General features: G+C 51.2%; 31 protein-coding genes, 2 tRNA genes and 1 rRNA gene. 14 read left to right on the forward strand and 20 right to left on the reverse strand.

What is annotated here, in order from left to right; all coding sequences use genetic code 11:
- Positions 1 to 859 precede the first annotated feature (859 nt).
- The 10 genes from ACNRUY_RS13300 to ACNRUY_RS13345 form a co-directional block, all read right to left on the reverse strand.
- Positions 860 to 935: transfer RNA gene (locus ACNRUY_RS13300), tRNA-Phe, on the reverse strand.
- Between the two features lie 184 nt (positions 936 to 1,119).
- A tRNA-Phe gene (locus ACNRUY_RS13305) sits at positions 1,120 to 1,195 on the reverse strand.
- Between the two features lie 116 nt (positions 1,196 to 1,311).
- Positions 1,312 to 1,530 (reverse strand): hypothetical protein, encoded by a 219-nt coding sequence (locus ACNRUY_RS13310; protein ID WP_488112129.1) that lies wholly within the window; start codon positions 1,528 to 1,530, stop codon positions 1,312 to 1,314.
- 144 nt (positions 1,531 to 1,674) lie between these two features.
- Positions 1,675 to 1,947 carry an oxidative damage protection protein gene (locus ACNRUY_RS13315; RefSeq protein ID WP_488112130.1) on the reverse strand — a complete coding sequence of 91 codons (273 nt, stop codon included), beginning with the start codon at positions 1,945 to 1,947 and terminating at the stop codon, positions 1,675 to 1,677.
- Positions 1,948 to 1,988: 41 nt separating this feature from the next.
- Positions 1,989 to 3,503 carry a protein adenylyltransferase SelO gene (locus tag ACNRUY_RS13320; protein ID WP_488112131.1) on the reverse strand — a complete coding sequence of 505 codons (1,515 nt, stop codon included), beginning with the start codon at positions 3,501 to 3,503 and terminating at the stop codon, positions 1,989 to 1,991.
- A 42-nt stretch (positions 3,504 to 3,545) separates the two neighbouring features.
- Positions 3,546 to 4,490 carry a 1-acylglycerol-3-phosphate O-acyltransferase, YihG family gene (yihG, locus tag ACNRUY_RS13325; RefSeq protein WP_488112132.1) on the reverse strand — a complete coding sequence of 315 codons (945 nt, stop codon included), beginning with the start codon at positions 4,488 to 4,490 and terminating at the stop codon, positions 3,546 to 3,548.
- A gap of 352 nt (positions 4,491 to 4,842) precedes the next feature.
- Positions 4,843 to 12,306 (reverse strand): autotransporter domain-containing protein, encoded by a 7,464-nt coding sequence (locus ACNRUY_RS13330; protein ID WP_488112133.1) that lies wholly within the window; start codon positions 12,304 to 12,306, stop codon positions 4,843 to 4,845.
- Between the two features lie 552 nt (positions 12,307 to 12,858).
- Entirely contained in the window at positions 12,859 to 13,968 is a 1,110-nt protein-coding gene (gene mutY, locus ACNRUY_RS13335) for an A/G-specific adenine glycosylase (RefSeq protein WP_488112134.1), read from the reverse strand.
- A gap of 197 nt (positions 13,969 to 14,165) precedes the next feature.
- Entirely contained in the window at positions 14,166 to 16,229 is a 2,064-nt protein-coding gene (locus ACNRUY_RS13340; protein ID WP_488112135.1) for an AsmA family protein, read from the reverse strand.
- A 171-nt stretch (positions 16,230 to 16,400) separates the two neighbouring features.
- Positions 16,401 to 18,611, reverse strand: a complete 2,211-nt coding sequence (locus ACNRUY_RS13345; RefSeq protein ID WP_488112136.1) for a hypothetical protein — start codon at positions 18,609 to 18,611, stop codon at positions 16,401 to 16,403.
- A gap of 308 nt (positions 18,612 to 18,919) precedes the next feature.
- On the opposite strand from ACNRUY_RS13345, the gene ACNRUY_RS13350 reads away from it, so the two are divergent.
- The 7 genes from ACNRUY_RS13350 (at position 18,920) to ACNRUY_RS13380 (ending at position 23,989) form a co-directional block, all read left to right on the forward strand.
- On the forward strand, positions 18,920 to 19,657 hold the full coding sequence (locus tag ACNRUY_RS13350; protein WP_488112137.1) for a hypothetical protein: 738 nt from the start codon (positions 18,920 to 18,922) through the stop codon (positions 19,655 to 19,657).
- A gap of 68 nt (positions 19,658 to 19,725) precedes the next feature.
- Positions 19,726 to 20,319 carry an imidazoleglycerol-phosphate dehydratase HisB gene (hisB, locus tag ACNRUY_RS13355; protein WP_488112138.1) on the forward strand — a complete coding sequence of 198 codons (594 nt, stop codon included), beginning with the start codon at positions 19,726 to 19,728 and terminating at the stop codon, positions 20,317 to 20,319.
- A 40-nt stretch (positions 20,320 to 20,359) separates the two neighbouring features.
- Positions 20,360 to 21,004 carry an imidazole glycerol phosphate synthase subunit HisH gene (gene hisH / locus ACNRUY_RS13360; protein ID WP_488112139.1) on the forward strand — a complete coding sequence of 215 codons (645 nt, stop codon included), beginning with the start codon at positions 20,360 to 20,362 and terminating at the stop codon, positions 21,002 to 21,004.
- A 1-nt stretch (position 21,005) separates the two neighbouring features.
- Positions 21,006 to 21,734 carry a 1-(5-phosphoribosyl)-5-[(5-phosphoribosylamino)methylideneamino]imidazole-4-carboxamide isomerase gene (hisA, locus tag ACNRUY_RS13365; RefSeq protein ID WP_488112140.1) on the forward strand — a complete coding sequence of 243 codons (729 nt, stop codon included), beginning with the start codon at positions 21,006 to 21,008 and terminating at the stop codon, positions 21,732 to 21,734.
- An 11-nt stretch (positions 21,735 to 21,745) separates the two neighbouring features.
- A complete protein-coding gene (locus ACNRUY_RS13370) occupies positions 21,746 to 22,135 on the forward strand; it encodes a DUF4870 domain-containing protein (protein ID WP_488112141.1) in 390 nt (129 codons plus the stop codon).
- 12 nt (positions 22,136 to 22,147) lie between these two features.
- Entirely contained in the window at positions 22,148 to 22,921 is a 774-nt protein-coding gene (gene hisF / locus ACNRUY_RS13375; protein WP_488112142.1) for an imidazole glycerol phosphate synthase subunit HisF, read from the forward strand.
- Between the two features lie 123 nt (positions 22,922 to 23,044).
- Positions 23,045 to 23,989 (forward strand): trypsin-like serine protease, encoded by a 945-nt coding sequence (locus ACNRUY_RS13380; RefSeq protein WP_488112143.1) that lies wholly within the window; start codon positions 23,045 to 23,047, stop codon positions 23,987 to 23,989.
- Between the two features lie 83 nt (positions 23,990 to 24,072).
- On the opposite strand, the gene ACNRUY_RS13385 is transcribed toward ACNRUY_RS13380, so the two are convergent.
- A complete protein-coding gene (locus ACNRUY_RS13385; protein WP_488112144.1) occupies positions 24,073 to 25,380 on the reverse strand; it encodes a hypothetical protein in 1,308 nt (435 codons plus the stop codon).
- Between the two features lie 154 nt (positions 25,381 to 25,534).
- Here ACNRUY_RS13385 and serB point away from each other — a divergent pair, with 154 nt between their 5' ends.
- From serB to ACNRUY_RS13400, 3 genes are read left to right on the forward strand one after another with little or no spacing between them, the layout of a single operon-like run.
- Positions 25,535 to 26,845: a phosphoserine phosphatase SerB gene (serB, locus tag ACNRUY_RS13390; RefSeq protein WP_488112145.1), complete on the forward strand. Its 1,311-nt coding sequence runs from the start codon at positions 25,535 to 25,537 to the stop codon at positions 26,843 to 26,845.
- A gap of 30 nt (positions 26,846 to 26,875) precedes the next feature.
- Complete coding sequence (locus tag ACNRUY_RS13395; RefSeq protein ID WP_488112146.1) at positions 26,876 to 28,111, forward strand: ABC transporter substrate-binding protein; 1,236 nt, start codon at positions 26,876 to 26,878, stop codon at positions 28,109 to 28,111.
- 46 nt (positions 28,112 to 28,157) lie between these two features.
- A complete protein-coding gene (locus ACNRUY_RS13400) occupies positions 28,158 to 29,900 on the forward strand; it encodes an ABC transporter permease (RefSeq protein ID WP_488112147.1) in 1,743 nt (580 codons plus the stop codon).
- Here ACNRUY_RS13400 and ACNRUY_RS13405 read toward each other — a convergent pair.
- Positions 29,785 to 30,528, reverse strand: coding sequence for an SGNH/GDSL hydrolase family protein (locus tag ACNRUY_RS13405; protein WP_488112148.1), 744 nt, complete (start codon positions 30,526 to 30,528; stop codon positions 29,785 to 29,787). The two genes, ACNRUY_RS13400 and ACNRUY_RS13405, sit on opposite strands and share 116 nt — an antisense overlap.
- An 892-nt stretch (positions 30,529 to 31,420) precedes the next feature.
- On the opposite strand from ACNRUY_RS13405, the gene ACNRUY_RS13410 reads away from it, so the two are divergent.
- Positions 31,421 to 32,065 carry an ATP-binding cassette domain-containing protein gene (locus tag ACNRUY_RS13410; protein WP_488112149.1) on the forward strand — a complete coding sequence of 215 codons (645 nt, stop codon included), beginning with the start codon at positions 31,421 to 31,423 and terminating at the stop codon, positions 32,063 to 32,065.
- A 61-nt stretch (positions 32,066 to 32,126) separates the two neighbouring features.
- On the opposite strand, the gene ACNRUY_RS13415 is transcribed toward ACNRUY_RS13410, so the two are convergent.
- From ACNRUY_RS13415 to epmB, 8 genes are all read right to left on the reverse strand, one after another.
- Entirely contained in the window at positions 32,127 to 33,404 is a 1,278-nt protein-coding gene (locus tag ACNRUY_RS13415) for an ATP-binding cassette domain-containing protein (protein ID WP_488112150.1), read from the reverse strand.
- Between the two features lie 122 nt (positions 33,405 to 33,526).
- Positions 33,527 to 34,231, reverse strand: a complete 705-nt coding sequence (locus tag ACNRUY_RS13420) for an energy-coupling factor transporter transmembrane component T (protein ID WP_488112151.1) — start codon at positions 34,229 to 34,231, stop codon at positions 33,527 to 33,529.
- A 5-nt stretch (positions 34,232 to 34,236) separates the two neighbouring features.
- Positions 34,237 to 34,821: a hypothetical protein gene (locus ACNRUY_RS13425; protein WP_488112152.1), complete on the reverse strand. Its 585-nt coding sequence runs from the start codon at positions 34,819 to 34,821 to the stop codon at positions 34,237 to 34,239.
- Positions 34,822 to 34,831: 10 nt separating this feature from the next.
- The gene (locus ACNRUY_RS13430) at positions 34,832 to 35,239 is read right to left on the reverse strand and encodes a PPC domain-containing DNA-binding protein (RefSeq protein WP_488112153.1); all 408 of its coding nucleotides are present in this window, start codon (positions 35,237 to 35,239) and stop codon (positions 34,832 to 34,834) included.
- A 271-nt stretch (positions 35,240 to 35,510) separates the two neighbouring features.
- Positions 35,511 to 37,577 (reverse strand): EAL domain-containing protein, encoded by a 2,067-nt coding sequence (locus ACNRUY_RS13435; RefSeq protein WP_488112154.1) that lies wholly within the window; start codon positions 37,575 to 37,577, stop codon positions 35,511 to 35,513.
- A gap of 99 nt (positions 37,578 to 37,676) precedes the next feature.
- Positions 37,677 to 37,940 (reverse strand): hypothetical protein, encoded by a 264-nt coding sequence (locus ACNRUY_RS13440; RefSeq protein WP_488112155.1) that lies wholly within the window; start codon positions 37,938 to 37,940, stop codon positions 37,677 to 37,679.
- A 147-nt stretch (positions 37,941 to 38,087) separates the two neighbouring features.
- The gene (locus ACNRUY_RS13445) at positions 38,088 to 39,779 is read right to left on the reverse strand and encodes a hypothetical protein (protein ID WP_488112156.1); all 1,692 of its coding nucleotides are present in this window, start codon (positions 39,777 to 39,779) and stop codon (positions 38,088 to 38,090) included.
- 110 nt (positions 39,780 to 39,889) lie between these two features.
- Positions 39,890 to 40,909, reverse strand: a complete 1,020-nt coding sequence (epmB, locus tag ACNRUY_RS13450) for an EF-P beta-lysylation protein EpmB (protein ID WP_488112157.1) — start codon at positions 40,907 to 40,909, stop codon at positions 39,890 to 39,892.
- 29 nt (positions 40,910 to 40,938) lie between these two features.
- Here epmB and efp point away from each other — a divergent pair, with 29 nt between their 5' ends.
- The 3 genes from efp to ACNRUY_RS13465 form a co-directional block, all read left to right on the forward strand.
- The gene (gene efp, locus ACNRUY_RS13455; protein WP_488112158.1) at positions 40,939 to 41,508 is read left to right on the forward strand and encodes an elongation factor P; all 570 of its coding nucleotides are present in this window, start codon (positions 40,939 to 40,941) and stop codon (positions 41,506 to 41,508) included.
- 156 nt (positions 41,509 to 41,664) lie between these two features.
- Complete coding sequence (gene epmA / locus ACNRUY_RS13460) at positions 41,665 to 42,651, forward strand: EF-P lysine aminoacylase EpmA (RefSeq protein ID WP_488112159.1); 987 nt, start codon at positions 41,665 to 41,667, stop codon at positions 42,649 to 42,651.
- Positions 42,652 to 43,207: 556 nt separating this feature from the next.
- Positions 43,208 to 43,471: ribosomal RNA gene (locus ACNRUY_RS13465) — 16S ribosomal RNA — on the forward strand; the annotation flags it as partial.

A 43,471-nucleotide genomic window follows, 5' to 3' on the forward strand; every position in this document is an offset into this window, starting at 1 on the left:
AAGTACCTACATTGACTTGGTTTCTCCACACCATTGCAAAAGTGGGTGGCTGGTGTGATTCAAAACGTACAGGCATACCTGGATGGCTGGTCGTATGGAAAGGCTGGGCAAAACTACAAGACCGCCTACACACCTACCGAATGACAAGAGGTGTGGAGATGTGACTAAGAGACAGCCCAGAGGGAGAGGGCTTTGAACGTTTGCACCACCAAACCCCTTATCCCCTTGGGAGAAGGTTGGGGGCCATCAATGTCATTATGGTCAGGCAGGGTTTCCCACTCTCCCTCTGGGAGAGGGCTGGGGTGAGGGAAAACGGTAAATGGCTCATGGCGGAGACATCGAGGTCAGCCACCGAGGCCTCGGTATAATCTATAGGAGTCTCCCTGACATAGTTGGGGGGCCTAATGATTAATTAGTAGAATGAGTGGGATATGGAGTCTTACCGGGTGGTTTGGGGGAGGATTTTTTCAGCTGCAGAAACCAAAAAGCCCCGGATAGGTCCGAGGCTTTGTATGAGTGGTGCCTAGGGGCGGACAAAAATGTCAGGAACATTTTTGGACAGCTTCAGCTGGCCCGCAGGGTGAATACCATGGAGGGTATTCACAATCGAACCACCGGGTGGTTTGAGTGGTGTTTTTTCAGCTGCAGAAACCAAAAAGCCCCGGATAGGTCCGAGGCTTTGTATGAATGGTGCCTGGGGGCGGACAAAAATGTCAGGAACATTTTTGGACAGCTTCAGCTGGCCCGCAGGGTGAATACCATGGAGGGTATTCACAATCGAACCACCGGGTGGTTTGGGGAGGATTTTTTCAGCTGCAGAAACCAAAAAGCCCCGGATAGGTCCGAGGCTTTGTATGAATGGTGCCTAGGGGCGGAATCGAACCACCGACACGCGGATTTTCAATCCGCTGCTCTACCAACTGAGCTACCCAGGCTTCTTTTATATGCACATCAAGCTGCTAAAAATAGGAATAATGGTGCCTAGGGGCGGACAAAAATGTCAGGAACATTTTTGGACAGCTTCAGCTGGCCCGCAGGGTGAATACCATGGACGGTATTCACAATCGAACCACTCATCGGTTCGATCCGCCAATATCAGTTTACTTTCCCAGTCAAAAATGGTGCCTAGGGGCGGAATCGAACCACCGACACGCGGATTTTCAATCCGCTGCTCTACCAACTGAGCTACCCAGGCATGACAGCAAAACTGTGTGCGAGGCGTATTAAACGGATTTCCCCCTGGCGAGTCAAGTCAGGAATGGCTTTTTGCTGATAATTTGCCGATAAAATCGCTCCATACCGGCTTTTAGCCTATTGAAAGATGACATAGTCACCCAGGGTTTCCAGCGCGTCCAGTCCAAGCAACTCTTCAATGGGAGCGGTATTAGTACGATCTTTCAGTGTGATGTAGGCTTCAACATTGACCACCACATCACCATTTTCGTCCAGGAACACCACCTGTGGGTCAGAGATAGACGCCAGTACTCGTTTTTTCTGGTTGTTGGAAATGGAAAATTCTTTAATGTTCATGGGGTTGCCACAGGCTGGTAGAAAACCGGCATTATAGAACTGGAGGTCTGGAAAAGCTGTATAGGATTCTACTTGGCTGAAAGGGCGCCAGGAGTGACAGGATGTAAGTACTTGCTGATCACTTCTGGCCTTGCCGGGAGTGGATTAATTTTCCTCAGGGACATAGCCTTCCGCGGAATCCACCTCTTCATCAGCAAAATATTTGTCCATTTGTTCTGTGAGGTATTTTCGAGCTTCGGGCTCCAGCAGGTTCAGCCGTTTCTCATTGATCAGGCGAGTCTGGTGTGTCTGCCACTGAGTCCAGGCCTCCTGTGATACGTGCTCATAGACCCATTGGCCTTTAGGGCCTGGCAGTGGTGGTACGGTCAGGCCTTCCGCTTCTTTTTTCAATTTTACGCACTGAACCATTCTGGCCATGGTGATCTCTCATTTAAAAAAAGGGGAAGCAGAGGTTCTTATCATGAAGAACAGCTGATTTCCAGTGTTCTTCCCCATTCCGGGGGCTCTTCAGCGTAGCTTCCATAGCCAGGGTGCTCATCATAGGGGGCACTCAGCAGTGTCATCAACGTTTCTATCTCCTGGTAATTCCCCTGCTCTGCCTGTTCGATTGCCTGCTGGGCCAGATAGTTTCTCAATACGAACTTTGGGTTCACCCGTTTCATTTTCTGGCAGCGAGTTTCACTATCCAGCAGATTGCGTTGAAGTCGGCTCGAGTAGCGGGCAAGCCAGGGTGCCAGGGTATGATGGTCAACCAGTTGATTCAACGGCTGGTGAGTCATTGAGTGAGGTTGGCCGGGAATAAAGTTGCTCAGTGTTCGGAAAAAAAGTGTGTAATCACAGCCACTGTCGTGCAATAGCTGAAGGAGGTCACGGATCAGGTCGGGATCTTCATCTTCTTCTGAAACCAGCCCCAGTTTGTCCAGCATCAGCCGGGTATAGTTTTTTGTATAAAGGGCTGGATAACTATCCAGCGTCGTCTGGATTGGCTCGGTGCTGTCAAACAGGGGAATGAGCGCCTGGCCCAGTCGGCCGCAGTTCCAATAACCCACTTCAGGTTGTTGACTGAATGCGTAACGCCCCTGATGATCCGAATGATTACAGATATAGTGCCAGTCAAAGCGGTCCATAAACCCATAGGGGCCATAATCAAAGGTATCTCCGATAATGCTCATGTTATCGGTATTCATAACACCATGGGCAAAACCGGCAGCCTGCCAGCGTGCAATCATCGAAGCAGTGCGACGAATGACTTCGGCATAAAACAGCGCGTAGCTCTCTTCGGCTTGAGCTTCAGCGTTGGCTGAATTTGAGGTTTTAACCGCGGCGGTCTTCAATTCAGGAAAGCTCTGCTCAATGGTGTAATCTGCCAGCTCTTTCAGGGCTTCATAACGCTTGGTGTAGTAAAAATATTCAAAGTGCCCAAACCGGATGTGGCTTTTTGCCAGCCTGAGCAGCGTTGAACCTGACTCCCGGGTTTCCCGGTAGACGGGTGTTTTGCTGGTGACGACACACAGTGCCCGGGTTGTGGGAATTCCCAGATGATGCAGGGCTTCCGAGCCCAGAAACTCCCGAATGCAGGAGCGCAGGACTGCTCTGCCATCACCAAAGCGGGAGTAGGGGGTCTGCCCGGCTCCTTTCAGATGAAGGTCCCACTTTTCATGGTGACTATTAATGACTTCACCCAGTAACAGTCCTCTGCCGTCTCCAAGCTGAGGATTATAGGCACCAAACTGATGTCCGGAATACACCATGGCCAGAGGCTCAGTGCCGGGCCAGGGTTTATTGCCGGAACAATAGTGTTTTAACTGCTTTCTGTTTTCCGGTGTGTCATCAAGGTTCAGCAGTTTACCCGCTGCTGCACTGAAAGCGACGAAATCCGGATCTTCCAGGGGGGTGGGGTCAACCCGGGTATAAAAGCACCCTGATAGCCGGGAAAAGGTATTTTCAAATTTCAATGAGTCCAGGCTCTTCATCCCTGTGCTCTCAGACGTGCTAAAAAAAACCTGAGTAGTTTACTATGGAATAGGAGGGATTGCGCCAGAGTTTTTAAAAGAAGGCTGGCTATCATCCTCTTTTTTTAGCTCAGTCAGGTGGTTATCTTTTTTCTGCCAAAGCTTGTTAACCCACTGCTGAAACTCGGCGCGGAATGCATCATCCGACTGGTAGTCACAACCCAGGAACGATTCCGGTATTTCCAGAGCCTCAAAATGGATGCTGACTTTTTGAACTCTGCCACAGAGAAAGTCCCAGAAACCGATTCGTTGATGGTGATAGGCAATGGTGACATTCAACAGGGTTTTCACCAGATCACCCATGGCTCCCACCACATAACTGATACCTCCTGCTCTTGGCTTGAGCAGGTGGGTAAAAGGTGATTGCTGCTTTTGATGTTTAGTAGAAGTAAAGCGGGTCCCTTCAAGATAGTTGACAATGGAAACCGGTACGGTGCGGAATTTTTCACAGGCCTTACGGGTTGTTTCCAGGTCCTTACCAAGCTTCTCTGGGTGTTTCTTAATATACTCACGGGAGTAGCGCTTCATAAACGGGAAATCCAGAGCCCACCAGCACAGTCCAATGACGGGGATCCAGATCAGTTCCTGCTTGAGGAAGAACTTCATCAGGGGAATGCGTCGATTCAGCAGGTGCTGCATGATCAGTATATCAGCCCAGCTTTGGTGGTTGGCAGTGACCAGGTAGTAACCATTTTGCTTCACTCCTTCAAGCCCACGAACATCGAATTCTTGATGGTGCAGCAGCTTCATCCATGCGGAGTTGTTGGAGATCCATTGCTCAGCAATACCATTGGCAGCGCGGCTCATCAGGCGCTGGAAAGCAGGCAGTGGAATGATCAGTTTAAGCAAAGCCGCCAGGAAAAGAGGCAGACAAAGCAATAGCGTGTTCAGGGTGAGGAGGAAAGCGGCCAGACAGCCTGTGAGAAAATGAGGAAGGAATGACAGCATGGTAGTTCGTCAATTATTGATTGGATCAGGACCTTTTATGGGCTAAAGGCTTTTCATCAGCTCAAGGCTGTTTTTATTCTTTTGAAGCCTAAAGTGTATGGGGTTGGTATGCAATGTTGTTTCTTCATTTCCGGCATATAGGCCTTCCATGGGCTCACAGTGGAAAATGCTTCCCGTGGCATCCTGCGTCGCCCTAACTCCCACATCCTGTGGTCGTGCATTTCCAGCATACAGGCCATCCATGGCCATACACTGGAAATTGCTCCATGCATTTCCAGCATACAGTACATCCATGTACATAAAAAAAGCCCCCAATTGGGGGCTTAGTCAGCAAGAGTGAATTACCTGGACATCAGAAGTCGTAACGGGCTCTGGCAATGAAGCCATGCACCTTAAACTTATCCGCCCAGTCATAGGTATAGCTGAGGGTGATGGTGGTATTGTCGTTCACTTCCATATTGGCAGCAGCGCCAAACTGGAACCGGTTCTGATCACGTTCAGCACCATGAACAACAAAGCTGTTACCACCAGCGGCGTAATGGGCCGTCATATTGACTGGGTCATCCTTAAAGTCATGATACCCCATCAGACTGAATTCAGGTTTGATCACCAACTTGTCGGTAGTGATATCACCAAGGAACTTCACACCGGCACCCAGTTCCAGAATGTCATACTTGCCATTTTTAACCTGGTCATAGGACAAGTACTGCTGGCCGGGGTTGGATGCTTCCTCTGAGTAATCATCGGTACTGATACTGGCATAGTTGAAGGCAACTTGAGGCTGCCAGCTCCACTCATAACCCAGAGGCATATTGTAGCCACCCAGCAGCCCGACACCCCAGCTATTGCTGTCGTACTTGGCTTTATGCTCGGTACCGCCAACATAGCGTTTGCCCTCGTTTTTACCGATGGCATAACTCAGGCGACCGTCCAGGAAGAAAGCATCCTTATAAAATGAAGAATACAGGCTGAAGATGTGCCCATCGGTATCCATTTTATTGCTGGAGCCGTCTTTTCCAGTGATATCGCCTTTTGCATAGGTATAGGCGAGACCAAGGTCGAGGTTATCATTCAACTCAGTGTCTCCACCAATGGTGAAACCATTGGTCTTGGCCTGATACCCGTAGATACCGTCTTTTCCTTCCTGGGTGGCATCGTTATAGGAGTATTGTAACCAGACCCCTCCGGAGGAGAACATGTCACCAGTTGCAATCCCAGTCCGCTTGCCTGACATCCGGTCGTCCAGGGACTTTCCAGCCATTTTCATTCCGCTTTTAGCTGCATCAACACCATTACCGGCCAAGGTTGGAGCCATTTTTGCCGCCATTTCGTTGGCATTCCCGGCATTGACGTTCTTGACCACGTATTGGTTGAGGGCGCTTGGCTGGGTCCTGCCTGTATCTGAAGACTTGGCCTTGCTCTTCTTGTTACCGGTAGGCTTGCCTGCATTCGCAGCCGTCATTAGTACATTACGTAGTGATGTGTTCTTAGTGGTAACCAGTCGCCCCATGCGTGAGCCCTGATCTTCGCCTCTCAAGACAATCTGGTTTCTCTTGGTGCGGTCCGCAAAGTCAGCGTAATAGTGGGTATAACTTTCACCCTCAGCCACCACCAAATTATCGAGATTGCCTTCTACCGCAATTGGAATAACTTTCCCTTCTTTGGAAGCTGTTTGCATCAACACCACTTCTTCTTCGTCAAGCACGTCATCCTCATCTCCCAGCGGAAACTCAAGCCTGGCCTGAGGTCCCAATGTGATGGCGTTAGCAGTTACAAGGGCGTCATTGCCTACATCTGCATCCGAACTGTCAGGGCTTAAGGTACGGGCGCTCATGACCAGATTCTTCAGGGTTGTACTGGGCTGTTGACTGCCTCCTTCTGTAACGCACTCATCGATACAAAGCACTCCTTTCTGGTTAAGCTGACCATTTATTTGAAGGGGGCCAAGTACGGTTAATCCACCCTCAACGTTGACGGTTTCAACGGCCATGGTCGTGCCGGTAAATTGATTTCGTGAACCATTGAAAGACAGGGTACGGAAGCCGTCAAGGTTGGCATTTACGGTTGAGTCTGTGAGTGAGAGGCTATCGACACCCCCGCCTGTTAAGGTTGAGTCCGCAGTGCTGCCAACAAGGCCCCCGGTTTGTTCAATCTGAATAGCAGGTCTGGGGTTACCCTCGTCTCCACTGAGATCAATGTTGTTCAAATGACCTCTGGATGTGACCGTCACTACTCTGGAGTCGCTGGCTTTTTCCCCCGAGGTGCTGGAAGTTGTTGCCTCTGGAGCTTCGGCAAAGGCCAGGGCAATGGTCCTTGCAGGTGGCTGGTCTGTGGTAACAGTACTTACGTTAAGAGACTCAACGGTTGTAGTACTGCCAATATCGAGAGTGTGTCTGTCTTCTCTATCAATGGTAATCTGCCCAATGGTCCACTCACCGCCTTCCGGGCTATCAATGGCGACATGTTCAATATCCGACAAGCTACCGATAGAGCCCTTTCTGAGCATCACGATATCACCACTGCCACTGCCTCCACGGAGGTTTCTTGTGGTACCGTCATTTTGTTCAAACACCAGCCTTTTTCCCTGGCGTGTCTGATGGCTTTCAAGGTGGAAGTCATCAATTTCCCCACCCTCATTACGAATCGTAAAGTCTTTGGTGCCTGTCTTGCCAGCCGGGCTTGGGGTAAACCGAAGGGAGAGCACGCCACCTTTATCACCACTGGTAGAGGCGCCTGAAGACTCGCCATCGGTTTGTCTCAGCTCTTTAACCATACCGCCCTTGCTAACCACAATGGTGTTTGGGTCGATGACTTCCATTGTCCCCCAGTCACTTCCGCAAATTTCAGTGTTTTTAAATCCAGAGACTTTTGCGGGTGCACCCTGTTTAATAACGAGCACGTCGTTTTTATCTTCCCTGCCTTTGGCTTCCGGTGTGGTGCCACCGTTTTGCACAAATCTCAGAGTGGGGCGGTCGATATCAGCAGAAAAGTCAGCTGATGCGGTACCGTTCTCAGAGCTGGTCAATGTAAATACGCTGTCCATGCCAGTGTATGCGTTCATGTCAAAACCAAGGTGCAGGACACCAACCTCAGGCTTATCGGGTTTTTGACCATCCGCAACCACCCTGGCGGCTCCTCCCTGGACTACTTCGATGCTTTGTGGGTTAGTGATGGTATTCACTATTGTCCAGTCTTTGCTATGGATGCCAATGTTGTTAACGACCCCAACAGACGACAGCCCTGCTTTATCGCCAATATTCAACTGCTTGATCGGCTGAGCATTGGCAATGGTCAGCGGGGCTCCGGAAACGGTTTTTACATTAACCGCGGCTGTCTGTTGTTCCGGGGCGGTGTTTGCCTGGTTGACTGGAGTGCTGCCCTCGGGAGAGGGGGGCATGGTTGCCAGATTGACGGTATCAACGGAGTTGTCAAGGGTTAGCTGTTCGGTGCCCTCAAACCAGCCCGGCATTTGCCACTGTTTGGCCTTGATATGGACGGCTTTTACCGTACCCACGTCGCCTGTTAATTTTGCCCCTTCTTCAACCTCCAAGGTGTTTACATGAATACCTTCACCGGTAACATCAATTCCCAGCGGAGTGGTGGTTTTAAAGGATAAGCTGTTGGCCCCCGTGGCCTCTGGGGAAGCTCCCACTCTAACGGTATCAATGACCGACTTTGATGACAGGGTGCCTGCACCGGTAATGGTGCCAAAACTCCAGCCAGTGGCTTCAATATTGACGGCCCCGCCCTGAAGCATGACATCGCCCAGGTTGGCCCCGCTGCCTGCATTAAGGTTGTCAAGAGTGCCTCCGACTGCTGTATTGACCGCCAGGGGGTTCTCTGCGGAGGTGTTCACCTTTAACGTACCTTGACCGCCTGATCCTGTGTTCACATTCAGAGTTGAGAGCTGGCCGGTTGAGGCAATGGTGAGAGTGCTGACTCCGGAATACGTGCCAGGCATTGAAATACTGGTTTGATCCCCTGTGATATCAATGGATTCAAACCGATGGTCACCATGCAGGGTACCGCTATTGAGCACCAGCCTGTCCTTGCTTTTAGCGTTAAGCACAAGGCCTTTAGCTGCATCCGTAACGGTAGCGGCGCCAACGGTCGCTCCAGCAGCGACTTCAAAGGTGGTATTGGGGCGGTTTTCCAGACTGAAGTCGACGGTTTTATAGGTAGCTTTATCATCCAGTTTCAGGTAAAAACTTTCTGGCTCTGATGGTGAAAAGCCGATTTGAGTTAACGTTGCACTATTGTCAGGGAGCGTTACCGGGCTATCCATCCGGATGGCTGCGATCTTGTCAATACCGAACTCAAATTCCAGGCGCTTAAGGTCTTTGAGCTGGCCAATAGAGGCCAACGTTGTTGCATCCGTGAAACCATACCCATTTATTCCTGACATTTCAGTCGGTTTTGTCGCTCCGCTTTTCAGAACCAGTACGTTGGTTTTTTTATCGCTGAGATTGATTTTTACATCAGAGTTGCCGCTGGCTCCTTGAACAAATCGGATATTGGGGCCTGCATCGCTAAACTCCACGGTGCCGATGCTTTTCCCGGCTTTATTTTCAATGGTTAAATCCCGCTGTCCGGCCACATGGAGTGTTTGAGCAGCGGTGGGGGCTACTGAACTGCCTTTGATGGCGTCTACATGGCCGCTTACTGTAATCGTTGCCGGGTTTGTAACTACTCCGAAGGATTGCCAGGCTTTTGCAGAGTCTGTCTTTTTCTCATCTCCGGTGCCCGTTGTTCCACCACCTGCAACCACGATGGTATCGGCATTAGTGATTGAGCCAAAGGTGGCTTTGTCTTTAATGGTTACTTTTTCGATCAGTCCTGCACTGTCTGCTGAAATGGACAGGGGGGGGGCCTCAGGCTGTTGACCAGCGGCAGGTGGAGCTGGAGTTAATACGACCAGTTTTTTTACATGCCCTTCCCCGGTAGCCTCAGGGGGGGTTGGTGCTGGAGTGGCCCCATTTCCCGTCAGTTCAACGTTCTTTATTGCAAATACACCGGGTTTGACGCCTGGATCAGCTTTGGCCTCAATGTGGGTAAGGCCATTATTGTCCCTGGTGGATGCATGAACAACGGAAGTCACTCGCCAGGTTTTTTCTGATTTATCGTCTCCCATTCTGGGGATAGCCACGATTTTGTCGATTGACTGGGAGTTAGCTGGTGATGCGGCAAAGCTCACTTTACCCTGTTTTAGCGTCAGCGTGTCTTTACCCGCCCTTGTCTTTCCAGAAATAAAGGATGATTGGGTTTGTGTTTCAGGGTTTGTATCCTGTACCAGGTTAAAGGAGGGGGCTCCTTCTGTGGTTGGAATATTGAATGTTGTCAGCTGACCCTGGTTGGTCACTTCAAGCATTTTGACTGCAGGAGTACTTGTAAAGTCAAGTTTCAGGTCGCCTTTTGCCGCGGCCCCTTCACCCATACTACCAACGACTCCTTGGTTGGTAATAAGGATAGATTGAGGTGATGTAACGACCGTGGATGCGCTGCCTTGATCCCAGCCCCAGCCACTCCCGTCAATTTTAATTGTCTGAGTTCCAGCAATCTTGCTTATGCCCGCATTATTTTGAACATGCAGGGTTTCAATGTTTTGTTTGTCTTCAGTGCTGGATACGGTCAGAGGAGTAGCTACTGCATTGACCATCCTCAGGGTGGAGGGCTTACCGGCCTCTGGAGTTGCAGTTGCTGCACCGGCTATATAAACGTCCTTGACTGGCGCATTGACGGTCAGGATTTTGGTGTTGTGAACCCAGCCATCGTTCTCTCCCTCGCTGGTATCGCTCTGGGTAAAGTCTTCGCTTTTAACAACAAGTTCTTCAATGCCTGTCACTTTGCTGAATTTTGCGCCGCTGTGGATATAACCGGTTTTGATGTGGCGGTCGGTACCCTGGCCTCCATTGACCTTAAGTACTTTTGTGGCGGTGTTCATTTTCAGAACCGACACCTCCGAACCAGGAGCCGCTGCTTGCGATTCAGGCAGTAAGGCTTCTCCGGCAATATGGAGTTGATCGACGCTTCTGGCCACTGTTAGCTCGGATGTGTCCTCAATCCATCCTTTGACCTCAAACTTTCCATTTTTGCTGTCATCAATGGCATTGTGAATTTCCAGGTTCTCTATGCCTTTAATTTCACCATTGACGGTAACAAGGGCTTGGCCACTGTCCTGGCCGCTGTAAGTAGGCTGGATCTTTAAGGTATCGCTATCAGTGTTACCTAAAATGTCACCATCAATTGAACCATCTTGGAGGTTTATGGTTGGCGAACCCGTATCCCCCTCTTCCTTGAAAGTTTCAATGGCTGCTTTTATCCCCTTAACGGATGAGCCTGTTAAAAATTCTGCGCTACTGGCTCCTGAAATTTTAACCGCTGCTCCGTTGCTGGAAATTTCACCACTGTTATGCAGATTGTTACTATTGATGACTTGCATAGCGACAGCGCCTTCACCGCCTGCGGTAATGGTTCCCTTGTTTTCAGCAGTGCTCTTGATGACGAGCATGCCCACTCCATTGGTGCCTGTTACATTAATCTTACCTTCGTTAACGGACTTTCCCCCTGAAGAGGCTCTCATGCCCAAGCCGCTATTGCCGTTTACGTTTATGGTTCCAGTGTTGATGGCCTTCGATTCAGTATTGACCGCTCTCATTGCAGACGCATCAATACCATCAACGGAGATAGTGCCCTGATTCACCACCAGCCCTTTGGCGACAGCTTTCATCCCAACACTTGCTTTACCCGTGGCGAAGATTTCCCCTTTTTCGTTATTGGTACCTGTTGATGCCTTTGCATCGTCGCCACTGCCCTTCCCTGTTGCCTTTATTCCGATACCGTCCTCAGTCACCACATAAACCTTGCCTGTGGCGAAGTTGGTACCGGTAGCACCGGCCTCAAGCAGTATGCCAATATTGCTGCCTGCTGATGGCTTACGGCCATGGATCTGCAATTCACCCTCGTTGCTCACAGTAGTACCCGTTCCTGCCTTGATTGCCGCATCGGCAGAGAGTGCGGTGTTGCTTATGGCAGTGGATACTTTAACGCCTGGTTTAATGGTTATTGTTTTTCCGGTATCTGTACCCTTGGTTTCCACCATTACGTTGTTTCTGGGATCTGTTGTCTCTTGGGTAAAGTCACCGGTTATTGCTTTGTCGATGGTGAGGATAGCTTTTTCACCGGTAACTACGATGTTACAAACTTTTTCTTGGCAGCCATCTTTGCCACTGTTTACCATCCTGATCTCACCAAGTGCTTCGGATGTGCTGTGCTTTTCATTGGCCTTGGTTGTGAAGGTGCCTTTTGGTGGCCAAGATGCAGAGGAGCTGCCAGTGTTGCCAGTGTTGCCAGTGTTGCCAGTGTTGCCAGTGTTGCCAGTGTTGCCAGTGTTGCCAGTGTTGCCAGTGTTGCCAGTGTTGCCAGTGTTGCCAGTGTTGCCAGGATTCACGTCCTCATCATCATTGTCTCCATAAGATCCCTTGAAAACAACGTCAGAAGGCTTGGAGAAGGCCGTATTTAACCCAGTCCGTCGATTATGCATTCTGGTATTGGCTTTAACGTTTTTTTCATGGGCGCTGCCGTGTGCTGTCCCAAACCCGCCAACATCTCTGACTCCACTGCTGGCTGCATGTGCGCTGAGGGCTCTTTTGCCGCTGAAGGCTCCTTTCCCATTGGCGGTATGAGTGCTGTCACCTGAAGAGTTGTCTCTTGCAAAGTGAGTGCCTGCACTACTGCTACCGACCCAGCCTGCAAGTACCGATGTGACTGCAAAAGCCAGGAGTTTTTTATGAAATGCGCCAGTGGCTGTACGACTCATTATTGACACCTTAACCAAGTGAGTTAACCCAGAAGCACTGTAATTCTTTATCTCATGATTCTCTGGCTACTGTGCTATCAGGAGGACAGAGAAGTTCCGCATTGAAAACGAGCGGCAGAAAGGCTGGTAGTCGCTGCCGATTCATTGTCCAGACGGAAGAAATTGAATTGTCAGGCCTTTGGCGTGTTGGGTTGGCGAATGGTAGTGAAAACCGAAAAGCACATGAAATACCGATTTTGTGTTAAAACAATGTCTTTTGTGAGAAAAATTTATAAATATAATTGTCGTCTAGTTGGAAAGCTTAAATTAATGAACGAAAGTTCCTTTTTTAAAGAAATAAATAATTTTTTTTGATGTCTTATTGTTATTTATGATTTTCATTCGTTTTTAAAAAAGTGAAATGATGTAGCTGGGAATAGCCAGCCAGTGTCTCCTACTGATATCTGTATGGAGGCTCTGTTGCGAGCAGTCTTCAGCGATTGCTATTCACTTCCAGGAAAAATCGTGGAAGTGAACAGGGTTTTATTCTATCGATATGGATACCCATTAATGTCAAATTGCTTTCTGGATTTTTGCCAATAGTTTTTTGACTGGCGCTGCCAGACCTATTTCAACAGGTTTGTCCAAAGGGATCCACAGGCGCTGGTTTTGTTCTCTGACGACACTGTTCAGGTTTTCTGGTGAGGACCCGACAAACGACAAGACCGGAGTAATGTTCAGATGATAATGGCTGAAGGTATGGCGAAAGGGTGGCCACAGGTCAAGTGTTTCCGGCTTAATTCCGCTGCTTTCTTCTGCTGCAGATAACAGTGCCTGTTTACTGGAGCCTGATGTTAACGTAGCTTCCGGAAAACTCCATAACCCTCCCCATATACCGGCTGGAGGTCTTTTCTGCAACAGAACCTCGCCGAACTGATTGACCATCATCAGCATATAGACGGCTCTCTGGGGTTTGTCTTTTTTAGGTTTGGGCTCAGGGTAGAGCGTTTCCTCTCCTGCCAGGTGTGCCTTACAGTCGGTTTTCAGGGGGCACTGATGACATTTTGGCTTGCTTCGGGTGCAGAGAGTTGCCCCCATATCCATCATTACTTGTGTATAGTCGTCTACACGACTGTCAGGTGTGAATTGTTCGGCAATGTCCCAGAGTTTTTCAGCCACGGCAGACTTTCCTGGCCAACCGTTTACCGCACAATATCGAGTGAGCACTCTTTTGACATTGCCATCCATGATTGGGGCACGAATTCCCATGCTGATGGAGGCAATGGCGCCTGCTGTTGACCGTCCAATGCCTGGCAGTTTCATCAGAAGCTCAACGGATCGGGGAAATTCACCGGAGAATTCCTTTTCCACTGTCCTGGCCGCCTTGTGAAGGTTGCGGGCCCGGCTGTAGTAACCCAGTCCACTCCAGAAGTGCAGGACTTCATCTTCGCTGGCAGCAGCAAGTGCGTGAACATCAGGAAACCGTCCCATAAACTTTTTGAAATAGGGAATCACGGTAGTCACCTGAGTCTGTTGCAGCATGATTTCACTGACCCAGACCCGATAAGGGGTTTTATCCTTCTGCCATGGAAGATCTTTCCGGCCGTGCTGGTCGAACCATTCAAGCAGCTTCTGACTGAATGGGGTTCTGTGGTTGTTGACTGTATTGATTGCTTTGCTCATCCGGGATGATTTGTCCCTGTCTGTATTCGTTCGCTCTGGGGTGCCATGAGTCGCTAATGTTCCAAAAGCCTCGAACTTGTCTGAAACTTATGGTGTGTTGCGCTTCACTGTGTTCAGCAGCAACCTACCCAGGCGAAAAAAACTCCTGCAGGTTGCTGCTGAGCATCGCCAAGCGCGATGGAGCAGGATTCTTGAGATTATTTAAACAAGCCTTTCAGAAGGTCTTTAACAGGCCCTTGAACCTTCTCTTCAATCTCTTTCTTGAGGCGGCCTTCTGCTTCTTTGCGAAGCAGGCTGGCAATGGTGTCACCAAGGCGTTCAGTGTCGATGCCACAATGCTGCTTGCCAAGGGCTCCCTGGCAACGCACAGGCCAGGTGACGTCTACATAATCTTCATTGACCTGACAGGCCGGGTCGCTGTCCGGTGCTTCATTGCCACGGATGTTCAGCCCGACATGGTAGTCCAGTGTCTGCTGCACAAGGTTGATGTTACCATCCCCCTTAAGGTTGAGATTTGAGAGGGCTGCAACCAGGTCATTGTTGACTGCTACACCATTGGTGATGATAAAAGTGCCGCTCAGGTCTTTAAACTGGGTAGAATTGTCCCATTCGGCTTTGGCAAGATCCTTTTTGCGGATTCTGGCAATCCCCTCGCACACCAGCTTGTCGAAGTTGGCGTCCTTGAAAGCCCCCTCTTGAATACGAAATTGCACTTTGCCATTGAGGTTTCTTGTCAACTCACTTTGCAGTTGACCCCGGGTGGAAATGTTCATGTCGGCATTCACATTACCCTGAACCGGCTGCAGGGCTGGCACCGGTTTCGCCAGGGCCTCCAGGCTAATGCCCTTGAGGCTGGCGGAAGCAGTGGCTTTGGGCAGCCCTTTGGTTCGAACATCCAGGGTGGAATCCAGGTTGATCTGCCCTTGATAGAACGCCGAGCCAATGGTGACTTTCTGTCTGGCACCCGCTGCTTTCAGGGTCACTGATGGTTGATCAAAGCGGAGTTTGGCGGCAGTGAGGGAAGACAATTTCAAAGAGCCATCCAGATTCAAGCCCCGGAGCATGTCTTCAGGTATTAATGGCAACTCCTTTGATACCTGCTTGCCCTGTGGGGTCTTTTGAGAAGGAGCAGGTTCTTTCTTGCTGGAGGGTTCTTTCCCATCTTTTTCAGTACTTGGTGGCAGATAGTGATCAAGATTAAGATCGTTGCCTGTAAAACTGAATTTCATGGTCTGACGTTCAAGGTCTGTCACCTTGAAGTAACCATTCACCTTGAAGTCATCCAGTTGAAGCTTGAGCGAGTCGGCACTGAAGTGTTTGCCATCGGTCTGGAACTGGCTGTTAAAGGAGAGGTGGCTGAGGGCTTTTGCATCCGCCATGGGTGGTAGTTGCACTTTGATCTGATTCAGCAGCCTGGCCAGATTGAATGGAGTGACGTCCAGCTGGCCCCTCGCCTGCATGGGGCTCTGCTGATAATGAAGGTTTCCGGTGATGCTCAGCTGCTCAGCTTGGGCAACATCAGGGCTGGTGCTTATGTTGAGGTTTTCAACATCGTATAGCCCCTCCTGTAGATTGAATTTCAGCTTGCCACTGATAATGGAGTTCATTGCCAGGTCCGGTACGCTGATCCTTGCTGCCAGCTTGAAATCGAAGGGGGTTTGTCCCTCGATGGCTCCAGTGGTGAGGCTGGCCTGATCAATGATGTACTGCCTGCCTGCCTGCCGGTCATCGAAGCTGACCAGTAGATTGGCAACCTCAATACTGGCAATATTCAACTCAAGAGGGGGAAGCTTTTCCTGCTTTCCATTCTGCTCTAAGCTATCAGGTGTTTGTTGTGGTTCGCCTTTTTTTTTGCTGCTGGCCCCAAGAGGCTTCTCTACCTGCCAGTTGCCCTGGCCGCTTTTCTCTTTGACCAGGGTTAACTCCAGCCCCTGAAGGGTGGCTGTCTGCATCTCAATGCGCTTGCTGAGCAGGGGAAGAAGTTTGACGCTGACCTCTGCGGAGCCCAGCTGAGCCAGCATAGAGCCATTGGTGCCTGTAACACTGACGTCTTCCAGGGACAGGCCTACCCATGGAAACACAGACCAGCCAATGGGGCCGTTGATGGACAATGTCAGTCCTGTGTTGTCATGCACAAGCCTGGCAATATCGTCCCGATAGTTATTCGGATCTATTAACCGTGGCAAAAGAGCTGCAGCGATGACAACCAGCAGCACCAGCGTCGCCAGTATTGCGACAATGAACTTGAAAATGCGGTTCATGGCTAGCCTCAGAATTGAGAGCGGTACATTTTTGGAGCACTTGAGCAAAATCCAGGCTCAGAGCAGTTGAATGAATTATGCCAGAACCCGGTTCTGTTAACACAGCCCCTGAGCTAAACCGCTCCAATGCATGATGGCCTTACCAATCCGCACTTTCCGGATTGGCGTGGTTTAGCGACTGGCGAGCTGAAGTTTTTTCAGGGAGTTCACCGGGCGGGTCCAGGGGTGCAGAACCAGCGTGGCGTGTTTCATGGCGGGGGATTTGATGGCGGCAATCGCTTCCTGACTGCTGCGGAACTGCCCCTGAACCAGGACGTACCAGTCTTTGCCACCGCGACGCATCTTCAAAGTGACTGCTGAAGATAACTCAGGGAAACGTTCCCTGAGCTGTTGAATGGACTCCGGATTGTTCGCGGAAAACCACTGGATGGTATAGCTTTTTTCCGGGCTGTTCAGAATGTGTTCAGCAGAAATTGTCTCCTTGAGCGGCTGGCTTACAGGCTGGTATGCGTAAAGTTGCTTCTGCTCGTCAGATGTTGATGGGGATATCATTGCCTGTTGGTCGCTGACAACGGATGGGTTGGCCCGTTGATGATTTGCAGACTGGGAGTTATTGCCCCAGGGTTGGTGGTTGTTGCTCACCGGCTGATGGCGTTTAATTACCTGCTGTTGGTTTTTAATGACTGGCTGATGGCTCCGTAATTCCGGTTTTTGATCCCTGGCCCACTGATACTGAGTGGGTTTTTCACGTTCATAGCCAGCGTGGTTGTTTATGGGAGACATTGCTGCTTCTGGAGCTGGCATCTGTGCCTGCCTCAAGTCTGGTTTCTGGCTACTGGCAGGCTTATGGTTGTTTACCAGCCAGGTGCTGGCACTGACATCTCTGGTGCCTGCCGGATTTTCCCAGTTCAGATCCCTTTCGGGCCTGTAGCTGTTAAGAGCCTGCCTGGTTGTAGTGTCTTCTCTGGTCTGGGCCCGGAACTGGCTGGGCTGAGGAGTAGATCCTACAAGAGCCTGCAGGTCTCCCACTTGTCTGACTCTTGGTGAAAAGCGGGCAGAGACCCGGGAGAAAGAAGGGGTTAGCAGGGCATCCAGGGCATCGGAACGGTTAACGAACAACAGGCTGACCAGAACAAACCGGTTCCGGTTATTTCTGCGATAGTGAATGATCTGGGTATCCTGCAGCTCACTGTAACGCAGTTTGGCTCTTTCCAGGGAGGCTTTTCGACTTCCTGCCATCCACTCAATGGTGTAACTGAGGGGATTGGCAGTCAGGACATTGATGCCAGGTCTTGGGCTGGGTCTGGAAAAACGGTCAGGTTCCTGCTCCGGTTGAGGAGGGGTGTCCTGAATATTGTAATCCACTGGCTCCTGTTGATACTGCTCCTTAATGTGGCTGCGGTAGGCTGGAGTGATACTGACGTACATCTCCTGGGTGCTTTGGTCTGGAGTCACAGAATCAGAAACACTGCCCGCTGGGTAGCTGTTATAACGGGGGTTATCAAATTCCTGGCCGTAGGGCAGAGTGGCCAGTTGTGCTGGCTCTGGTTGCCATGAGGAGGACTGGGGTGTAGCTGGTATAAGTGGATTCTGGCCAGCAGTCACCTCCTGTGCATAACCCTCTGAGGAGTAGCTGACAGAAGTTCCATATTCTCTGGTGAAACCGGTGGTGTTTTGTTTGGCTGAGGCCTGAGCCTGGGAGTTGAAGCCCTGTTGAGAAAGGGCCATTGCCAGTTGTCGCTGAGAAGACTCTGGCAGAATGATATCCAGTTGTTGAATACTGGCCAGTGATCTTGTCCAGGGGTAAAGCTCTCTGGCCATCTGGGATCTGGGGGGGGCATCCAGTGCAGATATAGCGGCCATCCGGCTTGGGTATGGGCCATCAAGGAGCATGAACCAGTCTTTCCCCGAACGCCGGTACTGAGCAATAGTGGCATCCTGAAGGACTGGGTAGCGTTGTTTCATGGCTTCCAACTGGTCTCTTTCTCTGGCGGCCATCCACTGAAGTACATAATTATTGTCCGGTGAATTCAGTAGCTCCATTAATACCGCAGACTCAGACGGAGATGTCCCCTGAGACATAGCAGGTTGGGGATTCCTGGTGAACTGCCCGGCTGCTGATGCCGGTTGAAAATTGGATGTGATGGAACGCACAGGCTTCTGGAGCGCCTGGGTAGCCTGGGCCTGAATTGAGCGCAGAGCGTTAGCGCCACGGCAAAGCCAGGGATTATCACTTCCAGGGTGACAGTTCCAGGACAGGTTGGATGACAGTGGTTTTGGAGGCAACAAAAGCCCTTCTGCTACAGGAGCAGTTAAGGAAGTCAGGGCAGCCACGACACAAAGCCTGAGTTGTTTTTCCTTAAACAACATTCGACCGGGCATGGGGTCAGATCCTTTTGTAATCAATTACACGATACCTGACTGACAAGCAAATGCAACCCTCTTTTTTGGAAAAATGTCAATCTTTTTTTCAATCCAGTTTTCCGGCTCAGGATGGTTCAGGAAGTCTATTATTGAGTATTCCATAAACGCTTCCTGGCGGAGTCAATTTTGAGGGATTTGTCATGCAGGGCGTACAGCTGTTCTCATTCTTATCATTAAGGCTGTCACTAAAGCGGTTATTAAAGGCTGCGTCGAAAATTCAACTGGCTCCATGTTCAGTGATACGCAAAATAAAGCAGGGCTTGAGGATGTCGGTATCTTCGGTGGTGGCCTCTTGGGCGATGGCACTGTTGATACTGACGACGATTCCTGCGTTTGCCAGTGCCAATGCCTGTTTTCCCGCCATTGACAGTAAAAAGCAGCAGTACATCGTAGGGTATGGCAGCCTGCTGTATGATCAGTCCAGAAAAGCCCGACAGTTTCAATCCGATCCTGAGGTGCCGGTATGGGTGAGTGGCTTTAAACGTGGGTGGTTGACAAAGACTCGTCCGGACAATGTTAAAAGAACCCGTCTGGGGGTCACCCCCAGTGCAGGGGAAAAATTCAATGGTGTATTGATTCCGGTTCAGTCGGGCAAAGTAAAGGCCATTGACCGGACCCAGGTTCTCCATTGCCGGGTCGCAATAGAGCGTTCCCAGCTTGCTCCAATGGTGGATAAGGCCCTGCCGACAGAGGGGCAGATCTGGATATACCGTACAGAAAGAAAATATGAGGTTCCTCAGCCTACTGAAAGCTACCCACTGATGATGTCGGAAGTGTATGAATTCCTGACCGGCTGTATTGAGCAGCAGGGGCGCTTCGAGCTGAAGGGATTTGCTGAAGAGTGTATTGATAATACACTCAGCTGGCCTCGTCATGGCTATCAGTGGACCGATGACAGCCTGCGGCCTGTGAGTGCCAAGCTGGTTCAGATAAAAAAGGCTGAGGTGAACAGGCTGCTGAAAAAGGTGGAGGGTGACCCCTTCAGTAAACTCAGGGCTGAATAACCGGGCCTGTCTCTATATAATGGCTCTCCCGGCTATCACAACAGACGACAATCCAACCGGAGAGATTCATGGCTGAGCGCAAGGCCAGTGTGGAAAGAAATACCCTGGAAACCCAGATCCGTGTGGCCATCAACCTTGATGGAACCGGTAAGGCAGACTTTCAAACCGGTGTGCCCTTTCTGGATCATATGATGGATCAGATCGCCCGCCATGGGTTGATTGATCTTGAGGTAAAGGCCTCCGGGGATAATGAGATTGATGACCATCACACGGTAGAGGATATTGGCATTACCCTTGGTCAGGCCTTTGCCCAGGCTGTTGGAGACAAGAAAGGGCTGTGTCGGTACGGTCATTCCTATGTTCCTCTGGACGAGGCACTGTCCAGAGTGGTGATCGACTTTTCCGGGCGTCCGGGGCTTGAATTCAATGTGGCGTTCACCCGGGCCATGATCGGGCAGTTCGATGTGGATCTTTTCTATGAGTTCTTCCAGGGCTTCGTCAATCATGCCGGAGTCACCCTGCATATAGATAACCTCCGCGGGCGCAATTCCCACCACCAGATTGAAACGGTGTTCAAGGCATTCGGGCGTGCCCTGCGCATGGCTGTGGCTCCGGATCCACGCATGATGGGCCAGATGCCGTCCACTAAAGGAACGCTGTAGTGGCCATAACAAAAAAAGCAGCCGTTGGAGCAAGTGGTTCATGAAGACAGTTGCCATTATCGATTATGGTATGGGAAATCTGCACTCGGCCTGTAAAGCCCTGGAGCATGTGGCAGAGGTAGATACACGAATCAAGGTTACCTCCAGCCCCGAGGAGATATTAAGGGCGGATAAAGTAGTGCTGCCGGGGGTAGGTGCCATTCGTGACTGCATGGCGGAAATTGTCCGCCAGGGTGTCGATGAAGTGGTCAGGGAAGTAGTGGCTACCCGTCCCTTGCTGGGTATTTGTGTGGGCATGCAGGTGCTATTGGATCACAGCCAGGAAAACGATGGGGTTGAGTGCCTTGGTATGCTTCCGGGAGATGTTAAATTCTTCGGAAAAGAGCTGAAGGGCGCGGATGGAGAAAAACTCAAAGTTCCCCATATGGGGTGGAGCCGCGTCAGTCAGACTGAGCTCTCCCACCCGATGTGGTCCGGCATAGAAGACAATGCCCGTTTCTATTTTGTACACAGTTATCATGCCCATCTGGCCAGTGAAGAGATGGTGGCTGGCCGGTGTGATTATGGCGTGACCTTTGACGTGGCCCTGAGTCATGAGAATATTTTTGCGGTTCAGTTCCACCCGGAAAAAAGTGCGGCCAATGGACTGCAGCTATTAGAAAACTACTTGAAGTGGAAACCCTGAGATGCTTGTAATTCCAGCGATTGATCTGAAAGACGGGGCCTGTGTCCGATTGCGCCAGGGTGAAATGGATGATGCAACGGTGTTCGGGGATGATCCGGTTGCCATGGCCGGGCGCTGGGTAGAGGCCGGTTGTCGCCGGTTGCACCTGGTGGACCTTAATGGTGCCTTTGAAGGCAAGCCGGTCAATGCTAAAGCCGTGAGGGGGATTGCCGCTGAGTACCCGGATACCCCGATCCAGATTGGGGGGGGGATTCGTGACCTGAAGACCATTGAAGCCTATCTTGAAGCTGGGGTCTCCTGGCTGATTATTGGTACTAAGGCCGTCACAGAACCGGCATTTGTGCAACAGGCTTGCCGCGAGTTTGCGGGGCACATCATTGTGGGTATTGATGCCAGAAACGGAAAAGTGGCCACCGATGGCTGGGCCAAGGTGACTGATGTAGAGGTGACCAGTCTGGCCCGTCAGTTTGAGCAGGATGGGGTGTCCGCCATTGTCTATACCGATATTGCCCGGGATGGCATGATGCAGGGAGTCAATGTGGAGGCTACGGTGCAGCTGGCACGCAGCATCTCTATTCCTGTGATTGCCTCTGGAGGCATCACCAATATGGATGATATCCGTGGGTTGAAGGCCGTTGCCCATGAGGGAATTGAAGGCGCCATCATTGGCCGTGCAATCTACGAAGGTACGCTTGATCTGGCTGAGGCCCAGCGCTTCTGTCAGGCATAAGAGATACAGCAATGAACGACGATCAGCATAACAGGCCGGTTAATGTGACGGACATCACCCGGGATGACCGGAATCTGGCCGTTATGGCCCACCTTCTGGCTCTGTTCGGTTTTATGATTCCGGGGTTGAATATCGTGATTCCCCTGGTCATCTGGCTGGCCAGGCGAGATCGTTCCCCTTATGTGGAACACCATGCCCGGGAGTCTCTGAATTTTCAGATAACCCTCTCACTGCTGATGGCACTTTGGATTGCATTGAAGTTAATGCTGGTGGGTTTGTTCCTGTTGCCACTGATTCCTGTGGTGGTGATTGTGGTGTTGGTGTTGATGGTTCGTGCGGCCATGAAAGCGGGTAGCGGTGAGTTCTATCGCTATCCAGTGTCGCTGCGACTGGTAAATTAAAAGGTTGATCCAATGGGGCTGGCGAAAAGAATAATACCCTGTCTTGATGTAGAGAATGGCCGCGTGGTCAAAGGGGTGCAGTTTGTTGATATCCGTGATGCCGGTGATCCGGTAGAGGTTGCCCGTCGTTATAATGATGAAGGGGCGGATGAAATCACTTTTCTCGATATTACTGCCAGTCATGAAGGAAGAGACACAACCGTGCACACGGTTGAGCGAATGGCCAGTGAAGTGTTTATTCCCCTGACGGTGGGCGGAGGAATTCGCAAGGTAGAAGACATTCGTACGATGCTCAATGCCGGTGCCGACAAGGTCAGTATTAATACGGCGGCAGTCTTTGATCCGGAGTTTGTTCAGCAGGCTGCAGACCGGTTTGGTTCTCAGTGCATTGTGGTGGCCATTGATGCGAAAAAGGTCAGCAAGCCCGGGGAGCCTGATCGGTGGGAGATTTTCACCCATGGAGGGAGAAAGCCCACGGGGTTGGATGCGGTTGAATGGGCCGTGAAAATGGAAAATCTGGGGGCCGGGGAAATCCTGCTGACCAGTATGGACCAGGACGGTGTCAAAAAGGGGTACGACCTTGGCGTGACCCGCTCCATTTCAGAAGCCCTGTCGATTCCTGTTATTGCCTCCGGAGGGGCGGGTAATCTGGACCATCTGGTGGACGGCATCAAGGAAGGCAAGGCTGATGCTGTTCTGGCGGCCAGTATCTTTCATTTTGGTCAGTATTCGATCCCCGAAGCCAAGCAGTATATGGCTGAACGTGGTATAGAAATGCGGTTGTGAATGATTAAAGTATTCTGAATAAACAACGGCTGCATTACGTTTTTTTGTCATAGCACACCATCCACCTTATTAAGCTACCAGCAACTATACTGGGGAGTCGTTAAGGTGGCTGGAGCGAACAGAATGTTGAAGAAAATTGTTATACCAATGGTATCCATTCTGGTTGTTTATGGTTCCGCGCTTTATGCGGAGGAGGCCTCTGAGCAAGAGCAAGCAGTCTATGGGGAGGAAGCGCAAGAAAGATTCAAGCGGTATTCTGGTACAGCAAGGAAGGCTCCTCAAGGGGCTTATCCATGGATTGTTAAGCTTAAAGATGAAAACAGCAGTTTTTCTGGTTTTTTGATTACCCAAAAATACGTGCTGACTGCCGGTCATGCTCTTGAGAAATATAAGGACGGTCGTTGTTTAAAGGTTTTTTTTAATAATGCCAAAAAGGCTTACAGCGGAACGGTAAATGCAAGACGATATGTACTTCATCCTGATTATGACAACTTGGAAACAGAGGGGGCGGTAAACGATATCGCTATTGTTGAGTTAGATGGACCGATGATGACTCCCAGTATTGTTAATAGCATTCCAGAGCTAAATACTGAACGTTATAACTGTAAGCAGGTATCTCCCAGATCAAAAGTATTTGGGCCCATGTCAGCAGGCTATGCCGGGGGTGACGTATTATTAAAGATGAAATTGAAATGGGGGTACGGTGCAGTAAATAAGCTTGGTGACTGTCGAAGCAATCACGATGAAGAACCAGCCCTTTATATGTTAAGATCGCGAGTTAAGTATCATAATAATCAGGGACGCATGGATAGCGGTGATTCTGGTTCTCCTTTATTTTACCAGGATACTGAGGGAAGAACCAAGGTTCTTGGTGTGGCCGTGAGCGGAGCTAATGCCATGGATTTTGAACCCGTTGTTAAGCATTTATCCTTCATCAAGTCGGCGACAGGTATGACTGCTTTAGATGAGGTGGAAGATAGTCTGAAACCCCTAGACTGGAAAAATGTTGAGTGCAATGAGGATAACTGGAGTAGAGAGATGGAGTTGATTTCCAGCAGCTCTCCTTGACACGCTCTTCTTTGTATTTTCTTGTGTTCTAATGGAACAAGCGGCTGTTTTAGTAAGCCGCTTGTTTATCTTGTTTATGAAATTCAACTTCCATTAATGATTTTTTTCAGCTCATCACTCACCTCAAAAATCTGACCTCTCAGCTCCTCTGCCAGCTCGTTTTTGAGCCCTTTGATCAATACAATTTCTTCATGATATTCCGAGACCTGGATATCCGGAAGGTCAGCCGGTAACCAGTTGACCTGGCTTCGAAACATATGCAGCCCGTCAGGTTCTGAAATATTGGCCAGGCTCAGGGCCTGGCTGGCGGCACTGTCTCCCAGGGCCGGGTGCCGTTCTTCCGGAAATTCCGATTGCTGGTCGCTGAGGCTCAGTCCAGCGCCCAAATGAACACTGGCAATATTGATTTCGCCGGCTTTTTCAGAGAGTGCGGCAATCATCAGTCCACAATACAGGGCTTCAGTGCTGAAGCCCTCACTGTCATTACTGGAAAAACGGATATAGGCATTACCTTCCGGTGTGTAGGTGACGCTGCCGCCGTAATAGTCGGCGGCCTGGTCAATGATCCTGCTGTGGGTTCTGAGGATTTCCTGGAGATCTTTCGGTGCCAGTAACTGCTGAAGGCGGCCCAGGTTTTTGGCCCGAATGGCCAGAATGGCAGCGGTTTCCAGAACCTGAACAGGCTCCTCTTCCGGCTCTTCCATGCGCATTGCCGTCAGGTGACCTTCTACTATGGACGACAGTCGGCTGACCTCTCCGGTGGGCAGCTCAGCCATTGCCAGGGGCTGGTGGTTGCCAAGGGTTAAGATAGAGCGAAGTTGACGTTCAATGGTGCCCAGCTGCTGTCTCAGGGTGTCGCTGTATAAATACAGAAAAACTAGACCTGCCAGCAGCAGGAGAATGCCAATTGCTGTGATGATCAGCAGGGCTTCTCTTGGTTTCTGGGTTAGCAGGGTTTCATTCAGGGAAAGCCGGGCATAACCGGCAATAACATCCTGATAATGAATGGGGGAAGAGTAAACAGGCCCTGTTAGGGTCTCATCCAGCTTATGGGTGGTGGCCCGGGCAATTCTTCGGTTATCAATGCTGTAAATGCTGGCCTGGGTTACATAAGGGTTTTGCACGAGCTGGCCCAGGAGAACGTTCAGGCTCAGCCGGTCCCCGGTGACCAGCATATCCGTTGCGGCACTGGCGGTTTGCTCACTGAGCAGTTGACCAATGCTGTCTGCCTGATGGCGGCTGGAAGAGGTCATTTCGCTGTTGATGACCAGAATACTCCCCAATGTCAGGGTGGTCATCAACAGCCCGTAAATCAGCATGAACTGGGTGCGAATCGAAAAGCGGGACGCAAGCTGGCTGAAAAGGCCAAGGGGCTTTTTGCGGATACTCAAAAATAGGACTCCAGAGGGGTTAAACTGTTTCAGCCTCCCAGGCTGTTAATAGCCGGAAGCTATATCCTAACAGATCTGCCGGGTTTCAGTATGTCTTGGAGACTCTGTGTTAGACTAGCCGCTGCCTGAACAGACAGATCAGCCGGATAGCCCAGTGAGCGATATCATACTTATTAACGTGACCGGACGAGACAAACCGGGACTGACTTCATCCATTACCTCCATTATGGCGGACTATGGCCTGGAAATTCTGGATATCGGGCAGTCGGTTATCCATGACACCCTGACCTGGGGCATTCTGGTGAGGCTGCCCGATGGCGACGGCTCCGATGGTAAAGGTCAGAGTGCCGACGATTCACTGGATGCCAGGAAAGTGATCAAAGACTTGCTGTTTCACTTCCATGAGCGGCAGTTGCAGTTCAGTTACCAGCCCATCACGGAAGAGGATTATGAACACTGGGTGTCTGAGCAGGGTAAGAACCGTTATATCCTGACCTTGCTCTCCCGCCAGGTTAGTGCCAGGCAGATCGCCAGGGTGTCCAGTATCACCGCTGCCCATGGCTTGAATATTGATCACATCACCCGGCTTTCCGGCCGTCGTTCATTAAGCGATTCAGAGGGATCCGGAAAAAACAACCGGCTGGCCTGTCTTGAGTTTTCGGTTCGTGGTACCACCGTGGATCTGGATGGGCTTCGGGCGGAATTTCTGCGCCTGGCGTCAGAGCTGGATGCAGATATAGCCTTTCAGGAAGACAGTATTTATCGGCGAAACCGGCGACTGGTAGTCTTTGATATGGACTCGACCCTGATTGAAGCAGAAGTCATTGACCTTCTGGCAGACGCGGCCGGGGTGGGGAGTCAAGTTGCAGAGATTACCGAGCGGGCCATGCAGGGAGAGCTGGACTTCAACCAGAGTTTCCGTGAACGGCTGGCTATGTTGAAGGGGCTAGACGAGTCGGTGCTGGCGGATATTGCCCGGAAGTTGCCACTGACGGAAGGCGCCCAAACGCTTATCAGCAGCCTGAGCTCCCTGGGGTATCGCACGGCGATTCTGTCCGGCGGTTTTACCTATTTTGCCCGTTATCTGCAGGATAAGCTGGGTATTGATTATGTGCATGCCAATGAGCTGGAGATTGTGGATGGCAAGGTTTCTGGAGAAGTATCCGGGCCTATTGTCAACGGTGAGCGCAAGGCGGAGCTGCTGAAACAGATTGCAAAAGATGAAGGGGTCTCTCTGGATCAGGTGATTGCCGTGGGTGATGGCGCCAATGATCTGCCAATGCTCAGTGTTGCCGGGCTGGGTGTTGCTTTCAGGGCAAAACCTATGGTGAAACAGAGTGCCCGGCAGTCCATTTCAACCCTGGGGCTGGACAGTATTCTTTATCTCCTGGGGTTCAGTGAGAAAGATCTGAAGTCCCTGGCAACCGATAAAGCAGTCTATAAAAAAGAGCCTGAAAAAGGATGAACCGGTGTTCGCAAGGAGTCGTTTGAACTGATGAAAAGCCGTTTTTCGAATCAAAAGCGCAGTTCCCATTTCGGGTGGTGGCTTTGGGCGGGGCTCTCTCTGTTATTGTCGTCTGCCCATGCACTGGCCAAATCTTCTGATCCCTGGAGCCAGGTTGTGGAAGAGGCCAGGGGGCAAACTGTCTACTTTAATGCTTGGGGTGGTAGCGAACGAATCAATGATTACATCCACTGGGCGGCAGAAGAGGTCAATAGGCGTTATGGCATCACGCTGAAGCATGTGAAGGTCAGTGATGCTTCCACTGTGGTCAGCCGGGTACTTGCCGAAAAAAATGCCGGTCGCCGCAGTGGAGGAACCGTGGACTTGGTGTGGGTCAATGGTGAGAACTTTCGGGCCATGAAACGCAACGGGCTGCTTTATGGTCCCTTTTCAGAGGGGCTGCCGTCTTTTAAGGGGGTGGACCCCGAGCAGAAGCCCACAACGGTGGTGGATTTTGGCGAGCCGGTGGAAGGTATGGAGGCCCCCTGGGGCATGGCTCAACTGGTGTTTATTTATGACACGGACCGGGTCAGCAGCCCACCCGAAAGTGCTGAGGAGCTTCTGGAGTTTGCCCGCCATCATAAGGGCAGAGTCACCTACCCCCTGCCACCGGATTTTATCGGCACTGCATTTTTGAAGCAGCTGCTGATCGAGTTGAGCGATAACGCACCGGAATTAATGAAGCCCGTGAAGAGCGCGGATTTTGAGGCGGTGACGGCGCCACTGTGGAAATACCTGGATCAGTTGCACCCGCTTCTCTGGCGGGAGGGCAGGAGCTTCCCGGCCATCAATACGGCATTAACTCCCTTGCTGGATGATGGAGAGATACTGCTGTCAATGACGTTTAATCCCGCAGATGCCAGTTCTGCCATTGCTACGGGAGAGCTGCCGGACACGGTACGTACTTATGTTCACCGCAAGGGTACCCTGGGGAATTCACACTTCCTGGCCATCCCCTTCAACAGCAGTGCCTCTCAAGCTTCTCGGGTGGTTGCCAACTTTCTGCTGTCCCCGGAAGCCCAGGCTCGCAAGGCCGATCCCCAAGTCTGGGGGGATCCTACGGTATTGACCATGAGTCGTCTGAATCAGAAGGACCGGGCGCGTTTTGACAAGTTGCCCCTTGGCCTGGCGACCCTATCTTCAGAAGCCCTGGGTAAAGCTTTGCCAGAACCGGACAGCTCCTGGGTGCCGGCTCTGGAGCAGGCCTGGTTGGAGCGATACCGATAGTTACTTTTGCTGAGAGCTTCACTGAAAAGAGCGGGCCAGTACCGTTGTGAACGTCCGATCTTCCCTGTCTGCTGTATTGACGACACTGTCACTGCTGCCATTGCTGGCGGGTTTGTACAGTGTCGTTTTTCCCGCGTTTGGCCATTTGCCCGTTCTGGGCTTCAACGGTTTCAGTACGCTGCCCTGGAAACAGCTCTGGGCGACCCCTGAAGTCGGGCCAATGCTGTTTTTGAGCCTAAGTACTGCCATTCTCTCAACGCTGATTTCCCTGTTGATTGCGCTTTCTGTGGTAAGTGTCGTCTGGGGGACCAGGGCCTGGTATAAAACCCGGCGCTGGCTGGCGCCGATGATGGCGGCTCCCCATGTGGCGCTGGCCTTTGGCATTGGCTTTGTGTTGATGCCCAGTGGCCTTCTGGCCAGGCTGGTGGCCCCTGTTGCAGGGTGGGACATACCTCCGGACTGGCATCTGACTCAGGATGCCTATGGTCTGAGCCTGGTGTTGCTTCTGGTGATGAAGGAAACGCCTTTTCTGATTTTTATGTTGATGGCCGCCGTCGCCCAGCTGCCGGTCAGGGGCACATTGAAAGTGGGCAGCAGCCTGGGATATCAGCCCTGGATGTGCTGGATAAAACTGCTGTGGCCACAGCTTTATCCCATGATTCGTCTGCCGGTGTTTACCGTACTGGCGTTTTCGGTCTCGGTGGTGGATGTAGCACTGATACTCGGTCCTACGAACCCACCCACCTTCGCGGTACAGATTCTGAACTGGCTGCAGGATCCGGATTTAAGCTTCCGGCTCCGGGCAGCGGCGGGCAGCCTGGTTCTGTTGTCACTGGTGATTTTGACCATTGGGCTGTTCTGGCTGGGGGAATGTGCCCTGAAAAAAATGGCCAGAGGCTGGCTGGTGAATGGACGGCGAGGTGCAGCGGGTTCATTCTGGCAGGGGATGACGAAAGTAGGTTGGAATCACCTGTTATTGCTGTTTGTGGCCAGTGGCGCTGTATTGATGATCTGGTCATTTGTCTGGCGTTGGCGATTTCCTTCCCTCTGGCCCCAGTGGTCACTGAAAAGCTGGGAAAAGGCCGTGGGACAGCTGGCAGAGCCTCTTACCAATGCTCTTCTGGTGGCCGGTGTTGCGGCGCTAATGGCGATGGTGATTGCGGTATTGTTACTGGAGTTAAATGGCCGATTCTACGGCGGATTGTCTGGAAATCGGCAGCCTGAATATCGACATCCAGCGGTTCAGCCCCGCTGGTGGCATCTGAATACCTATACGAGCATAGTCATGTATCTGCCGTTATTGCTGCCCCAGATGACCTTTCTGTTTGGTATCCAGGTACTGTTGCTACGGCTAGGGATAGAAGGACACTGGTTGACTGTGGCCGGGTTACACCTGATTTTTGTGCTGCCCTATTGCTACTTAAGCCTTTATGGCCCCTGGCAGGGCTATGACCATCGGCAGAGTATCCAGGGCTGGTTATTGTCAGGCTCACGGTTGAAGACGTTTTACCGCATCAAGCTGAAAATACTCTGGCAGCCGTTAATGGCCAGCTTTGCTTTAGGGTTTGCGGTGAGCATTGCCCAATACCTTCCGACCCTGTTTGCCAGCGCCGGGCGGGTCAGTACGGTGACCACGGAAGCGGTCAGCCTGGCATCAGGAGGAAACCGCCGGCTCATCGGAGTGTATGCCCTGGTGCAGATGCTGCTACCTTTTCTATGTTACGCCCTGGCTGTGTTTTTGAGCCACTGGACGGTTCGTAAGGGGCGTTTTTTTCGAAGGATCTCTTGATGGTTCTGGTGATTTCAGTGGCGATAAGGCTGGCCCATACCTTATACCCTGATTCATTGGGGTGGAAACCATCCCGGGCCATCAAGGAGGGTTCTGGATGGATCTCACTACGGATGTATACCCATCCTTGCTGTTGACACAGCTGTTGTATTTTTCTATCCAGAAGGTAGGCCTTGCTTCCCAATACCCAGCTCAGTGGTGGGGGCAGGAGTGGAAATTTATGCAGTTTCGGAATGGAGGTAAAGAAGACATGGGTAGAATGGGAGGAAAAAACACTCACACACTTTTTTAGTTGGTTGATCCATGTAGAGCTGCGGGTAAATGCCGTCGTGTCGTTGACTCCAAAGGTGATGATTAAAATATCGGGCTTCTTTATTGTGGGTTCGAAGGTGAGGGCGTCTACGGCTCTGGCTCCATTCCTTCCCAGTATCTCCCAGTCCAGCTTTGTCTGCAGTGTCTGAGATAACTGGTTGATGATAGGGTGAGTCACTCCCTGCTTCAGGTCTTTTACACCGACTCCGACCACAGGGCTTTCACCAACATGAAGAAGAGACAGGTTCGAGTGATTGATGTGTATCCTTTCTCCATCCGCCTCAGGCAGGCGAACGGCCTTTTTCTTTAGATGCATTCCCTGGAGCAAAATGATCAAAACAAGAAACAGAGGTAGTAAAAGAAGTAATAGCAAAAGTTTCTCCATGTGTTGTTCTTATCTAAACGGAGGGTTGTGGAGTACAGCGAGTTATGAAGTGATTTTATGCTGTACAGAAAGACTTGTCCGGTTTTTTCGAGCAAAATCATTACCCGATATAATAAGCGGCTATGCATAGCGAAAAATAGGCAGTGAATTTTGCCCAGTCTTTCCTACTGAACCGTTTACTGGCTGCTCCATCGAAGCTATAGGGTATTTTTTTAATAAAATAAGATGTGAAGTAAAAAAACAATATAAGCTGGGGAATAAAAATGGTTAATGAGTAAACCATCATTATCCCTCCCATGCTATCGCCAGAGCAGGCCCATTCAGAATTCAGGCACCCGATAAAATAAACGGCCATATAGGTTATAATATTTCCGGTAGCAGCCCAGAAAACTGAATCGGCTATCACACCTTTTTCTTTGATTTTGATACCAACCTCCATGTTTGGTTTGATATTTTTTTGGAAGATTAAGTTGAAAGCAAGGTGATCTGGTTTTTTTTATTGCTTGCTTTTTATGTGACTAAGGAAGGTGCGAATAAGCCCTGTGGTACTCTGGCCTGCCAGGGGGGCTCAGAATCAAGAAAGGCTGATGCAGAGCCTTGGTCCCATTTTAGGTTAAGTGAGCTCAAAAAACGTTCAAGCTACCGCCCGTCCTTCCTTCTTCAGGACCGCTCAGGGGCAACACTTGCAGAGCTTTTCATGCTATCACGTGAATAGTTATACGGCCATGAATCAATAGCTGCGGGTTGTTACGGCGGGAAGGCCCATGGATAATGCATCCTCCCTGTTTTCCATGAAAAGGCCCTCCCAGGACAGACCATCAATATGGATAGAAGGCTTGAGCTGGATAATCTTTCCCTGAGCATTGGCAGCCAGGTGCTCTTCAGTGGACTCAGCTGCCGTGTATCGGGCGGAGAGGTGCTGTCTGTGATGGGGCCCAGCGGGTGTGGCAAGAGCAGTCTGCTGAATATTATCTGCGGTACACTGGACTCTGCTTTTTATTATCAGGGGAGGGTGCTGCTGGATGATCAGCCCCTGGATGCACTGCCTCCCCATCGGCGCAGGGCAGGCCTGCAGTTTCAGGATCATCTGCTGTTTCCCCATATGACGGTGGGAGAAAACCTGGCGTTTGGTTTGCCTCGGCAATTCAATAAAGCTGAAAGGCTGCAGAAGGTGGAGCAGGCGCTGGAGAATTGCGGGTTAACGGGTGTTGCCGATTATCAGCCCTCTGCCCTTTCCGGTGGTCAGCGTGCCCGGGTCAGCCTGATGCGAACCCTATTATCGGAACCGAAAGTGCTGCTGCTGGATGAACCGTTTTCCAAACTGGATCGGGCGTTAAGGGAGCAGTTTCGTACCTTTGTATTTCAACAGGTCAACCGGCTGAAGATTCCTGCCTTGATGGTCACCCATGACGTGCAGGATATTGAAGACAAAAGTCGTGTTATCTATTTAAAGGCACACACTGCGTGACCTGTAATAAAGGGTTTTCTGGTAGTGCTCGGCTTTGGGTTTGAAGCTGGAGTCATAATGTTTATGCTTTTTGCTTATGATCCCATTCATGCTCTGTATAAAGCCTTGGCAGATGAATACTGCGTTGACAACAGGCTCTGATAAACACAGGATCATGGCTGACGATCAGAAAGGTACTGCCCTGCTTCTGCAGATATAAAATACGTTCAACCAATCGCTTTCGCTGCTCTTCACCAACACCAGACGACGGTTCATCCAGTAGATACAGCCTGGGACTCATAGTGATAATGGAGGCCAGGTTTATGTTCTTTCGCTGACTGAAATGTCCGTCCAGAGGGTTCTGATCCAGTACGTCACTCAGATGTAAAAGTCCGGCTATGTGCTCTACCTGCTGATCACAGGTTTCTTTATCCATTTCGATATTTCGTGGTCCATAACGGAGCTCTTCCCTGATCGTGGAAGAGAAGATCTGCTGTTCTGGCTGCTGAAAAACAAAGCCAATGTCTTTTGCTCTTTCCCAGGGTTTCAGCTTGCAGACTGACTGTCCATCAAGCTGTATATCTCCACTGTCAGGTTGAAGGTGCCCCTGAATCAGGTTCAGTAAAGTGGATTTACCACAGCCGTTGTCACCCTGAAGAGCGACGATTTCCCCTTTGTGAACGGAAAAGGAAAGTTCACTCAATAGTTGGGGTTTGCTGGGGTAGTGGAAGCTGAGGCCTTCTATTGCCAGTAAAGGCTTTGGCTCCTGAGTGTCTGGTGTTGACTTGAGGGATGGCGTTGTTGACCCGTAGCTTTCTGGTTCAGCCGTATACTCTCTGAGTGTGCCATCTTCAAGGCTGAACTGTCGTTTTCCCCAGGGAATATAAAGTTCGGGGTTGGCGCTTAGATAAACAATTGTTGTGTTTTCCTGATGGCTTAACCAGTCAGCCAGCTTTTTCACGGCTGCAGGAGATAACTGACTGAAAGGTTCCTGCAGAATAAGGGTTTTCGGCTGCATCATCAGAACAGACGCCAGCAATAGCCTCTGTTGTTCACCACCGGATAATGAAAAGGGGTCTTGGTCCAGCAGATGCTTAAGTTCAAATACAGGGATCAGCTCTTCCATTTTTTTAAGGATGTTATCAACAGGAAGGCCTATATTTTCTGCCCCGAAAACCAGCTCATCCCGAACAGAGAAACAGCAGCCACTGAGCTGTTCCGATGGCCCGCCTTGCAGCAGAACAACTTCACCAGAGGTAGGCTGGGGCCCACCCCATTCAATTGATCCGCTGACTTCACCGCTCAGATGTTGTGCCCCTAATCCAGATAAAATCACTGCCAGTGCCGAGAGTGAGGGCATATCGTTACCATGGATTACGATAGGTTCTCTTTGATTCAGGACTAAATTGGCATTGTTGATCAGTTGCCGCTTTTCAAGAGGGCAATGATAGGAAAGTGACTGACAGGACAGGGATGGAATGCTCACAGAAACCAGGCCAGAACAAATTGAAAAACGATTGGAACCATAACCCCGTAACGCAACCATTTCTGGGCCTGTGTATCCGGGCAGGGGAAGCACACTGTTCTTGGGGCTGTGTTTCTGAATCCGCGGCTGTCCAATGCCAGGGCCCGCTGTTGCAGATCAGAGAGGGCGCAGGTAATCACAGGAAGAATCAGGGAGACGGCTGAAGCCAGCTTCGCCGTCAGTGTGCCCCCAGGGTTATGTCCACGGGCCTGCTGGGCCTTGCGCACAGAATGAATCAGGATGGTTATACGGCTGATCAACAGCAGTGGGCTTACCAGAATATACGACGTTTTGGTGGAAAAGCCGGCCTGTCCCATTGCGGCCATTAAACGTGATACTGGAACCGTTTCGAAAAACATCAGTGCAGCCATAATCAGCAGGGTGATTCTTGCGCTGATTCTGCTTCCCTTAAGCAGACCGGCGGTATCAGGTTCTGACACCAGGGAGTGGCCTGGAATAATCCAGCCATGGAAAAGCAGCAGGGAAAACAGTGCCGGTAATGTCAGCCAGAGAGTTCGCTTGAGAATGCGATAGTCCAGAGTTGGAAGCATCAATACCAGAAAAGCCAGTAACACTATTAATGACACCTGCCCCGTGAGAGGCAGAGTGAAAGTAGAGGTGATGACCCACAGCAATAAAGCCATGCCAGTGAATGGGTGCATGGGAATCAGGACTTCGATGCTGACAGGGAATAGCCCGGGAAATGGCAGGTCAGTCGCTGGGGCAGGCGCTGGATAATCAGGGCTACTACAATGGTACTGAGAACCTTATCAATAATATTTCCGGAAATAACAGAGATAATGACAGAGCTGAACAAGTCACGGCCAACCACCATCAGGTAGCCGGTAAGAAAATCAATGCCGCTGCCGGTTACACCACCAAAAACATATACCCGGATAGGCACAGCAACAACAGCCAGAGCCAGTGAAATAATCACACCACTGATAGCCGCATAAACAGGGTTTTGGAAACCGCCATGGCGTGCTAGAAAACCAGCGGCGAGGCCAATCATCATGGAAACAGGGGCAAAGTAGATCGCCGTTGGTGAACCCAGCGCGCCCCATATCAGGTTAGTGAAGCCACCGGTAATCATGCCCAGCAATGGTCCACCCAGGACGCCTACCAGAAGGGTACCTATAGAGTCCAGGAAAATGGGCAGTTGCAGGCTGGCAACAATCTGGCCCAGCGCCATATTAATGGCAATCGCCATGGGAATCAGAATCAGGGTCTGAGTATTAAGTCTTGATAGCATGATGTTCGCCTTAAAGCTGACTGGGAGAAGGTTTAACAACAAGTTCGGGATAGCCTGATTGAGGGCACTCCTCCCTGAGGAAAGACAGCTCAGGCATGTGACCAATAACCAGTTCTACTGTCGTATAGACCTCGCAGCCGGTCATAAGGTGACCACCGGTAACTTTGCCAGTGCCATCGGCAATTGCCATATGAAGGTGTGACCCGTGAACCGAAAGGGTTCCGGACAGGGAAACAATTTCAAACTTGTCGGAATAGGTGGTGTGCTGTTCCTGATTGGCCAGACGGAGGCAGGCTTTTCTCAGGCTACCCACAACAGAAAGGATGCAGCCAGCTTCAATATGTTCGCGATCCAGGTAACTTTCTATAGACGAAAGCAAGTCATCACCTGGCATCAGACGTATGACGTGATACTTCATTAAATGTGAATTCTCGACGGGTGGTCAGTTCAATAGTGCCCAAAGCCCTGTATATACAGGCCCGTTTGATCCGCTTTATGGCGAACCATAGCATTATTGTATTGAGGATAAGATTAGTGAATGTTGAGGCAGGTCACTGTTTGATTGTTTAACCTACAGGCTTGTCTCTCCTGGCGGAAGTGAGCAACTGTAGCATCTTTCAGAGCATCGGAATGTTAAGGGCAGTGCCTCACTTTAAAAGTAAAGTGAGGCTGCGAATACCTGTATTCATTTAACCAAAATCAAAGTCCATGGTTTCCATGGGACCCTGAATGTAGTAACCCTGGGCGTACTCAACACCAAGGCGCCAGAGGTGGGCCAGGGTCTGGGTGCTTTCCACTTTCGGGACAATGCAGTGAACGCCCTGTTCCTTGAGCATTTCCAGCATTTTAATAATGTCCTCATCCCGGTTCTGCTCCAGTTTGCTGGTGAAGCTGCCGTCCAGTCGCACAAACTGAACATCCAGGTGGCGGAGCATTTTCATGGAACGGGAGTCGCCCTGGAAGCGGGTTACCGCCAGGTGGCAGCCAATCTTCTGGACGGCTTCGGCAAATTCCACGACCCGCTTCAGTTGTTGAAGCACGACGGATTCTGGCATTTGCAGAACGATGCTTTCTGCAGGAAGCTCTGTGGCTTTCAGAAGTCCGGACAGGTATTGGGCCAGCTCCTTGCCCTGGATGGACAGATGACTCAGGTGAATCAGCAGGCGAACGTTCTGGCCCTGTTTGTGCACCTGGGCCAGTTGTCGTATGCACTGGCGCAGCACCCAGCGATCAATATGGGGCATCAGACTGGAGGATTCCGCCGCTTCCATAAAGGTGGCGGCCTCCACAGTTTCTCCCTGGGGCGATTGCAGCCGCAGGAACACTTCATACTGTTTTTCTTCGGAGCCGGTAATGTTGATCACGGGCTGATACAGAAGGTGGAAGGAGTCTTCAGACAACGCCTGGCGGATCATGGCCTGAACGTCTCCGTCTTCTGCCTTGCGGTTCAGCTCCTGGGCCTTGGAGTACTGGCAGACCCGGGGGCCTTCCTGTCGGAGGCCCAGTTCGCAGGCGTTTTCGGCATTGCTCAGCAGTTCTGCCAGAGTCTGGCCCGGTTTGCTCACGGCAAAGCCAATGGTGACGGTGGTGGTCAGGGTTTCTTCGGCACTGCCAAACAGGTGGTTATCAATGGTTTCCTGCAGTTCCAGCAGCTGTTCCCTGATGGTTTCCGGATCATCCTGGCCGGTGGTCAGGGCGAGGAACCGGTCATCTCCCTGGTGGCCACTTCTGCTCCCGGGAAAAGATTCCCCGAGCATGGCAAGGATGGTTTTTTGAATGGAGAGCATGCCCTCAATGCTGGCTTCCTGGCGGATCTGCTGGAAGTCGTCCAGCTGAAGCAGGATCAGGGTGGCCTGTTCAGCGCTTGCCAGCAGTTGCCCGGCCTCTTCCAGAAACGTATCGCTGCTGGTTAGTGGTTTTAGTTCTGGCTCAATCAGCCCGGGGCTTTCTACCCGTTCATGACTGTCACCCACGGGTTGATTCAGTACTGGAACGCCCAGAGGGTGAATGGTCAGCTGGATACAGGGTTCACCGTCATACTGCGCTTCGGTCAGCCGGATACTGACGGGAATGTAATGCCCATCGGTGTGAGACAGCTGACACTCCAGGGGTTCACCGGCCCTGGAGTCGATCTGTTTCAACAGCTGCCGGATCTGCTCCTGGTGTTCCGGGCCAACCATGTCAATCAATGGCATTCCTGCGAGGTCGTCAGCGTCTTCATAGCCAAACTGTTGCAGATAGGCGTCATTGGCATCCACATGCATACCGTCGTGAATGTAGGCAATAGCTTCCGTGGCATTAGCCAGCAGTAGTTGACACCTTTCGTTGGAATTCTGCAGCTCCAACCGGGTTTCATTCAGTGCCCGCCGGTCTTCAAGGCTGGTGAGTTCCCGGATAACGGCATGGAGAATGTGGGTTTCATTGGCACTGGGTATGGCGTCCCTGGCCCCGGCAGACAGCCAGGAGGTTGCCTGTTCCGGGTTGTATTCCGGAAGTGTCACGATGACTGGAATATCCTGCTTGTGCTGCTGGATCAGGGAGATGGCCTGCCGGGCGTTGAGCCGGGTCGACTCTTCAGAACCCAGCATCAAATCCCAGTGCCCCTGCTTCAGGGCTTCTTCAAGGGATTCAGGGCTGGATATGTGTTGAACTCTGGGAGGCATTCCCGCGTTACGAAAGAGTTTTACCCATCGTTCAACGTCATTGGGAGAGTCTTCAAGGGCGAGCAAGCGTACGGTCTGTCTGCTGTAGTCCATTCTGTGCTGATCACTGTTCAGTCTTCTGCGTTCCCTCTACGATAAGCCAGTCACCAGCGGAGATAAATCGTTTTTTCCCGGAGGGTGATATGGGAATGTTTATTCTTGAGCCAGTTCTGGTTTTTCCCGGTTCAGGCTTCCCGGGTCCGCCTGCCAGTGAGGGCAGCCGGAAAATCGCCAGAGCTCAATGATGCCCTGGTCATTGACCGTAAAAGACTGCCGGCAGGTATTCATCAAATAGGCGGACCCCCAGTTGGAAATCCAGCTGTAAACAGACCGGCCATCTTTAAGCTGGGACTGGGAAGAGGGCGCCCCCCAGGTGGTGATCAGTTCTTCCACAGGCTTTCCCTGCCATGAACGCATGACCTTCTCTGTACTGACACAACCACTGAGGTACCCGCAAAACAGGATAAGCAGGAGGCTGAAAGCGTTGGACATGGAGCTTGAACCAGAAATGGCTAATGTTCAGCCAACTATAGCTGGTTCTTGTAGCTGGTTCCTGTCAGGCCATCAGTCAAACAGGCGGTATTGATATTCGTTGAAGCCGGTCGTGGTGCTGACGCATTCCATCAGCTGTCCATTGCCAAGGGTGTGGTTGTGAACCAGCCGGAATTTCAGCCCGGGCTTGCTGGGCAGTCTTGGCATGATCAGAGTGTCAGAGCTGCGTTCATGAGATGGTTCAGACGACGATGTCTGAATCAGGAAGGCTCGGTGGAAGTGGCTCATATCCTGGGTTTTATGGATCAGGGAAATCGCGGCGGGCACCGGTTTGGCTGACAACAGCTCAACCCCCAGGGTCACTTCCGTGTTGTTGGTGACTTCTACCCAGCGGACAACGGCCAGCGCCCAGGTAGCGGAGGATTCCTGTTGGATGCCGACAGGTTCGCCGGCATGAAAGGAGTGTGGCGGTATTGCATTGAAGCGAAGGCAGAAACCTTTGCTGCTGTGATTAATGACCGTAGTGGGCAGTATTGGAAAGTGGGAATCCCCTTCCAGGCTCTGGCTGTTGAAGGTGATGGTTTCATTATGGGTGGTCGGACCCAGGGTCTCTTCTTCAGAGGGGAGTGTGTCATGGGCTTCAGACCAGACATCCCCGGTTTTTGCTGAAAACTCACTTTTGCCTCCCCCTTTTCCGCTGGAGTAGGGGGCAATCATGTCGTTAAACGGTTTCTTTTCGCAGAGGTGGAAGTGGAGTCCGCTGAACCCCAGGCTGATGGAGCAACTGCCTCCCCCGGCCTGCCGGGGGGAGGAACGTTTACAGATGTGTGTCCAGGTGGAGGCAAGGTGTCCCAGTAATTCCGGAGAAAGTGCGCTGGTGGTTTTGGGATTCTCTTTTATTTTCTTCAGGTGGTTGGTCAGCACCCTCACATCCAGGCCGATGACGCCCGGGACGGTTTTGTCCGGGTCCGGAGTTGCATAATGAAGCCCCTCATCACTGCTGAGATTGGCGGCAAAGTACGTCTGCAGTCCTGACTGGGGGCGCAGGGTGCAGTGGGGTACCCATAAGCTCAGTGCCTGCCAGGTCTGTCGGATTTCATCACGGGACAGCTGACTGGAACGGCTTCTCGACATTAATAATGTCCGTTTGTAATGGTCCGCCGCTGAGAGAGGCTTGCTTTTGCTGTCGAATGGGTCAGCCTGGCTGAATGAATGCAGTTGTCTATTAACCGCTATCTGGTAAAGCTGGTGGAGATTTCGCCAGAACCCTTCAGGGGCTGGCCGGTAAAGTTGACAATAAAACAGATAAGTAAAACTGCTGCCTGAAAAGGCCCGGTGACAGGCTCTTGCCTGTATCTCTCCTTGTTCATTGTGATCAATGCAGCACTGGAGGACGGCCGTAAATGCCTGAACCAGATTCTGGTAAAGACATTCACAAAGCTCAAACGGTTCCTGTTGAATCTCATTAAAGGTCAGGTGTCTTTTCAAGTGTTGCTGATAAAGTGTGTGAGTAACGGAAAGGACCTGGGATCGAAGAGATTCTGCCAGTTGCAGCAGCTCGGATGGGGAGGCGTCCAGTTCCGCAAGCTCCTGCAGTGCTTCTGCAAGCAGTTGCCCGGTTTTGCTGTGATCGGTTTTGGGCAGCTCTTTCTGCCATGACGTCAACGCTTCCAGGTGGTTATTCGCGGAACTCTGGCAGAACGCCAGTGAGGCTCGAGTGCGTTGAGGCAGGGCCATTGCGGCCAGGTCGTAATCCGGTTCCATTCCCTTGTCCCGATTGTGTAACTGCCTGACGTCCTGTCAGGCAGTGAGTTCTTTATAATTTACACAAGAAAACGCCGATTTTCATCACCCGTTTTACATCCTGGGGGTGTTTATTGAACCCAGGTTTTTCCAGGTTTACCAGGAATCTCTCTGACCAGCCTGGGAATCAGGTACCCGGGGCAGGAGGCCTTGACGTCTTCGACCAATGATTTGGCATGAGCTTCTGACACATCAAAATGCGCCGCTCCATGGACGTGGTCCAGCAAATGAAGGTAATAAGGCAATACACCTGCGTCGAACAGTTTATGACTGAGGTCGGCAAGAGCTGGGCCATTGTCGTTGATTCCCTGCAGCAATACCGTCTGGTTCAGCAAGGTGACCCCTGCATTCCTCAGGGTGTGCATGGCCTGTCTGAGTTCATGATTGATCTCTCTGGCATGGTTGCAATGGATCACCATCACCGGCTTCAGTCGATGGCCGGTAAACCAGTCCAGCATTGTTTCTGTAATGCGTTGCGGAATAACAACCGGCAGCCGGGTATGAATGCGAAGGGTTTCAACGTGGCTGATGTTGCTGAGTTCCCTGACCATTTTCCCCAGACGCTTGTCACTGGCTGCCAGGGGGTCACCGCCACTGAAAATGACTTCCCGTATGCTGGTATCTGATCGGATATACTCCAGTGCTTTTTGCCAGCTCTCTCCGCCCAGGTTGTTGTCCTGATAAGGAAAGTGGCGGCGGAAACAGAAGCGGCAGTTAATGGCACAGGCGCCGCTGACGATCAGCAGTAACCGGCCATGGTATTTGTGAATGACACCATCAGTGGGGTTTTGAGACTGCTCTGCCAGCGGGTCAATGCCATACCCCTCAACATCAATGCATTCTTCTCCAATGGGGAGTACCTGTTTCAGAAGCGGGTCTTTCGGGTTCCCCGGTTCCATTCTGGCCACAAAAGAGTGAGGGACTTTCAGGGAAAATGCCTGGTTGGCCTTCAGTGCCGGAGGGAGCAGCTTCCGGTCCAGCTGCAATATATCCAGCAAATGCTCCGGTGACGTAATGGCACTCACCAGTTGTTCCTGCCAGCAGGTGAACGGGTCGATGGTCTGCACACTGAGCTCGGAACGGGTTATCATAGGGGTTTTTGATCTCCTGGTAAGGTCCAATGGCTAGTTATAGTACCAATGAGTTTCGCTCAGGTCTCAAAGTAATGCTCGAAGGTGATCCCTGCTCGATCATTGAGAATGAATTTGTTAAGCCCGGGAAGGGGCAGGCCTTCAATCGGGTTAAATTCCGTAACCTGATGTCCGGCCGAGTCTGGGAACGTACGTTCAAGTCCGGTGAAAGCCTGGAGGCTGCCGATGTCATGGAACTGGACATGGAGTATCTCTACACCGATGGCGAATTCTGGCACTTCATGATGACCGACGGCTCTTATGAGCAGCACGGGGCCAGTAAAGAAGCGGTAGGTGATACGATTAACTGGCTGAAAGAGCAGGAAGTATACTCGGTGACTCTGTACAACGGCGCACCACTTTCTGTTTCTGCTCCGAATTTCGTTGAGCTTCAGGTGGTTGAGACCGATCCGGGCCTTAAAGGCGATACGGCCCAGGGTGGCTCCAAGCCTGCGAAACTCAGTACTGGCGCTACTGTGAAGGTGCCACTGTTTATTGTGGAAGGTGAAGTGCTGAAAATTGATACCCGTACAGGGGAATACGTTGGTCGTGTTAAGTAGTATTCTGCTGCTCTCATGACATTAACAGGCGGCCCAGGCCGCCTTGTTTTTACCTCCCATGCTCCCTTCTCCCTGACTACCCCTACTTTCCTGGCTCATTTAGCCCTACATTATTAGTCAGCATTTCTTTTTTTTACTCCGGCTTCAGGGTTCATTATGACAACCGACCTATGGAAACCTTCCGCACCAATGATGGCGCTCAGGGAAAGAGCGGGGCTGTTGCGCAACGTACGCGGCTATTTTGATAGCCAGGGTGTAATGGAGGTGGAAACGCCCATGTTGTCCAGCAGTGCCACGGTTGATGTCTACATTGACAGCTTTTCAACGGAATTTTCCCCCATTGGGGAGGAGAGAGAGCAAACCTGTTACCTTCATACTTCCCCTGAGTTTGCCATGAAGCGATTGCTGGCAGCGGGCAGTGGCGACATTTTTTCCATGGGGCGGGTCTTTCGAAACGGCGAGGCCGGTGGTCGGCATAATCCTGAGTTCACCCTGCTGGAGTGGTATCGGGTGGGAATGGATCAGCAGCGTTTGATGGACGATGTATCCAGCCTGCTCTCAAGCGTTGCAAACTTTACTGAAATCAGGCGCTGCCGTTATGGGGATCTCTTTGAGGAGGTACTGGGAGTGAACCCTTATACGGCACCGGACAGTGACCTTGATCGCCTGGTTCAGGAAAAAGTGGATGGCAAGCTGGCCGGGCTTGATCGGGTTGACGCTCTGGACCTGCTTTTCTCTCACTTTATTGAGCCTCATCTCGGGGGGCGTTCTACAGCCCTGGAAGGGGTGTTTGTTTATGACTACCCGGTCTGCATGTCAGCCATGGCGCGCATTCATAGAAATGATGAGGGTGTTGAGGTATCGGCCCGCTTCGAACTGTTTGTCAACGGGGTTGAACTGGCCAATGGCTATCATGAGCTGCTGGATGCTGATGAGCAGCAAGCGCGTTTTCAAGCTTCACAGAAGCAGCGGGAAAACCGGGAATTCGATGTATACCCTTATGACCAGCGACTGGTGGATGCCCTGGACCATGGAATGCCGGACTGTGCCGGGGTGGCATTGGGTATTGATCGCTTGCTGATGCTGATGATGAATACCTCCCGCATAGCCGATGTGCTGGCTTTTGATTTCAACCGGGCATAAAGATGGTTTGTCTTTTCTTGTTTTAGGTATATTGCGCAGGTTGCCAGAGCGCTTGGGGTGCGTATAATGCGCCCCACTTCCAAGACATCAGTCAGGACAGCGGAACGAGTCGTTCATTGCTGACCGGGTTCGATGATGGGAGGTGCGGTTGGTTAAACGGTTATCAAAAAATGACCGGTTGACAACGAGCTGCAGCGCGGTAAGATGCGCATCCGCTGACAGGGGCTGAGGCCAGCGTCAGTGAGTTGGAAAGCTTCTTTGCTCTGACGCAAAAGACTGCTTGACAACGAAAGCCGCCACGGTAAGATAGGCGGCCTTGCTGATCGGCATCAACGGCTGATCAGGGTTGAGAATCTCCTGATTCTAACCAAGTTCTTTAACAAGATATCAGACAATTCGTGTGGGCGCTTGTGCGATTGCATCGGTTAACAAGACTTCGGTCTTGAACTACTTAAGATGCTTAATTGAGCAAGCGAACATATCTGTTAATTCATGTACGTTTAATTGCAAAATTGAGTCGTTGCTTGCTCTTCGGAGTGAAGTGACAAAACGATTTAAACTGAAGAGTTTGATCATGGCTCAGATTGAACGCTGGCGGCAGGCCTAACACATGCAAGTCGAGCGGTAACAGGGAGAGCTTGCTCTTTGCTGACGAGCGGCGGACGGGTGCGTAACACGTAGGAATCTGCCCGATAGTGGGGGATAGCCCGGAGAAATCCGGATTAATACCGCATACGCCCTAAGGGGGAAAGCAGGGGATCTTCGGACCTTGCGCTATTGGATGAGCCTGCGTCGGATTAGCTAGTTGGTGGGGTAAAGG

It is taken from the genome of Endozoicomonas sp. Z74, assembly GCF_057680865.1.

Bases quoted from the DNA above. Each gene is read 5' to 3' on its own strand.
- ACNRUY_RS13310 (WP_488112129.1), bottom strand. From the start codon at position 1,530: ATGAACATTAAAGAATTTTCCATTTCCAACAACCAGAAAAAACGAGTA.
- ACNRUY_RS13315 (WP_488112130.1), bottom strand. From the start codon at position 1,947: ATGGCCAGAATGGTTCAGTGCGTAAAATTGAAAAAAGAAGCGGAAGGC.
- ACNRUY_RS13320 (WP_488112131.1), bottom strand. From the start codon at position 3,503: ATGAAGAGCCTGGACTCATTGAAATTTGAAAATACCTTTTCCCGGCTA.
- yihG (WP_488112132.1), bottom strand. From the start codon at position 4,490: ATGCTGTCATTCCTTCCTCATTTTCTCACAGGCTGTCTGGCCGCTTTC.
- ACNRUY_RS13330 (WP_488112133.1), bottom strand. From the start codon at position 12,306: ATGAGTCGTACAGCCACTGGCGCATTTCATAAAAAACTCCTGGCTTTT.
- mutY (WP_488112134.1), bottom strand. From the start codon at position 13,968: ATGAGCAAAGCAATCAATACAGTCAACAACCACAGAACCCCATTCAGT.
- ACNRUY_RS13340 (WP_488112135.1), bottom strand. From the start codon at position 16,229: ATGAACCGCATTTTCAAGTTCATTGTCGCAATACTGGCGACGCTGGTG.
- ACNRUY_RS13345 (WP_488112136.1), bottom strand. From the start codon at position 18,611: ATGCCCGGTCGAATGTTGTTTAAGGAAAAACAACTCAGGCTTTGTGTC.
- ACNRUY_RS13350 (WP_488112137.1), top strand. From the start codon at position 18,920: ATGTCGGTATCTTCGGTGGTGGCCTCTTGGGCGATGGCACTGTTGATA.
- hisB (WP_488112138.1), top strand. From the start codon at position 19,726: ATGGCTGAGCGCAAGGCCAGTGTGGAAAGAAATACCCTGGAAACCCAG.
- hisH (WP_488112139.1), top strand. From the start codon at position 20,360: ATGAAGACAGTTGCCATTATCGATTATGGTATGGGAAATCTGCACTCG.
- hisA (WP_488112140.1), top strand. From the start codon at position 21,006: ATGCTTGTAATTCCAGCGATTGATCTGAAAGACGGGGCCTGTGTCCGA.
- ACNRUY_RS13370 (WP_488112141.1), top strand. From the start codon at position 21,746: ATGAACGACGATCAGCATAACAGGCCGGTTAATGTGACGGACATCACC.
- hisF (WP_488112142.1), top strand. From the start codon at position 22,148: ATGGGGCTGGCGAAAAGAATAATACCCTGTCTTGATGTAGAGAATGGC.
- ACNRUY_RS13380 (WP_488112143.1), top strand. From the start codon at position 23,045: ATGTTGAAGAAAATTGTTATACCAATGGTATCCATTCTGGTTGTTTAT.
- ACNRUY_RS13395 (WP_488112146.1), top strand. From the start codon at position 26,876: ATGAAAAGCCGTTTTTCGAATCAAAAGCGCAGTTCCCATTTCGGGTGG.
- ACNRUY_RS13405 (WP_488112148.1), bottom strand. From the start codon at position 30,528: ATGCATCTAAAGAAAAAGGCCGTTCGCCTGCCTGAGGCGGATGGAGAA.
- ACNRUY_RS13410 (WP_488112149.1), top strand. From the start codon at position 31,421: ATGGATAGAAGGCTTGAGCTGGATAATCTTTCCCTGAGCATTGGCAGC.
- ACNRUY_RS13415 (WP_488112150.1), bottom strand. From the start codon at position 33,404: ATGCCCTCACTCTCGGCACTGGCAGTGATTTTATCTGGATTAGGGGCA.
- ACNRUY_RS13420 (WP_488112151.1), bottom strand. From the start codon at position 34,231: ATGCACCCATTCACTGGCATGGCTTTATTGCTGTGGGTCATCACCTCT.
- ACNRUY_RS13425 (WP_488112152.1), bottom strand. From the start codon at position 34,821: ATGCTATCAAGACTTAATACTCAGACCCTGATTCTGATTCCCATGGCG.
- ACNRUY_RS13430 (WP_488112153.1), bottom strand. From the start codon at position 35,239: ATGAAGTATCACGTCATACGTCTGATGCCAGGTGATGACTTGCTTTCG.
- ACNRUY_RS13435 (WP_488112154.1), bottom strand. From the start codon at position 37,577: ATGGACTACAGCAGACAGACCGTACGCTTGCTCGCCCTTGAAGACTCT.
- ACNRUY_RS13440 (WP_488112155.1), bottom strand. From the start codon at position 37,940: ATGCGTTCATGGCAGGGAAAGCCTGTGGAAGAACTGATCACCACCTGG.
- ACNRUY_RS13445 (WP_488112156.1), bottom strand. From the start codon at position 39,779: ATGGAACCGGATTACGACCTGGCCGCAATGGCCCTGCCTCAACGCACT.
- epmB (WP_488112157.1), bottom strand. From the start codon at position 40,909: ATGATAACCCGTTCCGAGCTCAGTGTGCAGACCATCGACCCGTTCACC.
- efp (WP_488112158.1), top strand. From the start codon at position 40,939: ATGGCTAGTTATAGTACCAATGAGTTTCGCTCAGGTCTCAAAGTAATG.
- epmA (WP_488112159.1), top strand. From the start codon at position 41,665: ATGACAACCGACCTATGGAAACCTTCCGCACCAATGATGGCGCTCAGG.